Annotated in this window: 49 protein-coding genes and 1 tRNA gene (1 of these 50 running past the window's edge); 28 read left to right on the plus strand and 22 right to left on the minus strand. The window is 62.5% G+C overall.

The window, feature by feature from the left end; translation table 11 throughout:
• Positions 1-247: 247 nt before the first annotated feature.
• On the minus strand, positions 248-730 hold the full coding sequence (locus IWX85_RS12995) for a TlpA disulfide reductase family protein (RefSeq protein WP_036807004.1): 483 nt from the start codon (positions 728-730) through the stop codon (positions 248-250).
• Between the two features lie 46 nt (positions 731-776).
• On the opposite strand from IWX85_RS12995, the gene IWX85_RS13000 reads away from it, so the two are divergent.
• The 5 genes from IWX85_RS13000 to IWX85_RS13020 all read left to right on the plus strand — a co-directional run bounded on the left by IWX85_RS13000 (position 777) and on the right by IWX85_RS13020 (position 5,730).
• A complete protein-coding gene (locus tag IWX85_RS13000; protein WP_036807002.1) occupies positions 777-1,481 on the plus strand; it encodes a DUF4197 domain-containing protein in 705 nt (234 codons plus the stop codon).
• A 207-nt stretch (positions 1,482-1,688) separates the two neighbouring features.
• Positions 1,689-2,969, plus strand: a complete 1,281-nt coding sequence (locus IWX85_RS13005) for an O-acetylhomoserine aminocarboxypropyltransferase/cysteine synthase family protein (protein ID WP_036806999.1) — start codon at positions 1,689-1,691, stop codon at positions 2,967-2,969.
• Positions 2,970-3,188: 219 nt separating this feature from the next.
• Positions 3,189-3,428, plus strand: a complete 240-nt coding sequence (locus IWX85_RS13010; RefSeq protein WP_196870030.1) for a KGG domain-containing protein — start codon at positions 3,189-3,191, stop codon at positions 3,426-3,428.
• A gap of 280 nt (positions 3,429-3,708) precedes the next feature.
• Complete coding sequence (locus IWX85_RS13015; protein WP_036812713.1) at positions 3,709-4,311, plus strand: OmpW family protein; 603 nt, start codon at positions 3,709-3,711, stop codon at positions 4,309-4,311.
• 129 nt (positions 4,312-4,440) lie between these two features.
• Positions 4,441-5,730: a DUF445 domain-containing protein gene (locus IWX85_RS13020; RefSeq protein WP_196870031.1), complete on the plus strand. Its 1,290-nt coding sequence runs from the start codon at positions 4,441-4,443 to the stop codon at positions 5,728-5,730.
• A gap of 249 nt (positions 5,731-5,979) precedes the next feature.
• Here the strand turns inward: IWX85_RS13020 and IWX85_RS13025 are convergent, their stop codons facing one another.
• The 5 genes from IWX85_RS13025 to IWX85_RS13045 all read right to left on the minus strand — a co-directional run bounded on the left by IWX85_RS13025 (position 5,980) and on the right by IWX85_RS13045 (position 16,650).
• Positions 5,980-9,939: an autotransporter domain-containing protein gene (locus IWX85_RS13025; RefSeq protein ID WP_196870032.1), complete on the minus strand. Its 3,960-nt coding sequence runs from the start codon at positions 9,937-9,939 to the stop codon at positions 5,980-5,982.
• Positions 9,940-10,293: 354 nt separating this feature from the next.
• Positions 10,294-11,043, minus strand: coding sequence for an alpha/beta fold hydrolase (locus IWX85_RS13030; RefSeq protein WP_196870033.1), 750 nt, complete (start codon positions 11,041-11,043; stop codon positions 10,294-10,296).
• The gene (locus IWX85_RS13035; protein ID WP_196870034.1) at positions 11,043-12,290 is read right to left on the minus strand and encodes a CaiB/BaiF CoA-transferase family protein; all 1,248 of its coding nucleotides are present in this window, start codon (positions 12,288-12,290) and stop codon (positions 11,043-11,045) included. Before IWX85_RS13035 ends, IWX85_RS13030 begins: the two co-directional genes overlap by 1 nt.
• Before the next feature lie 276 nt (positions 12,291-12,566).
• A complete protein-coding gene (locus IWX85_RS13040; RefSeq protein ID WP_196870035.1) occupies positions 12,567-14,516 on the minus strand; it encodes a PEP/pyruvate-binding domain-containing protein in 1,950 nt (649 codons plus the stop codon).
• 352 nt (positions 14,517-14,868) lie between these two features.
• Positions 14,869-16,650 (minus strand): GDSL-type esterase/lipase family protein, encoded by a 1,782-nt coding sequence (locus tag IWX85_RS13045; RefSeq protein ID WP_196870036.1) that lies wholly within the window; start codon positions 16,648-16,650, stop codon positions 14,869-14,871.
• A 350-nt stretch (positions 16,651-17,000) separates the two neighbouring features.
• Between IWX85_RS13045 and IWX85_RS13050 the strand changes: the two genes are divergently transcribed.
• From IWX85_RS13050 to ptsP, 6 genes are all read left to right on the plus strand, one after another.
• Positions 17,001-17,594, plus strand: a complete 594-nt coding sequence (locus IWX85_RS13050) for a hypothetical protein (protein ID WP_196870037.1) — start codon at positions 17,001-17,003, stop codon at positions 17,592-17,594.
• Between the two features lie 268 nt (positions 17,595-17,862).
• On the plus strand, positions 17,863-18,405 hold the full coding sequence (locus tag IWX85_RS13055) for a hypothetical protein (RefSeq protein ID WP_196870038.1): 543 nt from the start codon (positions 17,863-17,865) through the stop codon (positions 18,403-18,405).
• A 40-nt stretch (positions 18,406-18,445) separates the two neighbouring features.
• Positions 18,446-19,705 (plus strand): nitrate/nitrite transporter, encoded by a 1,260-nt coding sequence (locus IWX85_RS13060; RefSeq protein WP_370584285.1) that lies wholly within the window; start codon positions 18,446-18,448, stop codon positions 19,703-19,705.
• Positions 19,702-20,145, plus strand: coding sequence for a PTS sugar transporter subunit IIA (locus IWX85_RS13065; protein WP_036806978.1), 444 nt, complete (start codon positions 19,702-19,704; stop codon positions 20,143-20,145). The genes IWX85_RS13060 and IWX85_RS13065 overlap by 4 nt, the downstream gene beginning before the upstream one ends.
• Positions 20,114-20,383 (plus strand): HPr family phosphocarrier protein, encoded by a 270-nt coding sequence (locus tag IWX85_RS13070; RefSeq protein WP_036806975.1) that lies wholly within the window; start codon positions 20,114-20,116, stop codon positions 20,381-20,383. Before IWX85_RS13065 ends, IWX85_RS13070 begins: the two co-directional genes overlap by 32 nt.
• Positions 20,384-20,663: 280 nt before the next feature.
• Positions 20,664-22,448: a phosphoenolpyruvate--protein phosphotransferase gene (ptsP, locus tag IWX85_RS13075; protein ID WP_036806972.1), complete on the plus strand. Its 1,785-nt coding sequence runs from the start codon at positions 20,664-20,666 to the stop codon at positions 22,446-22,448.
• Positions 22,449-22,753: 305 nt separating this feature from the next.
• On the opposite strand, the gene IWX85_RS13080 is transcribed toward ptsP, so the two are convergent.
• The 11 genes from IWX85_RS13080 to IWX85_RS13130 form a co-directional block, all read right to left on the minus strand.
• Entirely contained in the window at positions 22,754-23,302 is a 549-nt protein-coding gene (locus IWX85_RS13080) for a Dps family protein (protein WP_051984140.1), read from the minus strand.
• Between the two features lie 148 nt (positions 23,303-23,450).
• Complete coding sequence (locus tag IWX85_RS13085; protein ID WP_196870039.1) at positions 23,451-24,311, minus strand: DMT family transporter; 861 nt, start codon at positions 24,309-24,311, stop codon at positions 23,451-23,453.
• A 183-nt stretch (positions 24,312-24,494) separates the two neighbouring features.
• Complete coding sequence (lipA, locus tag IWX85_RS13090) at positions 24,495-25,493, minus strand: lipoyl synthase (RefSeq protein ID WP_036806966.1); 999 nt, start codon at positions 25,491-25,493, stop codon at positions 24,495-24,497.
• A gap of 28 nt (positions 25,494-25,521) precedes the next feature.
• A complete protein-coding gene (lipB, locus tag IWX85_RS13095) occupies positions 25,522-26,214 on the minus strand; it encodes a lipoyl(octanoyl) transferase LipB (protein WP_036806963.1) in 693 nt (230 codons plus the stop codon).
• A gap of 13 nt (positions 26,215-26,227) precedes the next feature.
• Complete coding sequence (locus IWX85_RS13100; protein ID WP_196870040.1) at positions 26,228-28,936, minus strand: DEAD/DEAH box helicase family protein; 2,709 nt, start codon at positions 28,934-28,936, stop codon at positions 26,228-26,230.
• A 151-nt stretch (positions 28,937-29,087) separates the two neighbouring features.
• Entirely contained in the window at positions 29,088-30,809 is a 1,722-nt protein-coding gene (locus IWX85_RS13105) for an RNA-binding domain-containing protein (protein WP_196870041.1), read from the minus strand.
• Positions 30,809-32,362: a site-specific DNA-methyltransferase gene (locus IWX85_RS13110; RefSeq protein WP_231379757.1), complete on the minus strand. Its 1,554-nt coding sequence runs from the start codon at positions 32,360-32,362 to the stop codon at positions 30,809-30,811. Before IWX85_RS13110 ends, IWX85_RS13105 begins: the two co-directional genes overlap by 1 nt.
• A gap of 343 nt (positions 32,363-32,705) precedes the next feature.
• On the minus strand, positions 32,706-33,008 hold the full coding sequence (locus tag IWX85_RS13115; protein WP_196870095.1) for a YbeD family protein: 303 nt from the start codon (positions 33,006-33,008) through the stop codon (positions 32,706-32,708).
• Positions 33,009-33,031: 23 nt separating this feature from the next.
• A complete protein-coding gene (locus IWX85_RS13120) occupies positions 33,032-33,934 on the minus strand; it encodes a D-amino acid aminotransferase (RefSeq protein WP_370584280.1) in 903 nt (300 codons plus the stop codon).
• A gap of 57 nt (positions 33,935-33,991) precedes the next feature.
• The gene (locus IWX85_RS13125) at positions 33,992-34,582 is read right to left on the minus strand and encodes a DUF2062 domain-containing protein (RefSeq protein ID WP_196870043.1); all 591 of its coding nucleotides are present in this window, start codon (positions 34,580-34,582) and stop codon (positions 33,992-33,994) included.
• A 64-nt stretch (positions 34,583-34,646) separates the two neighbouring features.
• Positions 34,647-35,189, minus strand: a complete 543-nt coding sequence (locus IWX85_RS13130) for a DUF4149 domain-containing protein (protein WP_231379758.1) — start codon at positions 35,187-35,189, stop codon at positions 34,647-34,649.
• Between the two features lie 92 nt (positions 35,190-35,281).
• Here IWX85_RS13130 and IWX85_RS13135 point away from each other — a divergent pair, with 92 nt between their 5' ends.
• The 13 genes from IWX85_RS13135 (at position 35,282) to pdeM (ending at position 49,501) form a co-directional block, all read left to right on the plus strand.
• Positions 35,282-35,842, plus strand: a complete 561-nt coding sequence (locus tag IWX85_RS13135; RefSeq protein WP_196870044.1) for an ATP synthase subunit I — start codon at positions 35,282-35,284, stop codon at positions 35,840-35,842.
• 14 nt (positions 35,843-35,856) lie between these two features.
• Positions 35,857-36,759, plus strand: a complete 903-nt coding sequence (atpB, locus tag IWX85_RS13140) for a F0F1 ATP synthase subunit A (protein WP_196870045.1) — start codon at positions 35,857-35,859, stop codon at positions 36,757-36,759.
• Positions 36,760-36,833: 74 nt separating this feature from the next.
• Complete coding sequence (gene atpE / locus IWX85_RS13145) at positions 36,834-37,082, plus strand: F0F1 ATP synthase subunit C (RefSeq protein ID WP_011799683.1); 249 nt, start codon at positions 36,834-36,836, stop codon at positions 37,080-37,082.
• A gap of 40 nt (positions 37,083-37,122) precedes the next feature.
• Positions 37,123-37,593 carry a F0F1 ATP synthase subunit B gene (locus IWX85_RS13150; protein ID WP_036806948.1) on the plus strand — a complete coding sequence of 157 codons (471 nt, stop codon included), beginning with the start codon at positions 37,123-37,125 and terminating at the stop codon, positions 37,591-37,593.
• Between the two features lie 16 nt (positions 37,594-37,609).
• Positions 37,610-38,149, plus strand: a complete 540-nt coding sequence (locus IWX85_RS13155; protein ID WP_196870046.1) for a F0F1 ATP synthase subunit delta — start codon at positions 37,610-37,612, stop codon at positions 38,147-38,149.
• A gap of 60 nt (positions 38,150-38,209) precedes the next feature.
• Positions 38,210-39,763, plus strand: coding sequence for a F0F1 ATP synthase subunit alpha (atpA, locus tag IWX85_RS13160; RefSeq protein ID WP_036806942.1), 1,554 nt, complete (start codon positions 38,210-38,212; stop codon positions 39,761-39,763).
• Positions 39,764-39,914: 151 nt separating this feature from the next.
• Positions 39,915-40,781 (plus strand): F0F1 ATP synthase subunit gamma, encoded by an 867-nt coding sequence (gene atpG / locus IWX85_RS13165; protein WP_196870047.1) that lies wholly within the window; start codon positions 39,915-39,917, stop codon positions 40,779-40,781.
• 48 nt (positions 40,782-40,829) lie between these two features.
• A complete protein-coding gene (atpD, locus tag IWX85_RS13170) occupies positions 40,830-42,254 on the plus strand; it encodes a F0F1 ATP synthase subunit beta (RefSeq protein WP_036806937.1) in 1,425 nt (474 codons plus the stop codon).
• 125 nt (positions 42,255-42,379) lie between these two features.
• Complete coding sequence (locus IWX85_RS13175) at positions 42,380-42,796, plus strand: F0F1 ATP synthase subunit epsilon (RefSeq protein ID WP_036806934.1); 417 nt, start codon at positions 42,380-42,382, stop codon at positions 42,794-42,796.
• A gap of 243 nt (positions 42,797-43,039) precedes the next feature.
• Positions 43,040-44,125 carry a ligase-associated DNA damage response exonuclease gene (locus IWX85_RS13180; protein WP_196870048.1) on the plus strand — a complete coding sequence of 362 codons (1,086 nt, stop codon included), beginning with the start codon at positions 43,040-43,042 and terminating at the stop codon, positions 44,123-44,125.
• Entirely contained in the window at positions 44,122-45,792 is a 1,671-nt protein-coding gene (locus IWX85_RS13185) for an ATP-dependent DNA ligase (protein ID WP_196870049.1), read from the plus strand. Before IWX85_RS13180 ends, IWX85_RS13185 begins: the two co-directional genes overlap by 4 nt.
• A complete protein-coding gene (locus IWX85_RS13195) occupies positions 45,789-48,815 on the plus strand; it encodes a ligase-associated DNA damage response DEXH box helicase (RefSeq protein ID WP_370584281.1) in 3,027 nt (1,008 codons plus the stop codon). The genes IWX85_RS13185 and IWX85_RS13195 overlap by 4 nt, the downstream gene beginning before the upstream one ends.
• Complete coding sequence (pdeM, locus tag IWX85_RS13200) at positions 48,815-49,501, plus strand: ligase-associated DNA damage response endonuclease PdeM (RefSeq protein ID WP_196870050.1); 687 nt, start codon at positions 48,815-48,817, stop codon at positions 49,499-49,501. Before IWX85_RS13195 ends, pdeM begins: the two co-directional genes overlap by 1 nt.
• A gap of 106 nt (positions 49,502-49,607) precedes the next feature.
• Here the strand turns inward: pdeM and IWX85_RS13205 are convergent, their stop codons facing one another.
• Genes IWX85_RS13205 through IWX85_RS13215 form a run of 3 tightly spaced genes read right to left on the minus strand, consistent with a single transcriptional unit; the run spans position 49,608 to position 51,683 of the window.
• On the minus strand, positions 49,608-50,138 hold the full coding sequence (locus IWX85_RS13205; protein WP_051984135.1) for a TPM domain-containing protein: 531 nt from the start codon (positions 50,136-50,138) through the stop codon (positions 49,608-49,610).
• A gap of 14 nt (positions 50,139-50,152) precedes the next feature.
• Entirely contained in the window at positions 50,153-51,070 is a 918-nt protein-coding gene (locus tag IWX85_RS13210) for a YgcG family protein (RefSeq protein ID WP_036806923.1), read from the minus strand.
• A 16-nt stretch (positions 51,071-51,086) separates the two neighbouring features.
• Positions 51,087-51,683: a LemA family protein gene (locus IWX85_RS13215; protein WP_036812686.1), complete on the minus strand. Its 597-nt coding sequence runs from the start codon at positions 51,681-51,683 to the stop codon at positions 51,087-51,089.
• Between the two features lie 132 nt (positions 51,684-51,815).
• Here IWX85_RS13215 and IWX85_RS13220 point away from each other — a divergent pair, with 132 nt between their 5' ends.
• From IWX85_RS13220 to IWX85_RS13230, 3 genes are read left to right on the plus strand one after another with little or no spacing between them, the layout of a single operon-like run.
• Complete coding sequence (locus IWX85_RS13220; protein ID WP_036806920.1) at positions 51,816-52,262, plus strand: nuclear transport factor 2 family protein; 447 nt, start codon at positions 51,816-51,818, stop codon at positions 52,260-52,262.
• A gap of 15 nt (positions 52,263-52,277) precedes the next feature.
• Positions 52,278-53,375, plus strand: coding sequence for a YheT family hydrolase (locus tag IWX85_RS13225; RefSeq protein ID WP_196870052.1), 1,098 nt, complete (start codon positions 52,278-52,280; stop codon positions 53,373-53,375).
• A 36-nt stretch (positions 53,376-53,411) separates the two neighbouring features.
• On the plus strand, positions 53,412-53,972 hold the full coding sequence (locus tag IWX85_RS13230) for a DUF2946 family protein (RefSeq protein ID WP_196870053.1): 561 nt from the start codon (positions 53,412-53,414) through the stop codon (positions 53,970-53,972).
• A 102-nt stretch (positions 53,973-54,074) separates the two neighbouring features.
• On the opposite strand, the gene IWX85_RS13235 is transcribed toward IWX85_RS13230, so the two are convergent.
• A complete protein-coding gene (locus IWX85_RS13235; protein ID WP_196870054.1) occupies positions 54,075-54,971 on the minus strand; it encodes a cytochrome c5 family protein in 897 nt (298 codons plus the stop codon).
• Between the two features lie 199 nt (positions 54,972-55,170).
• Here IWX85_RS13235 and IWX85_RS13240 point away from each other — a divergent pair.
• A tRNA-Arg gene (locus tag IWX85_RS13240) sits at positions 55,171-55,246 on the plus strand.
• A 564-nt stretch (positions 55,247-55,810) separates the two neighbouring features.
• Here the strand turns inward: IWX85_RS13240 and IWX85_RS13245 are convergent.
• Positions 55,811-56,963, minus strand: partial view of a DNA/RNA non-specific endonuclease gene (locus IWX85_RS13245; RefSeq protein ID WP_196870055.1) — the 3' portion only. It continues 1,007 nt past the right edge of the window; 1,153 of the gene's 2,160 nt are visible here — the last part of the coding sequence; the start codon falls outside the window, past its right edge; its stop codon occupies positions 55,811-55,813.

The following is a 56,963-nucleotide window of genomic DNA, read 5'->3' on the forward strand; positions in this document are numbered from 1 at the left end:
TGCCCCCACGGTCGTTCGCTGCGTGCAGCTCCCTGCCCCCGAGGGGGCCGCTGCGCCTGCGGTCTGGCGGAGCCAGTCCCGCGGCCCCTGCTTGAATGGGGCGGACGCGGACCCTCTCCGGCGCTTGTTGTCAGTCCTGCCGTGATTCGCTGCACGAAACGCTTTGAAATAAAACGACCCTTAAAAAGGCCGGCGCTTGCGAAGGCGCCGGCCTTTTTCATGGCCCATGACCGGACCACGTTCAGGTTCAGGTTTCGGCCAGCAGCTTTTCAATCAGCTGATGAAGCGCCGCAAAATCGGGCTCGCCGACAAACTGCTTGACGATCTGGCCGCGCTTGTTGACCAGGAAGGTCGTCGGCGTCAGTTGCACATTGCCCCAGGCCTTGGCATTGGCGCCGGTGTTGTCGATGGCCACCTTGAACGGCAGCTGGCGGGTTTCGGCATAGTTGACGACGTAGGCTGGCGGGTCGTAACTCATGGCGATGGCCAGCGTGTCGTAGCCCTGCGCCTGGTACTTGTTGTGCGTGGAAATGATCTTGGGCATTTCGGCCACGCAAGTCACGCAGCTGGTGGCCCAGAAATTCACCAGCGTGACCTTGCCCTTCAGGTCTGCCGTGGTCTGTTTGCTGCCGTCGAGCAGCACGAAGGTTGATTCGGGCGCGGCCTGAGCGCCGCTGCAGCCGGCCAGGAACGCCGTACCCCCGAGCACCAGTGCGCCCGCCAGCACCATGCGGCATACTGCCACGGGAGAAATTCTTTTCATGGGAGACCTCTTCATGCAACGTCGAAATTTTAACCAGGCCGGTGCCAGTGCGCTGGGCTTGCTGATGTTGGCAGCCTATGGCCGCGCCCATGCCCTGTCGCTCGGCGACCTGTCGCATGCCGAAGCGAGTAGCGGCCTGAAAACCGCGCTTGAAAAAGGCGTCCTGATGGCTGTTGCCCTGCTCGGCAAGCCCGATGGATTCCTCGGGAATCCAAAAGTTCGCATCCCGTTGCCCGGCTACCTGGAAGATGCGTCAAAACTGCTGAAAAACTTTGGACAGGGCCGGCGCATCGATGAACTGGTCACGGCCATCAACCGGGCTGCAGAATCTGCCGTGCCGATGGGCAAGGACCTGCTGGTGGGCGCCGTACGCTCGATGAATGTCAATGACGCCAAGAACATCCTGACCGGTGGCGACACCTCGGTCACGGCTTTTTTTGCTGAAAAGACGCGTGTGCCGCTGGGCGTGAAATTCCTGCCGGTGGTCAACCGGGCGACTGAGAAAGTCGGGCTGGCCGGCAAGTACAACGAATTCGCCGGCAAGGCGGCCGGCTTCGGTCTGGTGAAAAAGGAAGACGCCAACATCCAGCAGTACGTCACCGGCCGCACGCTCGACGGCCTGTACCTGGTGATTGGCGAGGAAGAAAGGAGAATCCGCCAAGACCCTGTCGGCACCGGCAGCGCCATTCTCCAGAAGGTTTTTGGCACGCTGAAATAATATTTTCGGCAAGATTATTTATGAAACTGGCTGTTTGCGCCCGCCTGTAAAGCGTTCGGTGCTATCAATATTGAATATTTGCCAGATTTTCGCCTGCCTAAATTCAACGTTTTCTGAAAGCTGAAAACCGCATGTGCTGGTGCGAACCGCTGATGGTGTGCTGGCCGTCAGGCCTGTTAGGCTTGGGTTTTTTTGCACAGGAAAACAATGAAAATCGAGACCATCGCTGTTCACGGCGGCTACACGCCAGACCCGACCACCAAAGCCGTCGCGGTGCCTATCTACCAGACCGTGGCCTACGCCTTCGACGACACGCAGCATGGCGCCGACCTGTTCGACCTGAAAGTGGCGGGCAACATCTACAGCCGCATCATGAACCCGACCAATGCCGTGCTGGAAGCGCGCATGGCGGCGCTCGAAGGCGGCATTGGCGCGCTGGCCGTGGCCTCGGGCATGGCGGCGATTGCCTACGCCATCCAGACCATCACCGAAACCGGCGACAACATCGTCGCCTCGTCGGCGTTGTATGGTGGCACCTACAACCTGTTTGCCCACACCTTTCCGCAGATGGGCATTGAAGTGCGTTTTGCCGACCCGCGCGACCCGGCCTCGTTTGCGCCGCTGATCGACGCGCGCACCAAGGCGGTGTTTTGCGAGTCAGTCGGCAACCCGCTGGGCAATGTGACCGACATCGCAGGTCTGGCGGCCGTGGCACATGCCGCCGGCGTGCCGCTGATCGTTGACAACACCGTTTCCACGCCCTACCTGTGCCGCCCGTTCGAGCACGGCGCCGACATCGTGGTGCACGCGCTGACCAAGTACCTGGGCGGCCACGGCACGACACTGGGCGGCGTGATCGTGGACAGCGGCAAATTCCCGTGGGCCGAGCACAAGGCGCGCTTCAGGCGCCTGAACGAGCCCGATGTGAGCTACCACGGCGTGGTGTACACCGAGGCGCTGGGCGCCGCCGCCTACATCGGCCGGGCACGTGTCGTGCCGCTGCGCAACATGGGCGCAGCGCTGAGCGCCATGGCAGCGTTCCAGATCCTGCAGGGAATCGAGACGCTGGCGCTGCGCATGGACCGCATCTGCGACAACGCCTTGGCCATTGCCTATTTTCTCAAGAACCATCCGAAGGTGGCCTGGGTCAACTACGCCGGCCTGCCCGAGCACCGCGACCATGCACTGGTGCAGCAATACATGGCGGGCAAGGCCTCGGGCATCATCAGCTTCGGCGTGAAGTCGGCAGCCGACGCGATGGCAGCGGGTTCGCGTTTCCAGGATGCGCTGCAACTGTTCACCCGGCTGGTCAATATCGGCGACGCCAAGTCGCTGGCCTGCCACCCGGCCTCGACCACGCACCGCCAGCTCAATCCGGCCGAGCTGGCCCGCGCCGGCGTGAGCGTGGACATGGTGCGCCTGTCGGTTGGCATCGAGCACATCGACGACCTGCTGGCCGATCTGGAACAGGCGCTGGCGGCGGTCTGATTCCCGGACCGAACCATTGCGCCCGGGTTTGGTTCGGTCCAGCGCCGACACCCCGGTCAGGCTGGCGCACTGCCAGAGCGCAAGGCAAGTGAACTCAGCATTGCGCACCTTGACCCGTCGGATGCTTCCTACTTTTCAAAGGCCCGAAAGCCGACGCCCAGGCTGATCGGCAGGCTTGCACACTTGAGTTTCCTTTTTTCCATCGACCTCAGGAAACCTATGCCTAACAATCCAGACAATACCCAAGATGCGGACAGCCGCAACCAGCGCCAGGCCTCCAGCCGTCGCGGCTTTGCCTCGATGGACCCGGAGCAGCAGCGCCAGATTGCCAGCAGGGGCGGCAAGGCGGCCCATGCCAGCGGCAATGCGCACCAGTTCAATGCCACCGAAGCACGCGAAGCCGGACGCAAGGGCGGTCTGGCCGGTCGGCGAAACCCGGGCTCCCGGCAAGAACCCTGAACCGCCGGGCAGGCCTGAAGTTCCCAGCGCATAACCGCGCAGGCGCTGCAAAAATTGTGTCCGCAATGCGGCAACTCGCCAGCTGCAAAGACATCGCCCTGACGTTGCCGATGCACAACGCACCGTGCCAGTCAAGGACCTGATTTGTTGATCTACCGCAAGCTTGCGCGCCGCGGCGCAACAGGCCGTCGAAGCTTTGCGCCATGTCAAACGCGGCAAGGGCACCGGGCGCGCCCAATACGGATTGGGAATGTTCCCTGTCCTCTATCCGCTGCCCTTCATGAAAAAACTACTCATTGCCGCCGCCATCCTGTCCACCCTGCTGTCAGGTGCCGCCTTGGCCCAGCAAACCACTGCCGAAGGCCCTTGGATGGTGCGAGCCCGTGCGGTGCATCTGGACAGCGCCAACGGCGACAGCACCGGCTTGGGCCTTTCCATGAACAGCAAGTGGATGCCCGAGGCAGATGTCAGCTACTTCTTCAGCCCGAATATGGCGCTTGAGCTGGTCCTGACCGTGCCGCAAAAGCAGACCCTGACGTCCAGCGTCCTGGGCGCCGATGTCGGCACCTTCAAGCACCTGCCGCCCACGCTGCTGGCCCAGTACCACTTTCCGATGAACGGTTTCAAGCCTTATGTGGGCGCCGGCCTCAACTACACGCGTTTCAGCTCGGCGAACCTGCTCCCGGGTGTCAGCATGGACAAGGACAGCTGGGGCGGCGCACTGCAAGTGGGCGTGGACATTGCGCTGACCAAGGGGGTGTACCTCAACCTGGACCTGAAAAAAGTCATGATCCGTACCGATGTGAAGCTGGCCGGGGCCAAAATTGGCGAATTCAAGGCCGATCCACTGCTGTTGGGAGTGGGCCTGGGCTGGCGCTTCTGAGTTCTGCGGTCCAGAACACTGTTAGAAAGCCCTGCCAGTTCGCGGCAGGGCTTTTTTGCTGCCTGTTGCAGGCTCCTGGTTCTGCCGGCCTGCGCCATCACCGGCAGCTGAGCGGCTAGACTGCCCGGCATGCCGTCTTCTTCAGATCTTCAACAGCAGCTGGACTCCGCCGAGGATGCCTTGCGGCGTGCCCGGCTGCGCACCATGCAGCGGGTGGCCGGCGGCCTGCTGCTGCTGGCCTTCGGGGTGTTTTGCCTGGCCCGCAGTCTGCTGGCGCTTCACCCCGCATGGGGCTATGTCTCGGCCTTCGCCGAAGCGGCCATGGTCGGCGCGGTGGCCGACTGGTTTGCCGTCGTGGCACTGTTTCGGCATCCGCTGGGGATTCCGGTGTGGCACACGGCGATCATTCCAAACAGCAAGGACGGCATCGGCCGCAACCTTGGGCAATTCGTCGAAAGCCATTTCATCACCGAGCAAGGCATTGCCGAGCGCATTCGCCAGGCCAATCCGGCTGGACTGCTTGGCGCCTGGCTGGTGGTGCCTGGTCATTCAGACCAGTTGGGACTGGCCCTGGCCAAGGCGGTGAGGGGAGTGCTCAAGGGCCTGGACCACGATGTCATGAACCTGCTGGTACGCGATGCCGCCACCCGGCAGCTGTCGCAGTTCGACATTGCCTCGAATGCCGGCAAACTGCTGGACCTGCTGGTGGCCGGCGGCAGCCACCAGCAATTGCTCGACAGCATGCTGCGCGGGATATCCGGCTACCTGGGGGAGGAAAAAAACCAGCAGCAGGCCATCGATTTCCTGATTGCCGCGTTCGGCGTGGAGAACGTGCTCTACAAGGTAGGAACCGCCGCCATCGGTCCCCGGGCGCTGCGTTCGCTTAAAAAGTCAGCCCATGAGGTGTTGCACGACCCAGCCCATCCGGCGCGGGCGCGCTTCACGGGCTGGGTAGAGGCGTTTTTGCTGCACCTGAAAGACGATCCGGCATGGCATGAATTCATTGCCCGGCACCAGCAGGAAACGCTGGCCAGTGCGCGCATGCAGGCCTTGCTGGGCAGCCTGTGGGGCATGGTCATGGACCGGCTGCTTGATGACCTGGGCCGGGACGGGCCGGCCACGGCCCGGCAGGTCGCGATGCTGGCCGGCAAGGTTGGGGATGCGCTGGCGAACGATGCGCAGCTGGTCGAGGGCTTCAACCGCGCCATCGAGTCGGGCAGCGTCCTGCTGGTTCGCAAGCACCGTGGCGAAGTGGGGCAGTTCATTGAGGCGCAACTGGCCCGCTGGAGCCGCGAGGAGATGAGCGACCGCATCGAACTGGCCATTGGGCGCGACCTGCAGTTCATCCGCATCAACGGCACGCTGGTCGGCGGGCTGGTGGGTCTGGCCATCTACACGGTGACCCGGCTGCTGGGCTAGGCGCCTCGGCGGCGTCCTCGGCGGGGCCACTTTTCGCCATGCACACCTTCTGCCGCCCAGGCTCCTAGGCCGTTCCTTGCGGCTGGCGCGTTGTTGCATGCGTCACCAATGCGCTATGTTTTATATAGCTGAAAGTGTCCGTCCTTATTGCGCAATACGCCATTTTTGTCATTAATCCGGATGTTTTCAGGGAAGTTGCTCCGGACAGGCCGGCATGGGAGCGGCGATTGCAATCGCCAAGCCGCCGGCTCAGAATTTCCACAGCAGCGACGCCTTGATGCCATGGTCGCTTAGCTGGCTTGCGACCTGGCCGACATAGGAAACGCCCATCGTCAGGTGGCGGCTGACCGCAAAGTCGATCCCGCCTTCGAGCACCAGCGCATTCCTGGCAAACGGCACGCCTGCCACGGCAAAGCCGGGCTGGCCCGCCAGTGCCAGGGTGGAGGTCGGCGTCACGTCACCAAAAGCGTGGCGCCAGCCGACCAGTCCGCGAAGGCGGGTCTGGTTGTTCGGCATGCCGGCGTTGGTGGTGCCGCGCAAGCCCAGCGTGCTGTAGGTGGTGTGCGCGCTGCTACTGCTGCCGCTGAGCCCGGCAACGCCGCCGCTCTCGGTGAAGCCATCGGTGCTCAGCTTGACATGCGCCAGGCCGGCAAAGGGTTCGAGCGAACCGTTCGCCGTGGGCATCTTCCAGCCGAGTTCACCAAAGGCCTGGGTGGTGTTGATGTCGTACTTCGCCGCCGTCTGGCCGCTGAACCCCGGGAACGCAATGTCCCGGCGGGTATCGGCCTCGCCTGCGCTGTAAGTCGCGCCCGCGCGCAGTCCGAGTTGGCCCCATTGCTTGCCGCCATAGACACCGACATGGTAGGTGTCGGTTTTTGCCAACGAAGGGCGGTCGTCTGGTGTCACGCGGCTTTTGCTGTAGCCGCCGAGCACGCCCAAACGCCAGTCGTCGCCCACGCGGGTGTCTGCGCCCAGGAAGATGCCGCGCGTGGTCCGCTCGAGCGACGACGCGTTGCCGTCTGCATCGGTGCTGCCCCACGAGTCAAAGGCTTGCGCCCACACGCCGCTGCCGGAGGCTGCGGGCGCGTCGGTGGTTTTGGCGGCAGGCGTGTCGAACGACTCGCGCAGGCGGCCCAGGCTGGCGTTGCGCACAAAGCGGCTGTCTTCAAAAGCTGCCGACTTCAGCGAAGCATGCACCTCGCCGGACAGACTGTCGAAGGCGGTTCGTGCATTGGCGGCGTTTAACTGCACGACAGCGCTGTACAGCGGACCGGTGTCGAGTGCGGCCACGGCGCCCGCGGTAGCGCGCTGGTTGGGCGTTTGCGCAATGTTCTGGAAGCTCACATCGTTGCGCTGCAGGCGCAGGGTCACGTTCTGGGGGCTGTAGGTCAGGAAGGGATTTAAAAAGGCCATGTCGGTGGTCGCGCCGGCAAACTGCCCTGACACGCCGCCGTTGGCGGTGAGGATGGAATAACGGGTGGTCGGCTGAAAGTTGCCGCTGGCCAGCACCGACACGTTGCCGCCTTGCAGCGCGGCCACGCCACTGACGCGGATCTGGTCGCTGCGGCCATCGGAAGCTGCGTTCAGCTGGTAAACCGAGCCTTGCGCCAGCGTGAGGTTGCCGGCCATGTTCAGCGTGCCAATGCTGTTGCCGCCCGGCGCAAGGGTCGCACCGGACTGCACCACCGTGTTGCCGACCGAGCCGGTTCCCGCCAGCCGCGCGCCGTTGCCCACGGTCAGCGCGCCGCCCAGCGAGCCATTGACCGCCAGCGTTCCTGCGGTCACCTGTGTGCTGCCCGCAAAGGCCGCGCTGTTGCCCCCCAGCGTCAGTGCGCCCGCGCCCGTCTTGGTGATGCGGCCCGCGCCGGAAAAGACATTGTTCAGTGCCGCGTCGCTTGCCTGGTCAACCACCAGGGCGGCATTGTTGACAATGGCGCCGCTGCCCAGGCTGGCAGCACTGCCCGCCAAGGTTCCGTTCACTACGAAAGTGCCGCCTGAATAGGTGTTCACCCCCGAAAGCGTCGTGGTTCCGGTACCACGTTGTTCCACGCTGCCTGTGCCCGCAATCGCGCCGTCAAAGGCAATGGCGTCGGAGCGGTTGAACGCCAGTATTGCGTTGTTGGTGACATTGCCGACGATGGCGCCGGTCGTTCCGCCATTGCCCAGCGCCAGCGTGCCTGCAGTGATGGTCGTGCCACCGGTGTAGGTGTTGGCGCCAGTGAGCGTCGTAGTGCCGGTGCCGCGCTGCTGCACGCCACCCGTGCCCGAGATGGCGCCATTAAAGACGGTGGCATCAGAGCGATTGAACGCAAGTGTTGAGTTGTTCATGACGTCGCCGGCAATGGCGCCGGTTGTGCCGCCATTGCCCAACTCCAGCGTACCTGCGCTGATGGTCGTGCCGCCGGTGTAGGCGTTGGCGCCCGTAAGCGTTGTCGTGCCGGTGCCGCGCTGCTCCACTTTGCCGGTTCCAGAGATCACGCGCTCAAACACGCTAGCGTCGGAGCGGTTGAATGCCAGTGTTCCGCTGTTGGCCACGTCGCCCACGATAGAGCCAATCGTTCCGCCGTTGCCCAATTCCAGCGTACCTGTACCAATGGCCGTGCCACCCGTGTAGGTATTGGTTGCTGCAAGCGTCGTCGTACCTGCGCCACGCTGCTCCACGTTGCCGCTGCCCGAGATCACGCCGTCAAACACGGTCGCGTCTGAGCGGTTGAACGCCAGTGTTCCGCTGTTGACCACGTCGCCCACGATAGAGCCAATCGTTCCGCCATTGCCCAACTCCAGCGTGCCTGCACTGATGGTGGTAGTGCCCGTGTAGGTATTGGTTGCTGCGAGTTTCGTGGTTCCGGTGCCGCGCTGCTCCACACTGCCGCTGCCCGATATGGCGCTTTCGAAAAGGACTGTGTCGGAACGGTTGAACGCCAGTCTGGCGTTGTTGACCACATCGCCAGCGATGTAGCCGGTCGTGCCGCCGTTGCCCAGTTGCAGCGTGCCTGCGGTGATGGCCGTGCCGCCGGTGTAGGTGTTGTCGGCTGTGAAAATTGCCGTGCCTGCTCCCGTCTTGGTAAGTCCTCCGAGTCCAGACATCACGCCATTCGACGTGTATGTGGTGCCGGCATCGGTCTCCAGTGTGCCGCCTTGACCCAGGACCATGGCGCGGTTGGTGATGATGTCGGCCGTGCTGCGCAGCGTGCCTCCGTTCAGGGTTAGCAGGCCGGCTGCGTCGCCAAGGTTTGCGTCCGACGAGATGGCCAGCGTGCCGGAAAAAATCTGCCATGGCGTCAGAGCCGTGGTGTTGCCCGTCAGCGTCCAGGTGTTAGTGCCGAGTTTCTGGAACCCGGCAAAGTTGCGGTACTGCCCGGTCGGCCCGATCAGCGCGGTGTTGAAGCTGGCGTCGGTGCTTCCCGCCAGGCCCAGCGTGTCGCTGTTGGAGAGGCTGCCAATCACATTGCCTTCTATAACGGACGTGGAAATCAATCCGAGAAAGTTGTTGTCATCCGTGAAACGAATGGCATCGGCACGGCTCAAGCCATCGCCCGACAGACCGCCGCGCACGGTGCCTGAGTTTTCAAACGAGGTCGTGACCGTGGCTGACACCCCCACGCCGCCCGCTGATGGGGTCGGACTGCCCAGACCTCCGCGTCCGCCCTCAATGATTCCGTCATTGATGAAAAGCCGGGTGGGTGCGGTGATCAACACACCATTACCGCCAGCGCCGCCCAGGCCAAGTGTCAGACCGTTGCCGCCGTCACCGCCCTGGCCACCCTGGATGCTTCCGGTGTTGTACACCCCCACGTTGTTGACGGCGTTGCTCAAGCCGGCACCGCCGCTGCCGCCGTCGCCGCCAAGCAGAGTGCCCGAACCGCCAGTGCCGCCGACGCCTCCCGTGAGCACCCCCGAATGGGTGCCGTCGCTGATGGTCTGCACGGCGTCAGCGCCTGCAGTGCCATTCGTGCCGGTCGTAATGCCGACCGAGCCGTTGGTGCCCGGGGCGCCCGTGATAGATCCGGAGGTGTCCTGCGCCCAGGCACTGGTGCCCGCCAGTGTCGCCAGCGCGATCAGGCAGGCGCTGGCCAGCCGGGTCCTGCGTGGCGAGCAGGCTTCGCTGCCCGTGGCCGAGGCCGCCTTGTGACTGCCTTTGGCAACTTCGGAAACGGCCTGGCAAGCGCCGGTGGCGTGGTTCAAAACAAGGCTGTAAATTTGATTCATGGTGCGGACCCGTCCAGTCGTTTAAGGTAAGTCTTCATTCCGTTGCGCTGTCTCGACGCTTCAAAACCGCATGGGCAGGCAGTGAAGCTGGTCGAGGCAAAACACGTTTTCTTGTCAATTTTTCATCCCGCTACTTCTAGCGGTCGATGCAATTATTGAAACGGCTGGTGACAGTTGCAATGAGCCGGTCGGACTAATGCCTGGCTCGTAATTTATGCCTCACCCTCATGCCGGGCCATTGCAGCAGCCCTCGGGTGGGTGTGCCAAGGGGTTGGTCGATGTCAGTTTGTTGGCCGCTACAGGCGAATTTGTAATGCCGGACACCATCGGCAAAGAAGCAGCGAGTCCGGTGTTTTAAGGGGCTGCGTCTGCCTGGGCGCTGCAGCCGATCAGGATTCGAACGAGTGCCGCAGGCTCGCTGACCATCGGGTCATGGCCGGTTGGAAGCTCGACATAGTGCGCATTGGGCAGCCAGGCGCCGTTCCAGAGCAGCGGGTCCCGGGCCCGCAGGCGGCTTGGCGCAATGGTTGCCAGCGCGGGCTCGGTGCAGCTGACAAAGGTGCGCGGCACGGCGGCAACGCGCTGCACATCAAACTGCAGCGGCGCCTGGTAGGTGTTGCCGGGGTGCGGCGTTTGCCGGCGCCGGACCCATTCACGGTCGGCATCCTGGAGGCCGAAGACTTCCGGGTCGGGCGGCGGAAAGCTGAAATGCCGCGATGCCTGGGCGGCCGCCAGGCGCTGCTGCTGGGTGGCGCTGGACTGGGTACTGCTCCAGCTTTCGCCGGGTCTGGGCAGCACTGCATCGACATACACCAGGTGCTTGAGGCGCTGGCCCAGCCGGTCGGCCACCGCCGTGCCGATCATGCCGGCGTAGGAATGAACGGCGAGCACCACGTCCTCCAGCTCTTCGGCCTCGATCAGATTCAGCACGTCATCGATGTGGGTGTCCAGCGTGATGGCGGGTGACAACTGGTGCGCCCGCTCGCCCAGGCCGGTCAGCGTGACCGCATGCACCCGGTGGCCCTCTTTTTGTAGCGCCGCCGTCACGCGCTGCCAGCACCAGCCGCCATGCCAGGCGCCATGCACCAGCACAAAGTTGGCCATCAGGTCACCTTGGCGTTTTTCAGGGCCAGCAGTTTTGCCTCCGAATAACGCAGCACCTCGCGCAACACTTCATCGGTGTGCTGGCCCAGCAGCGGCGGTGGCAGGCCGCCCCGGCCCGGTTCGCGCACCGGCGTGGCGCTGAGCCTGATCGGGCTGGCGACCAGCGGCAAATCGTTTTTGAACGGGTGCTGCCAGTGCGTGACCATCTCGCGCGCTTCGATCTGCGGGTCGGCAAACACCTCGGCCAGGTTGTTGATCGCGCCGCACGGCACTTTGGCGCCTTCCAGCGCGGCCAGCCAGTCGGCCTTGCCGCGCAGCTTCATGACGCTTTCGAGAATCGGCACCAGCTGGGCGCGGTTCTGCACCCGGTCCCGGTTCTTGGCGAACAGCGGGTTCACGCCGAGTTCAGGAATGCCCGCGACCTTGCAGAACTTCACGTACTGCGAATCGTTGCCGACGGCCAGAATGAGGTGGTCCTTGCTGCCATCGGCGGCGGGTGCAACTTCAAACACCTGGTAGGGCACGATGTTCTGGTGTGCATTGCCAACGCGCTGCGGCACCTTGCCGCTGACCAAATAATTGGCGCCCAGATTCGCCAGCATGGCGACCTGCGTGTCGAGCAGCGCCATGTCCACCTGCTGGCCTTCGCCGGTTTTTTCGGCATGGCGCAAGGCGGCGAGGATGCCCACGGTCGCATACATGCCCGTCATCAGGTCGGCCACTGCGACGCCGACTTTTTGCGGGCCACCGCCCAGGTCGTCGCGCTCGCCGGTCACGCTCATCAGCCCGCCCATGCCCTGGATGGCGTAGTCATACCCGGCGCGCTCGGCATACGGGCCGTTCTGGCCGAAGCCGGTGACCGAGCAATACACCAGGCGCGGGTTCAGCGTTTTCAGCGACGCGTAATCAAGCCCGTAGCGCGCCATGTCGCCGACCTTGAAATTTTCGACAAACACGTCGCAATGCAGCACCAGTTCACGAATCAAGGCCTGGCCGGCAGGCTGGGCAATGTCGCAGGTGACCGAGCGTTTGTTGCGGTTGGCGCCCAGGTAATAAGCGGCTTCATGGGTTTCCGTGCCATCGTCGTTCTTCAGGAACGGCGGTCCCCAGGTACGCGTGTCGTCGCCGCTGCCGGGGCGCTCGATCTTGATGACATCGGCGCCCAGGTCGGCCAGCGTCTGGGTACACCACGGGCCCGCAAGCACGCGGGACAAATCGAGAATGCGGATGCCTTGGAGGGAGTTCATGGGGCTTATTTTGCCTGCGTATCAAAATAAATTCGCAAGCTCCTTTTTTGATAGCTGCAAACCCCCTACAGCAAAGCGGGCGCGGCCTGTTTGACTATAAATATCGTGACTACCCAGGTCTTCCCTGATAACGCACAGCGCTTTGCGCACCATCAGCCGTCATACCCGCGAAGGCGGGTATCCAAAGCCGCTCGCAGGGCCTTTGCAAACTTCGCTGCTGGATTCCCGCCTTTGCGGAAATGACGAATCTCCTGGGGGCTGAGTCGTTATCAAATATCAGGGCACGGCCGGCGCCGTGCTGCGGTCCACATAGGGCCGCGACTGCAGCAGCGCAATGCGGCCCTCAACCGTGGCCCATTCGATGTCCTGGTCCACGCCGCCAAACACCTGCTTGACCGCCGCGCCGACGCCGGCCAGGCGCAGCACCAGCGCGTCGTTCAGCACGACGCGGCCGACCTCGACGGGCACTTCCTTCACGCCGCCGCCTGCATCCAGTTGCAGCGCGGTGGGGTCGGCCGAGCGGCTGAGCACCTGGATCGCCCGGGACCAGCTCGAATACGTCACCTGTTCGGCCACGCGCTGGCCTTCGACCACCCGGATGCCGATGCCGCGCTTGGCCGAAATGTAGGTGACATGCCAGCCGGCGGCGCTGAACGGGTCGCGGGTGATCATCACGCCGGCGTTGGCCGCGTCGATGGCCGCCTGCACGAAGACGCCCATCATCACCGCGTCGGCAGGAAAGCGCGCCGCGCTGCGCGCCTCCCAGGCTTCAAAGTTGAACACCGAGGCCCAGACTGTCTTCACCGCGCGCTCCAGCGCCTCGCCGGCCAGCACATTCGGCACGGTGGTGTAGAGCCCGGCGCCGCTGAAGCCCGGCAAGTCCTCGGAATTGGACGAGCTGCGCACGAACACGCCCCGGCCGCCCAGCTGGCCTTGCCAGCGCGCCTGCCATTCGGCCGCCGTCGGGCGGTCCAGTGGCCACTGCACGATCTCGCCGCGCAGCCGGGCCAGCGCTTCCTTGCGGATTTTCGGGTCGGTTTTGAAACCCGGCAGCTGCTGCATGCGCGCCAGCCGGTCGGCCAGCCGGTGGGCGCGCATGAAGCGGTCGTAATGCGAAAACGGAATGCAAAAGCCGTCGGGAACAAACGTGCCGGTAATGCCCGCGACCTGCAGGGCGCCCAGGTTGGCGGCCTTGGCGCCGCATTGCGCGCTGTGCCGGGGCCGCAGCGCCACCAGCGGCCACAGGCGGGTTTCGCCCAGGTCGGGCCTGGCGACGGGCACGACTTTCTGGGGGTTCACGTGCTTTTGGCGACGCTGCCAGGCGGCAATTTCCGGCTCCGTCAAGCGGCGCAACTGGTAGCCGGACGCCGCCACCTTCAGCTCGACCCACTGCCCCGCATGCGCGCGCAGCAGGCCGGCCGCATCGCGCAGATAGGCATTCGGAATGCCCCAGCCCTTGGCCAGCAGATTGACATGCGACAGCACGGTCGAGGCCCGCTCGGTCAGCACGCCGGCGACCGGCGCCAGGCTGAGCGGCACCTGCCGGAGCACGGCAATGTCGTCCGGCCGCAAGCTGTCTGCGTCGTCGGCTTTCTCGACGATGCGCAGCCGGCCGGTGGCCGTGCCCGGGTTGAGCGCCATGAAGGGCTGCTGGCGAATCAGCGATTCCTGGGTGACAAAGGCCAGGCCCATGTTCCGGGCCAGGCGCTCGTGCAGCGTCGAGCTGGTCTTGAGCTTCAGCGGCGCGAAAAAGCTGGCCTTGAGCAGCTGGTCGGCCTGGCGCAGCAGCGGCTCGGTCAGCTGGTCGCCTTCCCAGAATTCGTAGGTGAAGGCGGAAATGTCCGGCTGCCAGCTGAGCGTGCCGAACAGAAAACGGCGGTCCGGCTGCAGGTAATTGCTTTTGATGGCCTGGGCGTCGGCGCGCGGCATCAGGCCGGTCTGGCGGACAAAATGCTCGTGCAGGCCAAAGCGCGGCGTGTTCAGGTAATGCATGCGCGCTGGCGCGGGCAGCCGGTCGATGGCAAACATCACATGCGCCAGCGCCAGCGCCGTTCCGGGGTTGTGGACACGGGCCAGGGCGTCAAATTCGGCCCGGCTGCGCAGGGCGGGCAGGGCATCGGGGGCGCGGGCCGCAGCCTGACTGGCAAACGGCACCGGCTGGGCCTGCGCGACGGGCAGCAGGCACAGCCCCGCCAGCAGCAGGAAAAGCAGGGCTTTGGAGGTCATGGCATGGCTGGCTTTGCAAGGGCAAGGCAAAAGCGCAGTTTAGGACCAACGCCCCTGGCTTTCAACCGGCCTTGCCATGCAACTGATTGCAGGCCATGCGGTATTTGCTATTGAATTAATAGCTATAACTGAACGCCAGCCGGACGGAAGAGGCATTTTTAAATCTGAATGCAGCCGGGCGCACTGAGGTTTTTTCCGGCCGGCTCCTCGATACGGCTTGTACCGCAGGAACCTGCCCGACCGCCTCCTGTTGACGTGTTCGCCCCGGGGGGCGGGCTGGTCTCCGATTTGTTCTGGAAGCAAGTCTTGAAGAAGCTGCCAAATGATTCTCCAAGACCCCCGCACTGCTTGATCAAAGCCCCAGGTTTCGAATGAACTGGGCAAGATAGTTTGCGATCTCCAGGTCAGCGGCCTTGGTGGGATGACCACTGCATCCGTTCCAGTCCCTGATCACGAAGTCAGCATAGCGAATTTTTGTTTCACCACTGTTCAGCATTCGGTTGTAGGCCGCTTGTATATAGCCTTGCTGGTTGCTTCCCGTATGAGTCGCTGCGATGAGCATCGCCGATGGATAACGTGCACGAATGGTTTTGAAAAGTTCGACATAGGCAGAAACGAAATCTGTCTGATCTGGCGGTCCGTTCCAGAAATCATTGGTGCCTAGATACACGACCACGACCGTGGGTTGCATCGCTGGAACGAGGGAAGGCGCGCCCGGGCTGTTTGCTTCGCCAGTCAGGTTTCGAGGATAGTAAAAAGGCATTGACGGATTGCTGGCCGCCGGGCCTGCATTGCCGTAATTGCGATAGATCCCGATTCCTGAAATACTGATATTCGTCGCAGGCGCTTCGCCCAGCTGCAGGGCTGTCTGTTGAGCGTATGACCAGAATGCACTTTGGGTTTCAGTTGAAAATCCGCAAGGCAGCACGCCGATATTGCCAAACCCCGCAGTGATCGAGTCCCCCACAAATTCCAGCCGGTATTTGTTTGGATATTCCGGGGGTTGCATGAGCTGACCTGTTCCGCCAAACGAAAAACCCAGGAACTGCGAGGGTCCCGCCTGATTGCCTTCGGACTCTCGCATCAGCAGCACCTTGTGCGTGCCATTGCTCAAACCGGTGGCCAGGCTGTACACGTTGGTGCCGGCAGAAACTGAAAACCTCTTTACCGGCTGATCATCGATCACAAAGGCATAGTGAACCCGGGCGTCCGATTCATTCAACGTGACCGAGATTGAAGTGCCCGTGAACTGCGCCGACATGGAAGATCCGGACCAGGAGTAACGGGGCGCTGCTGGATTGGTGAAGTCAAATCGGCCATGAAATTTAACCGCTGGTGTGGGTACAGGTACAGGCGCTGGTACAGGTACAGGTACAGGTACAGGTACAGGTACAGGTACAGGTACAGGTACAGGTACAGGTGTGGGTGTGGGTGTGGGTGTGGGGGCAGGTGCAGGTGCAGGGCTGCATAGATAACGCGACCAGAAGTAAGTGCTGATGGTCGGGTTGTAGCCTGGGTTGTTGAACTTGGCAATATACAGGTTGCCATCCGTATAGGAGACAACATTCCCGGCGACATATTGCCGTCCGGTGACCCATACAGTGCTTGCGCAAACACCAGTAGGTGCAGGTGTGGGTGTGGGTGCGGGCGCAGGCGCAGGGCTGCATAGATAACGCGACCAGAAGTAAGTGCTGATGGTCGGGTTGTAGCCTGGGTTGCTGAACTTGGCAACATACAAGTTGCCATCCGTATAGGAGACAACATTCCCGGCGACATATTGCCGTCCCATCACCCATACAGCGCTTCCACAGACACCGGCAGGTGCCGGCACTGGTGTTGGAACTGACACGGGTGTTGGTGTTGGCGCCGTACACAGGGATTTCAACGCCCAGTAATAAGTGCTAATGGTGGGACGAATACCGGGTTGCGTGGCTACTTTGGCAACATATAGATTTCCATCCGTGTATTTGACAACACTTCCGACTGCGTAAGAGTTTGCTTGCACCCAATCTGGACTGACTGCACAAGTCTGCGCCATGGCTGAATGGCTGATTCCCATAACCAGCAGCAGAGCAGTAAACTTGCCTGTCCAGCTGTTTTTTAAGCAATTTACAAATTTATTCGATGTGGTCATTTTGACGGTTTTCTTTATTATTTTTCAATGCATTTATAAATAACAAAAAGCAGATATTTTTAGATGGCGTTGACAAGGCCAGGCGATTTTTTCAGAAGAGCTGTTGGCACTCGAAACACTGAGCATTTGATTGAAGAACAAGAGTCATTGCCCGATCAAACCGATTTATTGCTGTGGTTTCAAGGCCAATCAACTCATGATGCGCACCAGCTTTTTTCACGAACAAATTTTAATTACATATTAAAAATTAGATATTTTTAACATGTAATCAATTTTGACAAAAATGTTTGATTCCGTATTTTGATTGTTAATCCATAAAATAATTTTTTTAATATGTAAGAAAAGTCTGAATGAATCAAAGTCAGGCGGTTGTCAGTTTGATATTTTCAGGTCCATACGGTGGACTTTCCATTCGACTTATCAAGGTCATGTTGGAAGGGCTACTGGAAAACTTTTTAGCTGTTCAATGCGGTTTGTCTGTTTTCGGACGCACTCATCCCTGTGTTGCCATCTGGAGGCCGCCGGTCCAGTCGCATTCGACAAGGCCCGTGACGGGACTGGACAGCGCTGTCAGGCTGGCTTTTTCCGGGCAATGTCACAGAACTCATCCCCCGGGCGCCCGCGCCTGCACACCAGCCCATGCGGTAGATGGTCAGCGTGTAGGTTGGCGCGCTGGTGTTGACGAAAAACCGGATGGTTTCCCCCCGGTTCACGCTGGTGTGGGAGGCATAGCCTTCAACCGTCGGGGTGCTCGATGGCGCCGTCATTTCCCAATCCGGCGAGCCAGGCTTGGCGTTTTCAGTCTGGATCACATTTTGTTGCGCCAGCGCGAAACTGCAGCACAACCAAAGCCAAAACAAGCAAAAAATGCTGGGGACGCGAACTTGACGTTGCATGGGAAACTTCCTTCAACGGCAGATCACATTGCCATCGAGGTCATTTGAGCCATTTCGCCCGTCAATGCCCATCCCCAGATTTCGATACGCGGGCGTAAAAAATGTATGCAACTTTCCGTGCGGTTGCTGCTGGCAAACCTTTCACTTCACAAAAACCTTCCTAAAACGAAAGCATCCTGACGCTGGAATTCGACGGCAAAGCCGTTGCCCTTCTTGCACCATGAAAGTTGCGGTCGATGGGGCAGGGCACTGCAGGCGGTAAAGTGCACAACTCGCCCTTTCTTCTGAAAAGCCCTTACACGTTTTGACCGCCCGCATGTCCAGAGTCCTGATTTTTCCAAGTTTTCCACGCGCCGTGCTGTTGTCGGCGCTGGCGCTGGCCGCTTGCAGCCCGGCGCTCAACTGGCGCGAAGTACGCCCCGAAGGCACGCGCCTGAGCTTGCTCCTGCCTTGCAAACCCGACAAGGCGCAAAAGGTCGTTCCACTGGGCGGGCGGCCGACGTCGCTGTCAATGCTCGGCTGCGATGCGGACGGCGCGACCTTTGCCGTCGCCATCGCCGATGTGGACGACCCCTCCCAGGCGGCTTCGGTGCTGGCGCTGTGGCAGGACCTGGCGCTGGCCAACATGAAGGCCGTGCCCGCCAGCCGCCAGCCGCTGCCGCTGAAAATTCCCGGCGCGTCGCCCGGCACGCCCGTCACACGCCTGCAGGCACAGGGACAGCGCGCCGACGGCACGGCCGTCAGCGGGCAGGCCGCGTATTTTGCGCAGGGCTCGCAATTGTTCCAGGTGGTGATGTATGCGCCGCACCTCATGCCCGAGGCGGCTGAAACGTTTTTTTCCAGCCTGAAGCTTGAATGACGCCGTGCACAACGCACCTTCCCGCCCTCCTTGCCCACCAGTGACGCAGCAGGCGCCAGACCTGTTTCAGCAGGACCGGCTGGATGTCAGGGCGGCGATTCTGGTGTTTCTGGCATTCGCCGCCGCCTATTTTTTCTCGGCGCTGCTGCGCGCCATCACTGCCACCCTGGCGCCCGTGCTGACACAGGAGTTTTCGCTGCAGGCACGTGACCTGGGCTTATTGGCGGGCGGCTATTTTCTCGGGTTTGCCGCCGTTCAGTTGCCGCTGGGCACCTGGCTGGACCGCCACGGCCCCAAACGCGTCATTCTGGGGTTTCTGAGCCTGGCCGTGCTGGGTTGCCTGGCATTTTCAGCCGCCAGCAGTTTCGCCGGGTTGCTGAGCGCGCGCGTGCTGGTGGGCATGGGCGTGGGCGCCTGCCTGATGGCCGCGCTGACGGGGTACCGCCGCTGGTTTAACGCGGCCACGCTGCTGCGTGCCAATTCATGGATGCTCATGACCGGCTCGCTTGGCATGCTGGCCTCGACGCTGCCGGTGCAGTGGCTGATGCCGCTGACTGGCTGGCGCGCGCTGTTCTGGGTGCTGGCGGCGCTGATCTTGCTGTCAATGGCGGCCATTGCCCGGCTTGTGCCGCGCTGGCGCCAGACTGACGTGTCGGCGTCGGTCGCTCCGCTCCCCGGCGACGCCGGTTATGCGCCTATCTGGCGCAGCCGCTATTTCCGCAAACTGGCGCCTTTGGGGTTTTTCAACTACGGCGGCATGGTGGCGGTGCAGACCCTGTGGGCCGGGCCGTGGATGGTCCGGGTCACCGGCGACACGCCGCTTCAGTCGGCCACCGGCCTGTTCTGCATCAACGCCAGCATGCTGGCGACCTTCTGGGGCTGGGGCCTGGTCAACCCCTGGCTGGCCCGCCATGGCTGGCACGCCACCCGACTGATTTCCTGGGGCGTGCCGCTCAGCCTGTCGGTGCTGGCGTTCAACATTCTGGCGGGCAGCGCCACCGGCTGGCCGGGCTGGGCGCTGTTTTGCATGACCTCGAGCGTCATGGCGCTGGCCCAGCCTGCCATCGGCATGTCGTTCAAGGCGGCGCTGGCCGGGCGAGCACTGTCGGCCTACAACCTGGTGGTGTTTGCCGGCGTGTTTGTCGCCCAGTGGGGTCTGGGGCTGCTGATTGACGGTTTTGCGGCCATGGGCCTGGCGCAGGTCGCCAGCTTCCAGGCGGCCATGGCGGTGTATTTGTGTTGCGCCATCGCTGCATACGGCTACTTTGTCAGTGTGAACGCTGATAATTCAGTGCAATGAACGGCATTTTCATCATCGCCCATGCACCGCTGGCCTCTGCCTTTCTCCAGTGCGTGCGCCATGTCTTTCCAGACATTGACGCCAGCGTGGCGGCATTCGACGTGCAGCCCCAGACACCTCCCGAAGAATCGCTGGCGCAGGCAGGCCTCTTGCTGAAGCAGCTCGGATTGCCCCAGGCGCTGGTGCTGACCGATATTTTTGGCGCAACGCCCTGCAATGTGGCGCAAAAGCTGGCCGACGGCATCAACACCAAGCTGGTGACCGGCATGAACCTGCCGATGCTGCTGCGCGCCATGTGCTACCGCCACGAAGCGCTCGACACACTGGTGGCGCGCGCGCTGGCTGGCGCCAGCCAGGGCGTGATGCAGGTGGCCGTGACCGCACCTCAAAACCAAGTACAAAGAAGCAATGATCAAGACCCGCACGACCATCAGCAATAAGCTGGGCCTGCATGCCAGAGCCTCGGCCAAATTCACCAAGCTCGCCGGCAGTTTTCGCAGCGAGGTCTGGATGAGCAAGGGCGAGCGCCGCGTCAATGCCAAGAGCATCATGGGCGTGATGATGCTGGCCGCCGGCATCGGCAGCAGTGTCGAGATCGAAACCCATGGCGAGGACGAGCAGGCCGCCATGGAAGGCTTGCTGGCGCTGGTGGCGGACAAATTTGGCGAAGGGGAGTGAATGTGACCCCCACGCTTGTCGCTTCGCGTACTGCGCTGCCCCCCGAGGGGGCCGCCCCGCCTGCAGTCCGGCAAAGCCGGTCCTGCGGCCGGAACTTGCGAATTCGGGAAAGCACCGAGCGCAGGGCGTTGCGCTTGGTGGCTGGCCGGAACGTGTGCATTCGGGGATTTAAGACTGTTAGTGTCTTCGCATTCGGTGTTGCTCCTTCCCCCGCTGGGAGAAGGCTGGGATGGGGGCTGCCTGGCACGGGGCACGCTTGCTGCTTTACTGGGGGCCGCCCATGACCTTTTCCGTCCACGGTCTGGCGGTGTCGCGCGGCGTCGCCATCGGCCGCGCGGTGCTGGTGGCGTCGAGTCGGGCCGATGTCAGCCATTACTTCATCGATCCGGCCACCACCGATGACGAGATTGCGCGCGCCAGGCTGTCGCGCAACGCGGTGATGGAGGAAATCATGCGTTTGCAGCATGACCTGCCCAAGGACGCGCCGCATGAAATCGCCGCCCTGCTCGACGTGCACCTGATGCTGCTGCAGGACGAAATGCTGATCAACGGCGTGAAGCACTGGATCACCGATCGCCATTACAACGCCGAATGGGCGCTCACCACCCAGTACGAACTCATTGCGCGCCAGTTCGACGAGATGGAGGACGCCTACCTGCGCGAGCGCAAGGCCGACCTGGAGCAGGTCGTCGAGCGCATCCTGTGCCACATGAAAGGCTCGGCCTCGCCGCTGCAGGCCGCCCGCCAAGGCGCGGCGCGGGCCGGCAGCAGCCGCCGACAGTCGCAGCAGGACCTGCTGCTCGACGACACACTGGATGTGCCGCTGGTGCTGGTGGCACACGACATTTCTCCGGCCGACATGCTGCAGTTCAAGCAGAGCCTGTTTGCCGGCTTTGCCACCGATGTGGGCGGACGCACCTCGCACACGGCCATCGTTGCGCGCAGCATGGACATTCCGGCGGTGGTCGGCGCACGCAGCGCCAGCCAGCTGATCAAGCAGGACGACTGGGTCATCATCGACGGCGATGCCGGCGTGCTGATCGTCGATCCCTCGCCCATCATCCTGGCCGAATATGGCTTCAAGCAGCGCCAGGGCGAACTCGAGCGCCAGCGGCTGAACCGCCTGCGCCACACCCCGGCGCTGACGATGGACGGGCAGCGCATCGAGCTGCTGGCCAACATCGAGATGCCCGCCGACACGCTGGGCGCGGTCGATGCCGGCGCAGTGGGGGTGGGCCTGTTCCGCAGCGAATTTTTGTTCATGGGACGCAACGGCAAGCTGCCCGACGAGAACGAGCAGTACCTGGCCTACCGCCAGGCGATCGAAGGCATGCAGGGCATGCCGGTGACCATCCGCACCGTCGATATCGGCTCCGACAAGCCGCTGGACCGGCCGACCGCCAAGGCGCAGGAGGGCCACCTGAACCCGGCGCTGGGCCTGCGCGCCATCCGCTGGAGCCTGGCCGACCCGCCGATGTTTTTGACGCAGCTGCGCGCCATCCTGCGCGCCGCCGCCCATGGCCAGGTCAACCTGCTGGTGCCCATGCTGGCCCATGCCAGCGAGATCCGCCAGACGCTCGACCTGATCAACCAGGCGCGCGCGCAGCTCGACGCCCGGGGCTTTGTCTATGGTCCGGTGCGGCTGGGCGCGATGATCGAGATTCCGGCAGCAGCGCTGACGGTGCCGCTGTTCCTGCGGTATTTCGATTTTTTGTCGATCGGCACCAACGACCTGATCCAGTACACGCTGGCCATCGACCGCTCCGACGAGGCCGTCGCGCACCTGTACGACCCGTGCCATCCGGCGGTGCTGCGGCTGGTGGCCGACACGATCGCCCAGTGCAATAGCCAGGGCAAGGGCGTCAGCGTTTGCGGCGAGATGGCCGGTGATGTGCACATGACCCGGCTGCTGCTGGGACTGGGGCTGCGCAGCTTTTCAATGCATCCGTCGCAGATTCTGGCCGTCAAGCAGCAGGTGTTGCGGGCCGATATCAACAAGCTCAGGCCCTGGGCGCAGGAAGTGCTGCACAGCGAGAGCCCGTCCGCCATGCTGCAGGCACCCTAGCACCCTAGCACCCTAGCACCCTAGCACCCTAGCAGCCTAGCACCCTAGCAGCCTGTCGGACTTGGGTCGTCGAAAGCGAAAATGGGCCCCCACGAGGATGGTTTTCGCCGTTTTCTTGCCCAATATCTGCATATGGAGCAAGAAAACGGCGAAAAATAGACCGCTGTTTTCGATTTTCAGCCGACGATTCCTACCTCCGACAGGCTGCTAGGCAAGCATAAGAAACGCCTGCTTCCGGGCACGGGTTTCTTGCGGCAAATCAGGCCGTTGGCTTGTCTGCTGGTGGTGACCGGATAATTTCCAGGTCAGTGCCCGCTGTCATCCGCCGGACGGCTGGCTTCGAACAGGAACCAGGTACGGCGTTCGGTTTCGTCAATCCAGTTTTCGATCAGGCTGGCGCTGGCAATATCGCGTTGCTCGTCGCAGACCTCATGCGCATCACGCAGGTGGCTGCCCAATGCCTTGTTGTCATCACGCAGTTCAGCCAGCATGGCCGCCGGGGTGACATAGGCTTCGTTGTTGTCCTTGATGGTTTGCAGGCTGGAAATATGGCTGATGGAGCGCAGCGTGGTGCCGCCCACCTTGCGAATGCGCTCGGCAATCGGGTCGGTCATCTCGAAAAGCTGGTCGGACTGCTCGTCCAGCATGACGTGGTAATCGCGAAAATGCGGGCCGCTCATGTGCCAGTGGAAGTTCTTGGTTTTCAGGTAAAGCGCGAACACATCGGCCAGGATACCGTTCATGGCCACGGCAATGTCTTTGGTTTCTTCCGACTTCAGCGAAGTGGGTGTCATCAAGGCCTTGTCTTTGGGCATGTCGAGGTTGTCAACAGACAGGTTGTCAGTGGATTTCATGGAATGGTCCTTCAACAGTGGGTTTTGAGTTGGACTTCAACTCGGGTTTTTCACTATAAGTTGATGCCCCGCCTGTTTTGACTGAATGCGCTGCATGCCTACAGGCACAAGCTACTTTATGGAACGCGTAATGCAGCCTCAGGCCGGTTCAGGTTCCCGCTGGCCTCGCGGAGCCGGGCCATGTGCCCAGCGCCGCTGCACCCAGGATGAGTGTGGCCGCCAGGCCGATGCTCCAGCTCAGCGGCCGGCCGCTCACCAGCAGCAAAAGCGCGGTCGAGCCCAGCGGCGTGAGGTAGCTAAAAATGCCGATTTGCCGCGCATCGCCCAGCTTGAGTGCCTTGTCCCAGAGGAAAAACGCCGCGCCCAGCGGCCCCAGCCCCATCACGGCCAGCAGCCCCCAGTCGCGGCCGCCCAGCGCCACCTGCTGCTCCAGCGCCCAGTGGCACAGCAGCGACAGCAGCCCTGACACCAGGCCAAACAGACCGATGGCCGCCGTCGGAAAGGGCTTGACGCGCTGGGTCAGCAGCGAATAGCTGGCCCAGATGAATGCCGAGGCCAGTGCCGGTACAAAACCCCATGACCAGCCGCCGCCTGCCGTGCTTTGGCTGGCGCCCAAAATGGCCATGGCGGCGCCGGCAAATCCGAGCAGCGCGGCCACCACCTGCAGCGCCTGCAGCCGGATGCCAGGCAGGAACAGCGGTGCCAGCACCACCATCAGCAGCGGCCAGAGGTAGTTAACCAGGTTGGCCTCGACCGCCGGCGCATGGCGCAGGGCAATGAACAGCAAAAAGTGGTAGCCGAACAGCCCGCCAACGCCCAGCGCCAGCGTGCTGGCCGGAACCTGCCAGGCCCGCCGGTCTTTCAGAACGAAGGGCAATGCCAGCAGGCTGCCCATGAGCAGGGAAATGCCGGTCAGCAAGAACGGCGGGATGTGCTGGAGCGCCACACCCAGGGCGGCAAGGGAAACCCAGAGCGCTATGGCGCCCAGTGCATAGAAATTGGCAGGCATGGGCGGCGAGCATAAAGGCGTTTTGCCTGCCGGTGCGCAGAGGGCGCCTTGTCAGGCGCCTGCCCGGGCTGCCGCAAGGGGGTGGGGTGGTCCGCTTGGCGCTTCAGCCTGGACGCTGCGGGGCTTGACAGGCAGCCAGGAAAACCCCTGCCAACCGGTATTGAAAAGCCGGCAACTTGCGGATTAGTGCGCGGGCTTGTCCGCCACGCCGGCCGCATGTGCCTGCTCGTCGGCGTGGTAACTGCTGCGCACCATGGCGCCGACGGCGGCATGGCTGAAGCCCATTTCGTAGGCCTTTTCCTCAAACATCCTGAAGGTGTCCGGATGCACGTAGCGGCGCACCGGCAGATGCGACATGGAGGGCGCGAGGTACTGGCCGATGGTCAGCATGTTGATGCCGTGGTCGCGCATGTCCTGCATGACCTGCAGGATTTCCTCGTCGGTTTCGCCCAGGCCGACCATGATGCCGCTCTTGGTCGGCACGTCCGGGTGCAGCGCCTTGAACTTCTTCAGCAGGTTCAGGCTGAACTGGTAGTCGGAACCCGGCCGCGCTTCCTTGTACAGGCGCGGCGCGGTTTCCAGGTTGTGGTTCATCACATCGGGCGGCGAGGCTTTCAGAATTTCCAGCGCCCGGTCGTCGCGGCCCCGGAAGTCGGGCACCAGCACTTCAATCGTCGTGCCGGGCGAGAGTTCGCGGATCCGCTGGATGCATTCGACAAAATGGCCGCTGCCGCCGTCGCGCAGGTCGTCTCGGTCCACGCTGGTGATGACGACGTACTTCAATTTCAGCGCGGCCACCGTGCGCGCCAGATTCAGCGGCTCGTCCTTGTCGAGCGGGTCGGGCCGGCCGTGGCCGACATCGCAAAACGGGCAGCGCCGGGTGCACTTGTCGCCCATGATCATGAACGTTGCCGTGCCCTTGCCGAAGCATTCGCCAATGTTCGGGCAACTGGCTTCCTCGCACACCGTGTTCAGCTTGTTCTCGCGCAGGATCTGCTTGATTTCGTAGAAGCGTGTGGTCGGGCTGCCGGCCTTGACGCGAATCCAGTCGGGCTTTTTCAGGATTTCGCCCTGCACCACCTTGACCGGAATGCGCGACAGCTTGGCCGCCGCCTTCTGCTTGGCCAGCGGGTTGTAGTTTTCCAGGCTCTGGACTTCGCGGACGACTTCGGGTGTGCTCATGGTGTGCTTGTAATGGGTTGGGGTCAGGTCAGGGCGCGAGGTGGGTGGCGAGCTTTTGGCCCAGCACGTCGGCTGCCTCCTGCCAGCTGGCCGACACGCCGATTGTAGAAAGGTCTGTGGTTTTCAGGTTTGCGTAACCGCAAGGGTTGATGCGCGAGAAGGGTTCCAGGTCCATCGCCACATTCAGCGCCACCCCGTGGTAGGTGCAATGCCGGCTGACCTTGATGCCCAGCGCGGCGATTTTTCCAAGGCCGAAAAAAGGGTCAGGGAGACCCTCACCCCCGCCCTTTCCCGCAGGGAGAGGGAGAGACAGCCGAGCGTGCGAAAACGGGTCGTCCATGCGCACGTAGATGCCGGGCGAGCCCGCGACGCGGTGCCCGGTCACGCCGAAATGCGCCAGCGTGCGGATCACCGACTCTTCAATCCGGTAGACATATTCCTTGACGAAATACCCAGCCCGCTTCAGGTCGATCAGCGGATACACCACCACCTGGCCCGGGCCGTGAAACGTCACCTGGCCGCCCCGGTTGCTTTGCACCACCGGAATCTCTCCGGGGTTCAGGATGTGCTCGCTTTTGCCCGCCAGCCCTTGCGTATAGACCGCAGAATGCTCGCAAATCCATAGCGTGTCCGGCGTGCTGTCATCGCGGGTGGCGGTGAAATCCTGCATCGCCTGGTAAGTGGGCAGGTAATCGACCCGGCCGAGTTGTCGTGTTTCCATGGTCCTCCAGCTTTCAGTTCAGCAAGGCGTCGAGTTGCCCGGCCATGCCCAGACCGCCTTGCTGCAAGGCGATTTGCCCGAACAGGCAACGCGCCTGGCTTTTGCGCGCCCACAAGGTGCCAACCTGCCGTTTTTCGATTTCATACGGGTCGTTCAGCAGATGCGCGCCCTTGTATTCAACCACCGCCACGCGCCCGTCGAGCAGCTCGGCGACAAAGTCCGGAAAGAAGCGGCCCTTTGACGTTGTCAGCGAAAAGCCGCAGGGCGCGGTCACCAGGTTGCGAACCCAGTGTTTGACGGTGGGGTGCTGGTCCAGCAACTGTGCACACGAAAACTCTTCACCGCCGTCTTTCAGGTCGGCCAGCACCGGATAGAAATGTTTGCCGAATTGGTAACGTCCGCCATAGCGCGACCCGGCGGGCACCGGGTAGCGGCTGGCTTCAAACACCAGCGGCCGTGTCCAGTCGGGCTCAATCGTCCAGGCTTCTTCCAGCACCAGTTGCCGAAAGCTGGCCCGCGCCGCCTTGTCCTTTAAATCACCAATGCGCGCTTCAATGTCCTGCGCCAGCTTGAAGCGCGCCTTCGCCAGCGCCACCAGCGACAAGCCGCGTTCGTGCAGCAAATGGCTGACCACCGCTGAAAAATAACTGCTGCGCTGGCCTTGCGTCAGGTCAGGCAGCTTCTGGAACAGCGACTGGTCGAGCCAGCGCACCAGGTCTTCGGTGGTAATCGTGCTGGAGCCGTACTGCCCGTAATCCATGGCAATCTGGCTGGCATCGGCGGCGCGCAGCCTGATGTGCGCGTCCAACAGGTAAATCTCGAAGCCGTTGGACTGCTCGACGATCTGGAAACCCGGCAATCGCACGGCGTCAGGCGTCAGCAGGTCAAGCTCCACCGCTTCCAGCACCGCTTCGCGCTCCAGCGGAAACAGCTGGCCTTGCGGGGTGTTGAGGTAGGCGAGTGTCGGAATCGGCGCGAAGCGTTCGCCCCGCGAGGCCGGCGCGCTCTGGGCGGCCACCAGCGCGTTGTGCTGCGCCACCTTGCCGCGCACCGCGTCCTGCTTTTTGGTGCCGCGCACCTGGTCGATCAGCAGCGCCTCGACTTCGGGGCTGATGTGGCCGGTGACGACCAGCTTTTCCTCGCCGCCGATCTGCGCCACCTCGACACCCGTCGCTGCCAGCAATTCCACAGACGGTGTATTTGCTACGAAATCAGTAGCTACTGGCGCAGTTTCAGCATGCGCCAGGGGCTGATTTGACTCAAAAATTGGCGAAATTGGCAACAAGGATTGCTGCACCACCATTGACGCCACGTCCAGCGCCTCAAAACCCATGTGGTTGATCAGCCGGTCGGCCAGTTCGCTGGCGGCGCTGGAAAACTTGGCTTCGCAAACATGCGCGTAGGCCCGATTCAGCGCATCGCGCCCGCGCGGGCTGGCGTGAGGCATGCGCAGCACCCGGCCCAGCAACTGCTCGACCGCCGTGGCGCTGGAGAGTTTTTGCAGCGAACACAACACATAGGCAAACGGGCAATCCCAGCCTTCGCGCAGCGCCTGCACGGTGATGACAAAGCGCACCGGACAGCTCCGGGCCGCCAGGTCCAGCCCTTCGAGTTCACGCGTGTCGCCCGTCGCCACCTTGATCTGTTCGCCTGGAATGTGCAACTCGTCTTCCAGGTGCCGGCGCAGGGTTTCGGGCGGTACGTCGTCGTTCTCGTTCTGCGCCTGAAACAGCACGATGGGACGCACATAGCCGTAACCGCCGGTTTCATCCTTCAGTGCCTCGCCTTCCAGCGCGCGCTGGTTTTGCACGGCGGCAAACACCGCCTGCTGCCAGCCCTGCGGATGCTCGCTAAGTGCAATCGGCAGCTTGGTCATGCTTTCCGCCGCCAGCTCCTGGGCGCTGACGTGGCACAGCACATTGGTTTTGGCCGCTGTCCCTGTCATGTGTGGCGTGGCCGTCAGTTCCAGAATCGCGCTCGGGTTCAGGCGCTTGAGGGCAGTGAAACTCTTGTCGGTCTTGGTGTTGTGCGCCTCATCGACGATCAACAACGGCGTGTGCAGCGCCAGCCAGTTGGCCAGGCTCCAGCGCGGCTGGCCCTCGCGGCCGCGCAGCACGCCTGAACGGTCCGCCGCCACATCGGCGCTGGTGACCACCGCATCGGGCAAGTCGTGCAGCACCTGCAGCAGCTGTTCGTCGCAGCCGGAAAAGTGCCGCTCAAAATTTTCCGAAAAGCTGTAGACATTCCGCTGGCCAGTGTCGTCAATGCGAAAGCTCTGGATGGTGGCGACCACCACGACGGCCTTTCGGCCCCAGTCGTCCGGCGCAATAGCGGCCAGGTCGTCCAGCACGCAGACCCGCACTCCGGCGCCGTAATGGGCTTCCAGCGCATCGCGATACGGATGGCCGGCGGTTTGCAGCGCCTTTAGGGTCTGGCTGCGAATCGTGTCGCTGGGCACCAGCCACAGCGCGACCGGCGCGTCATTCGCCTGCCATTCGCGCGCCAGCGTCGCCACGGCGTGCGCGGCCAGCAACGTCTTGCCGCCGCCCGTGGGAATGCGCAGGCAGACGCACGGCACGTCGCCAAAGGCGTCGGCGTTGTAAGTGCGACCCACCAGCTCCTGAAACGCCAGCACCGGGCCTTTGAGTTGGGCGGCGCGGGCGAAAACGGCCAGCGCGTCCAGGGCGGCTTGCTGGTAGGACTTGAGGGAGAGGGTGGTCATTGGGTTTTTCAAATAGATTTTTACGGATTAATTGAAGCCCGCTATAAATCTATAAGTATTTGATTTGATTGATTATTTTTTTATAAGACAGGCGATTTTCGGATAATTTTTCGGATAGTTCGGGTTAATTTTTCCGCAACTATCCGAAAACTCAGGGCTTGACCAGTTCCCATCGCGCACCTTTGCCTGATCCGCTGGTCGTGATTCTTAGGCCGTCGAGTCCCGTCACACGCAGCGTCGCCAGCAAATTTTTGATCTTCACCTGCTTTTGCGTGGCCGTGAGCGAGTCAGGCAGTTTTCCCAGAAGCAAGGCCCGAATCTCGGGAGGCGGCACTGATTTGAATTTCTGGATGTGCTGCAGGATGAGTCTCTTGTAATAGTGGTCGTCCAGGCCCTTGTTCAGGGTGTACTCGGGGCGTGTATCGGTGGCGTTTGCCACGTGGGCAGAGACAAAGTAATTGGGCTTGCGTCCTTCAATCAGTCCCGCCTTGCGCAGTTGCGTGATGTGCAGCGCATCGACTTTGTGTTTTTTCTGCACCCGGTCCAGCCAGATCACCTGCTCCAGCGGCAAGTCAGACCGCTCCATCAAGAGACGGCTGTAGTTCTCGTCAATCGTCTTGCCATAAACACGCACACTGACCGAGTCAGGCGCCTGCGCAAACTCAAAATCTGGCAACGGGAAAAACCGCTCCTTTTGCAGCCTGAACATCTTGGGCAGGCCGCTGTTGAGCGTCTCGATCAGGTCAAGCTCCACCATCGCATGGGCCAGGCACGCATTGCGGTAGCGTTGTTCGGGTTGCCGGCTGCGCAGCACGCGTTCAACGGAACCCGGCAGAAAAGACCCCAGGTTGAAAAATGTGAGCGAATCAGGCGCTTCCGTGACGCGCACGCGTCCGCCCTGGGCGTAATCCTGGTGCGCTATGCAGTTGTGCAACGCTTCCCGAATCACCCAATCGTCATAGTTCGGCAAATTCAGCGGGGCGGTTTGCCGGGGCGGCAGCAAGTTCACGGTCATGATTCGCAACTTGGCGACCAGCGGATCTGTCGCCATGATCAGCGGCAAATCAAAGTGTTGATGGGTTTGTATCTCGCCGGTGTGGTCCGTCAATACCCATGTCAGACGCGGCGTGGGGCCGCCCAGGTGGCTTGCCGCCTCCGGTTTTCCCAACAACACCAAGGCCGCGCGGGTCAGTTGGCCGTTGACCGCCAGGCGCAGACCATGCAGCCAGTCCGACACGGATTGGTGTTGCAGCGTTGTCAGCAGATGCGAATGGGTGGCGTGGCGACGTTTGTACAGCGCTTGCGCCAACGCAATGGCCGCCGGGTCAAGCAAGCGCCAGTCATCGGTCGCCAGCACGGCAGACCAGTCATGCGCAATCGATTGCACCCGCAATGCGTCCAGCTTGTTGAGTGGTAAAGCGCCCATCGCCTCACGGGACCTGCCGTAATAGTGCCCTTTCCAGGCCACAGGCATACCGGGCAAGGCGGCGGGAATGCGCCACATCAGTACCCGCGTGCCAGGCGTGCATTCGGCGCAAAAAATTTCAACCGGATCAGCCAAGCCCAAAGCCGGAGCGGTGAACGAAGAAATCTGTCGTTTCAGCTCGTTGATGTCCGCCGGATTTGGGGCGTAACGGCTGCCCAGTACCGGACGTGTCCCCGTCGCCGGATCAATCTTGTCTTTGACACCAAAAATCAGCCAACCCGCGTCGCGCTTACACAGATTGGCTTCGTTGGAAAGGGCGCAAACGTAGCGACCCAGAGCGTCCGGATCAAAGCTGGTTTTGGCTTCCTTGAACTCCAGCCATTCCGTCTCGACCGGCAATCGCCTGAACTGGTCAAGCCGTTCTGCATCGTTCGATGGGGTGTCCATCACCGTGCCTTCACGTCATACGGAATGTGCCGGAAGGTCACGTTGGCCTGCTTCAGCCGCTCTGGCCCGAGGCGGCAGGCTTCGCCGAACACCCGCAGCGGGGCAGTGTGCGCGGGCGTTTGGGCGTGCAGCGCGAGCACGGCGTCGAGCACGCCCTGCGTCAGCACGTTGCCGCTGGCCGGGCGCTTGTCGCCCAGAATGCCGTTGAACAGCAGGTAGCAGGCAAACTTTGGTGTTTTTATGAATGAAATAGGGCTCTCGCGCATATCCGGCGTGCGCAAGCAGCTATCTAATTCATAGTGCGTTCCCAGACAGGGCGTGCCGGCTTGGGCGGCGTCTGCGCGCCAGGCGCTGCCGGTTTCCTGCTGCCAGATGAAGGCCGCCAGCGTGGCAAAGCGCACATCGGGGTGAATGCGGCCGTGTTCGTCGAAGACCGGCGCGCCCAGCGCCATGAAGCGAAAACCGCCGCAGCCCTGCCAGTTCACGGCCTTGCTGATGCCGCCTTGTTCGCCGTCAATGACTTTTTGCAGGCGCGGCAGGCAGTGGGTGGCGGCGTGCTCGCCCATCTCGATGCCGATCCAGCGCCGGCCCATCTTGTGCGCGACGGCGGCCGTGGTGCCCGAGCCGAGGAAGCTGTCGAGGACGAGGTCGCCGGGGTTGCTGGCGATGTGGATAACTTGTGAAATCAGAGATTCGGGCTTTGGCGTGTCAAACAATGTGCCATCACGGAAAAGCTCAATCAGATGTTTCTTTGCAAAGTCGTTGGTTCCAACGTCGTCCGCTAACCACAGTGTTTCAGGTGTCAGCCCAGCCTTGGCTTCTGTGAGAAATTTCTTTATTCGAGGCACGCCATCGCCATCTTTGCTAAACCAAATATTGTTTGAGGCTATTTCCCTCGTGACTTTATCTAGGGTGTATCTCCAGCAAGTTCCCATTGGGGGATCGTGTCGTTTCCCGTTTGGCGCTACCAGCGTGTAAAACTGCTTCGCCGTGCCATGCCCGGCCTGAGCATTCGCCGACACTGATTGCCACGCGCCGCGCGGATCGTTATCGGGGTTTTTGTATCGCGCTTTGACCTCTTCAGTCAAACTCAAGTCATTACGAGTAGCTGAAAATCGCGTTTGGCTTTTTGCGTAAACCAGCAAGAATTCATGATTGCTGGAAAAAGTTTTTCGATTTTCGCGAGTGGTGCGTTGTTGCCAAGCGATTGTGGTTACAAAATTCCCCCGCCCAAACACCTCATCCATCAGCACCTTGAGGTAATGCCCCTCGTTGTCGTCAATCGTCACCCAGATCGAGCCGTCTTCGCTGAGCAACTCGCGCAGCAGTTGCAGGCGCGGCAGCATCATGCTCAGCCAATGGGCATGTTCGAGGTTGTCGTCGTAATGCTCGAACGCGCTTTGGGTGTTGTACGGCGGGTCGATGAAGATGCACTTGACCTGCCCCCGGTAAAACGGCAGCAGCGCCTTGAGGGCTTCGAGGTTGTCGCCCTGGATCAGCAGGTTGCCGCTGGTGGCGCTTGATCGGTCAGGCGCTTTTTCCTGCGGCTGCAACAGGTCGGCCTGCGCGGGCAGGGCAGTTGCCCGGGCGGTGTCATCCGGCGCGGCGGCGGCCGTGTGAACCGACACTTCTTCCAGCAGCCGGTAGGGCACGCGGGCCGCAGTCGTGAACGCCTGGGCGCGGTTGAGCCAGTCAAGGGTGGGCATCGGTCAGGCGCTCCGGCAATTTTGGGGGCTCGACACGCCACAAAGAGGGCCCGCAGGGCTTTGCTGCGGCAGCGGAGGGCGCAGGTTGTAGTCGAGAAAGTCATTCATGCGGATAGAAAAAGAGGTTGACGCCAAAAGCAACCCCATAGCCTAACGCGCACCCGCCCCGTCACGCGACCCGCCGGACGGTTTACAGCACGACCTTGACCATCGGGTGCGTGGACAGCGTGCGGTACAGCTCGTCGAGTTGTTCGCGGCTGGTGGCCGTGACGGTGATGGTCACGCCCAGGTATTTGCCGCCCTTGCTTTCGCGCAGCTCGAGGGTCGAGGCGTCAAACGCCGGGTCGAACTGGTGGGCGATGTGCGTGATGGCCTGCACGTAGCCGTCGGCCTTGAGGCCCATCACCTTGATCGGAAACAGCGACGGGTACTCGATCAGCGAGTCCTTGCGGGCTTCTGCGTCTGGCGGCGTGGCCGGCGTGTTTTCAGGCATGCTGCCGTTGTCGTTCTCGGCGCTCATGTCGATGGCTCCTGTTTGGCTTGCTGGTAGGCGGCGTACAGTTTTGCATACACCGGGCCGGGGGTGCCATTGCCGACCGGCTGGTCGTCCAGCAGGGTGATGGGCAAAATTTCCTTGGTGGCCGACGACAGCAGCAGCTCGTCGGCGGCCAGCACTTCGGCGCGGGAGATGGGGCGCAACTCGAACGCAATACCGGCCGCGCGGCAGATTTCTTCAATCAGGCCGTAGCGAATGCCTTCGAGGACCCGATGGTCCTTGGGCGGCCCCATGACCTTGCCGCCCTTGACCACCCAGACGTTGCTGGCGGCGGCTTCGCTCAGGTGGTCGCCCCGGAACATCACGGTCTCCAACGCGCCGGCGTCAAAACTGATCTGGCGCGAAAACACCGCGCCCAGCAGGCTGGTGCTCTTGATGTGGGCCTTTTCCCAGCGGAAATCGCCAGCGCTGACGCAGGCCACGCCTTGCGCACGCTGCGCTTCGCTGGGCAGTTTCATCGGGTTGACCATGATGAACACGGTGGGCGTCAAGCCGGGCAGCATCGGGTGGTCGCGCATGGCCACGCCGCGGGTCACCTGGATGTAGATCAGTTGATTGCTTTTTAGCGTGTCTGCGCCCGTTGACAGGGCATAGTCTGCTATTAATTTAAGTGCCGTGTCGCGCCACCCGTCCTGCGTCAGCGGATTGGGGATGCGCAGCTCGGCCAGGCTGCGGCCCAGTCGCGCCATGTGTTGCTCAAAGCGGAACAGCTTGCCGGCGTAGGCGGGCACCACTTCATAGACGCCATCGCCAAAGATGAAGCCGCGGTCAAGCACGCTGATCTTGGCGTCCCGCAGCGTGCTGAAGTCGCCGTTGAGGTAGCAAGGGGTGTCGGGCAGGGCGTTGGCGTCAGACATGGGCATGGGGTGTGGCTGCAGGCAGCGGTTGGGGGAAGAATAATGGCGAAAGGCAGGGGACGTTCAGCCGGCCGGTGGGGTTGCTGTCGCTGCGGTGCGGGGCGTGTTCTTCCTGCGCCAGCGTTTGACGCCAACGCGCATGCGCCAGACGAGCTTGACGACCAGGTAGCCGATCAATGCACCGCCGAGCGCAAAAATGCCCATGCCCAGCATGGCCGGCGCGCCGAAGGAGCCCAGCCAGGCCAGCAGCCCGGCGCCGTCGGCCAGCGCAAGCGGCGGTGGCGCGTCCAGCACCAGGCTGCCCAGCTGGTAGGCCAGCCACAGCCAAAAGCCGATGGTGAACGGGTTGGTCGCCAGCGTCATGCCGGCAGCGACCGGAATGTTCGCGCGCCACCAGACGCAGCTCAGGGTGGCCAGCGCAAACTGCGCCACCGGCACGGCAAAGGCCCAGAAAATCCCGATGGCGACGCCCCGCGCCACGGCTTCATGCTGCGCGCGCCACAACTGGCGGTCCAGCAGGCGGTGCGCGACAGGCTTGAGCCAGGGATGGGCGGCGAGCGTCTCGCGGCAGGGCATTGCGCTGCGAAGGCGGCTGGAAAGGCCCGCCAGCCGCCAGTTGCTGCGAACGCTTGTCGGGGACTGGTCGGCATTCATGGGGCGGTGTTCAACGCGGCGGGTGATCGCCTTGTGGCGCGCTGCGATCCGGATCGCTGAGGCATCAGGCGAGGAAAAACACGGCGCCAATTGCCAGCACGCCAAGCACCAGGTTGACGGTGGAGAGCGTGGCAATCTGCTTGACGCGCCGAGCGCCTTCAGACCAATCGGCTGCGTTGACAGCCTGCCCGAGCCGGCGGAAAGGGCCGAAATAAAGGTGGCCGAACAGCGCAAACATCACCAAGCCGATCCCCAGCATGGCGTGCCAGCCGGCTGGCGCATTCTTCATGCCCACGCCCATCAGCATCGCCAGGCCGGACAACAGCAACACCACGATCGTCACCCAGACAAGCTTGAAGAAGCGCTGCAGCGTTTGCGCGATCAGGGGCAGCCGCTGCGGCGGTGCGAGCAACTCAGTAGCCGCAGGGCGCAGAGCAAACAGCATGAAACTGATTCCGCCCAGCCAGGCGATGGCAGCAAGAACATGGAGGAATTTCATCAACGCAGGCATCGGCAGTCTTTCATTAGAATGAGGCGCCATTGTGGTCAAGGCCCCAGGCTGATCATAAAGCTGCGGTGAAACCACACCAATCCAGAGCAGGCGCATGGCTATTGGAAAATGGCAGGGGTTTCTACGTATAATCAGAGGCTTTGCTGAGATTGGCGCTCGTAACCTTCATGTAATTTGTGAGGAACACAATGGCAAACGCAGCAGTGAAGTTCCGCAAGCGTCCTGAGGGTCCTGCCGTGGCAAGCATTGCAGGGGCAGTCAAGTCGTACGAGGCAGAAGAGACACATGAGGCGCAAGACGAAGGGTTCAAGCCCCTGACGCACGAAGAGGCCAAAAAGATTCGGGAACTGAATCCGCCGTTTTCCTTGTGGTACGTGTGGGCAGGGCAGGTCGGGGTTGGCATCGTCGTGGCGACATTGGCCTGGTCGTTGACCGGCCAGGCACGCATGGGCTGGTCGGCGGGTTACGGTGCGCTGGCGGTGATTATTCCCGCCGGGCTGTTTGCGCGGGGCCTGTCGCGTCAAAAATCGGCACTGCATGGAAATGCGGCGCTGGCTGGATTTTTTGTCTGGGAAATGGTCAAGATTGCCTTGACAGTGGCGATGTTGCTGGCCGCGCCCAGGCTGGTTGAAGGATTGAATTGGCTGGCTTTGCTGGCGGGTTTCGTGGTGACGATGAAGGTGTACTGGGTGGCCATGTGGTTTGGCCCGGCGCGCAAGAATCGATCAATAAAATTTTTGAAGAACTGACGAATTGGTGACTTATGTCTGCTGCTGAAAACGCTGGAATACATGCCCCGACGTCTGGAGAGTACATCCAGCACCACCTGCAGCATCTGCAGACAAATTTTTCATTGGAAAGCGTCAAGCAAAGCAGCATTGTCGATTTCAGCCTGTTCAACCTCGACTCGCTGATCTATTCGGTCTTGCTGGGCGTCATTGGCTGCTTCTTCTTGTGGCGTGCCGCCCGCAAGGCCACCTCAGGCGTCCCTGGCCGCTTCCAGGCAGCGGTGGAAATCCTGTCGGAAATGGTTGACAGCCAGGCCAAGGGCGTGATTCACAATGCCAAGAGCCGAAAACTGGTGTCGCCTCTGGCGCTTACCGTGTTCGTCTGGATTTTCCTGATGAACGCCATGGACATGCTGCCGGTCGATATGCTGCCCAGAATCTGGACTATGTTGTACGGCGCTGCAGGCCATGACCCGGAGCATGCCTACATGCGCGTCGTGCCCACGGCCGACCTGTCCACCACCCTGGGCCTGTCCATCAGCGTGCTGCTGGTTTGTCTGGTCTACAACATCAAGATCAAGGGCATTGGCGGGTGGTCGCACGAACTGATCGCCGCGCCGTTCGGCGACCACTGGTTTTTGTATCCGATCAACTTTCTGATGCAAATGATTGAATTCACCGCCAAGACCGTCTCGCACGGCATGCGGCTGTTCGGCAACATGTTTGCCGGCGAACTCGTCTTCATGCTGATCGCCCTGATGGGCGGCGTGTGGGCCTGGCAGTTCAACCCCCTGACGGGGATGTTCTGGCTGGGATTTGGGCATGTCGTTGCCGGAACCGTGTGGAGCATCTTCCACATCCTGGTGATCACGCTGCAAGCCTTCATCTTCATGATGTTGACGTTGATTTACGTGGGGCAGGCCCACGATTCACACTAAGCCTTTCCGCCTGACGGCGGTTGGCTTTTTCTTTCCCTTTTCTTTTTACCTTTCCTCTCATCTTTGGAGCAATCATGGAAAACATTCTCGGACTCGTCGCTTTGGCTTGTGGTTTGATCGTCGGCCTCGGCGCTATCGGCGCCTCTATCGGCATCGCCCTGATGGGTGGCAAATTTCTGGAAGCCTCGGCACGCCAGCCTGAACTGATGAACGACCTGCAAACCAAGATGTTCATCTTGGCAGGCCTGATCGACGCTGCTTTCCTGATCGGCGTGGCCATCGCCCTGCTGTTCGCATTTGCCAATCCGTTTGTCCTGCGTTAATTTTTCGGCCATCCCTGGTACGTTCGATAAGGAATAAGCCGTGAACATTAACTCCACCCTGTTCCTGCAGGCTGTCGTTTTTGCGATCCTGGTCTGGTTCACGATGAAGTTCGTGTGGCCACCAATCACAAAAGCGCTGGACGAGCGGGCACAGAAAATTTCTGACGGCCTTGCTGCCGCTGACAAAGCCAAGTCCGAACTCTCCACGGCCAACAAGCGTGTAGAGGCCGAACTGGCCACGTCGCGCACCGAGACCGCCTCCCGTCTGGCCGATGCCGACCGCCGGGGCCAAGGCATCGTCGAGGAAGCCAAGGCCCGTGCGGTCGAGGAAGCGAACAAGATCATCGCGGCAGCCCAGGCTGAAGCCGCTCAACAGACGGTCAAGGCCCGCGAGGCGCTGCGCGAGCAGGTCGCCCTGCTGGCGGTCAAGGGTGCCGAGCAGATTCTCCGCAAGGAAGTCAATGCCGGGGTTCATGCCGAGCTGCTGAGCCGCCTGAAAACCGAGCTGTAGGCAAGGCAGAACCACTATGGCTGAACTTGCAACCATTGCCCGCCCTTACGCAGATGCGCTGTTCAAGGCGCAGGGCTCCGACCTGAATGCCACCGCCCTCTGGCTGGACAGGCTGGCGGCTGTGGCGCAAAACGCCCAGCTGCTCCAGTTTGCCGACAGCCCGAAGGCCCGTGTGGACCAGGTGTTTGATCTGATGGCCGGTGTGGCCGGCAATGACGCCGACCCGCTGCCCCCGGCCGCCAGGAACTTCCTGCGCCTGGTGATTGAAAACGGTCGTCTGTCTGCGCTGCCCGAGATCGCTGTCCAGTTTCGTTCACTCAAGAACGCTGCGGGCGGCGTCACCGATGCCATCGTTTACAGTGCTTTTCCGCTCGACGAGCCAGCCTTGGGCGAGATTGCAGCGGTGCTGGAAAAGCGTTTCGGGCGCAAGCTTGGCGTCAAGCTTGAACTTGATCCCTCGCTGATTGGCGGGATTCGTGCGGTCGTGGGTGACGAGGTGCTGGACACTTCGGTCAAAGCCCGTTTGGAACAAATGAAAATGGCGCTGATCGCCTGAACTGACGCACGCGCGCAGTCCCGGGTTTTTAGCCAATAACATAGAAAGAAGGAAAGAGTCATGCAACTCAATCCCGCAGAAATTTCTGAACTGATCAAGAGCCGTATCGAAGGCCTCGCCGCCAGCAGCGACATCCGTAACCAGGGCACCGTGGTGTCGGTGGCCGACGGTATCGTCCGCATCCACGGCCTGTCCGATGTGATGCAGGGCGAAATGCTTGAGTTTCCTGCCACGGCAGATGGCACGCCTACTTACGGCCTGGCACTGAACCTCGAGCGCGACTCGGTCGGCTCGGTGATTCTGGGCGAGTACGAACACATCGCCGAAGGCGACACCGTTAAATGCACGGGCCGTATTCTGGAAGTCCCGATCGGCCCTGAACTGCTGGGCCGTGTGGTCAATGCACTGGGTCAGCCGATCGACGGCAAGGGCCCGATCAATGCCAAGCTGAGCGACGTGATCGAAAAGGTCGCGCCCGGCGTGATTGCCCGCAAATCGGTTGACCAGCCCTTGCAAACCGGCCTGAAGTCGGTTGACTCCATGGTGCCTATCGGCCGTGGCCAGCGTGAACTGATCATTGGCGACCGCCAGACCGGCAAGACCGCCGTCGCCATCGACGCCATCATCAACCAGAAGGGCAAAGGCGTTTCCTGCGTTTATGTCGCGATTGGCCAAAAAGCGTCCTCGATTAAGAACGTGGTGCGCTCGCTGGAGCAAGCCGGCGCGATGGAATACACCATCGTCGTGGCGGCTTCGGCCTCTGAATCGGCTGCCATGCAATACGTCAGCGCCTACTCGGGCTGCACGATGGGCGAATACTTCCGCGACCGTGGTGAAGACGCGCTGATCGTCTATGACGACTTGTCCAAGCAGGCCGTGGCCTACCGCCAGGTATCGTTGCTGTTGCGCCGTCCGCCAGGCCGCGAAGCCTACCCCGGCGACGTTTTCTATCTCCACAGCCGCCTGCTGGAGCGCGCCGCCCGCGTGAACGAGAAGTATGTCGAAGACTTCACCAAAGGTGCTGTCAAAGGCCGTACCGGTTCACTCACCGCACTGCCGATCATCGAAACGCAAGCCGGCGACGTGTCTGCTTTCGTGCCGACCAACGTGATTTCGATCACCGATGGCCAGATTTTTCTGGAAACCAGCCTGTTCAACGCCGGTATCCGCCCTGCGATCAACGCCGGTATCTCGGTGTCGCGCGTCGGTGGTGCTGCCCAGACCAAGCTGATCAAGAACTTGTCCGGCGGTATTCGTACCGACTTGGCACAGTACCGTGAACTGGCTGCGTTTGCGCAGTTTGCCTCCGATCTGGACGAAGCCACCCGCAAGCAGCTCGACCGTGGTGCACGCGTCACCGAGTTGCTCAAGCAGTCGCAGTACTCGCCTTTGTCCATTTCCGCCATGGGCGCCACGTTGTTCGCCGTGAACAAGGGCTTTATGGACGACGTAGATGTCAAGAAGGTGCTGGCTTTCGAAAGTGGCCTGCACGCCTGGCTCAAGGATAAGAATGCGCCGCTGATGGAAAAGCTTGAAACCAACAAGGCCATGGACAAGGATTCCGAGGCCGAGTTGACCACTGCGGTGGCTGCGTTTAAAAAGTCGTTTGCCTGAGCAACCGAAATCGAACGATGAGCGCAGCAACCACCAGGACGGGCCGCCTTTGCAAGCAGGGGCCGCGGAACCGGCTTCGCCGGGCCGCAGGCGCAGCGGCCCCCTCGGGGGGCAGCGCATTACATGAAATGAAAAGCGTGGGGGTCCAATAATGGCAGCAGGCAAGGAAATACGCGGCAAGATCAAGTCGGTGGAAAACACCCGCAAGATCACCAAGGCCATGGAAATGGTGGCCGCCTCCAAAATGCGCAAGGCGCAGGAACGGATGCGAGCGGCCCGCCCTTACAGCGACAAGATTCGCAACATCGCAGCCCACCTGAGTCAGGCAAACCCCGAATACACCCACCCGTTCATGGAGTCCAACGACGCCAAGACGACCGGGTTCATCGTGGTGACCACCGACAAGGGGCTGTGCGGCGGTTTGAACACCAACGTGTTGCGTCTCCTGACGACCAGGCTCAAGGACATGCAGGCGGCTGGTGAAGATGCGCAGGCCGTAGCCATTGGCAACAAGGGCCTGGGTTTCCTGAACCGTATCGGCGTCAAGGTGGCTGCGCATGCCACGCAACTGGGCGACAAGCCCCATCTGGACAAGCTGATCGGCCCGGTCAAGGTGCTGCTCGACGCGTACAGCGAAGGCAAGATCAAGGCGGTTTACCTCTGCTACACCCGCTTCATCAACACGATGAAGCAGGAGTCGGTGGTCGAGCAGTTGCTGCCGTTGACCGCTGACCGCATGCAGGCTGACAAGACCGAGCACGGCTGGGACTACCTCTATGAGCCTGATCCACAAACCGTGATTGACGAATTGCTGGTTCGCTATGTCGAGGCACTGGTGTTTCAGGCCGTCGCCGAGAACATGGCCTCCGAACAGTCCGCCCGCATGGTCGCCATGAAGTCGGCCACCGACAATGCCGGCAGCGTGATTGGCGAGCTCAAGCTGATTTACAACAAGACGCGTCAAGCGGCGATCACGAAAGAACTTTCGGAAATCGTTGCCGGTGCCGCAGCGGTTTAAGCCGCGCCACCCAGATTTACAAGATTAAAGAACCAAAAGGATTCGGTCATGGCTCAAGAAACTCTAGTGGACACAAGCATCCAGGGCAAGATTGTTCAGTGTATTGGCGCGGTGGTGGACGTGGAGTTTGCCCGTAACCAGATGCCCAAGATTTATGACGCGCTCAAGATGGAAGGCTCTGCCCTGACGCTTGAAGTCCAGCAGCAGCTGGGCGACGGCATTGTCCGCACCATTGCGCTGGGAACGTCCGACGGCCTGCGCCGCGGCAACATCGTGTACAACACCGGCGCGAACATCACCGTTCCCGTGGGCAAGGCCACGCTGGGCCGCATCATGGACGTGCTGGGTGCGCCAATCGACGAGCGCGGCCCGGTCGACCAGACGCTGACCGCACCAATTCACCGCAAGGCCCCGGCCTATGACGAGCTGAGCCCCTCGCAGGAACTGCTGGAAACCGGCATCAAGGTGATTGACCTGGTGTGTCCGTTCGCCAAGGGCGGCAAGGTTGGCTTGTTTGGTGGCGCCGGTGTCGGCAAGACCGTGAACATGATGGAACTGATCAACAACATCGCCAAGGCGCACTCGGGCTTGTCCGTGTTCGCCGGTGTCGGTGAACGTACCCGCGAAGGCAACGACTTCTACCACGAGATGGCCGATTCCGGCGTCGTGAACCTGGAGAACCTGGAAGAGTCCAAGGTTGCCATGGTCTATGGCCAGATGAACGAGCCCCCGGGAAACCGACTGCGCGTGGCGCTGACCGGCCTGACGATTGCCGAGTCCTTCCGTGACGAAGGCCGCGACGTGCTGTTCTTCGTGGACAACATCTACCGCTACACCCTGGCCGGCACCGAAGTGTCCGCACTGCTGGGCCGCATGCCTTCCGCCGTGGGCTACCAGCCGACGCTGGCCGAGGAAATGGGCCGCCTGCAAGAGCGCATTACTTCAACCAAAGTGGGCTCGATCACCTCCATCCAGGCCGTTTACGTGCCTGCCGATGACTTGACCGACCCAAGCCCTGCCACCACCTTTGCCCACCTCGATTCGACCGTGGTGCTGAGCCGTGACATTGCTTCGCTGGGCATCTACCCAGCGGTCGATCCGCTGGATTCGACCAGCCGCCAGCTGTCGCCAGCGGTGGTCGGTGAAGACCACTACAACACCGCCCGTGCGGTGCAGGGCACGCTGCAGCGTTACAAGGAATTGCGCGACATCATTGCGATTCTGGGCATGGACGAACTGGCACCTGAAGACAAGCTGGCCGTGGCCCGTGCCCGCAAGATCCAGCGCTTCCTGTCGCAGCCCTTCCATGTGGCTGAAGTGTTCACCGGCTCGCCCGGCAAGTACGTCAGCCTGGCCGAAACCATTCGCGGCTTCAAGATGATCGTGGCCGGCGAGTGTGATCACCTGCCAGAGCAAGCCTTCTACATGGTTGGCACCATCGACGAAGCCTTCGAAAAAGCCAAAAAGATGTAGTAAAGCCGGCCTTTGAGCGAGCCGCGTTGTTGGCGTACTCAATGTGCACTTGCACATTTCCGTGCGCCGCCTAGCGGCTCATCTCAAACGCCAGCTTTCCCCACATCTTTTACATTGGAGACACTATGAATACCATCCACGTCGATGTCGTCAGCGCAGAAGAGTCCATCTTCTCCGGTGAAGCCCGGTTCGTGGCTCTGCCCGGCGAAGCGGGCGAGCTGGGAATCTACCCGCGCCACACGCCGCTGATCACCCGCATACGACCCGGTACCGTGCGCATCGAAAAGGCGGACGGCACCGAAGAGTTCGTCTTCGTGGCCGGCGGCATTCTCGAAGTGCAGCCGAACTGTGTCACCGTATTGAGCGATACCGCCATTCGCGGCAAGGACCTGGACGAAGCCAAGGCAACGTCTGCCAAGGCACTGGCTGAAGAAGCGCTGAAAAATGCCAGGAACGATATTGACATTGCGATGGCCCAGTCCGAGCTGGCCGTCATGGCGGCGCAGATTGCAGCCTTGCGCAAATACCGCCAGAAAAAATAAAAACCAATCCGTGCAGACTTCGGTCTGCAACGGCAGACATCCGGCAGCGGATGCTTGCCATCCGAGCCCCTGCCGCAAGCCAGGGGCTTTTTTCATGGCGGTTGAAATTGACGGGTAAATCCCTGATCCCCGGCAAAGTCTTTGTCCATGCCCGGCGGGACTGGGTCGCTGGCGCTAGGATGTCGGCTGGGGGCCATGCGCGCATGCGCAATGCCGGAATTTTCATTTCATCCTGACCAACGCATGAATCTGATCGTAGCCCGGCCCGAAGGCCTGTACTGCCCGCAGGGCGACTTCTACATCGACCCCTGGCGGCCGGTCGAAAGCGCCGTGATCACCCATGGCCATTCCGACCATGCCAGAACCGGCCACGCGCGCTACCTGGCGCACGAGAAAGGCGAGGGCATCCTGCGCGCCCGGCTAGGCGACATCACCCTGCAGACGCTGGCCTATGGCCAGCCAGTCATGCACAACGGGGTTCGCATCTCGCTGCATCCGGCCGGCCATGTGCTTGGTTCGGCGCAGGTGCGCGTCGAGCATGGCTGCGAGGTCTGGGTGGCCTCGGGCGACTACAAGCTGGAGGACGACGGCACGTGCGCGCCGTTCGAGCCAGTGGCGTGCAACACCTTCATCACCGAATCGACCTTTGGCCTGCCGATTTACCGCTGGCCTTCGCAGCCCGAGCTGTTTGCCGACATCAACCAGTGGTGGCGCGGCAACGCGGCGGCCGGACGTGCGTCGGTGCTGTTTTGCTATGCCTTTGGCAAGGCGCAACGCTTGCTGCACGGCGTTGATGCCAGCATCGGCCCGATCATTGCGCACGGCGCCGTTGAGCCGCTGAACCGGGTGTACCGGGAGGCGGGCGCCAAGCTGCCCGCCACCCGCACGGTGGCCGAGGTGGATGCTGCCGCCATAAGCCAGTCGCTGGTGCTGGCACCGCCGTCGGCGCAGGGAACGCCCTGGATGCGCCGTTTTGGCAACTATTCCGATGCCTTTGCCAGCGGCTGGATGCTGCTCAGGGGCGCGCGCCGGCGCCGGGGCGTGGACCGTGGCTTCGTGATGTCCGACCATGCCGACTGGCCCGGCCTGCAGCGCGCCATCGACGGCACAGGAGCCGAGCGCGTCTTTGTCACCCATGGCAGCGTGGCGGTGATGGTGCGCTGGCTGCGCGAGCGCGGCCTGGATGCGCAAGGCTTCAAGACCGAATATGGCGGCGATGACGACATTGCCGATCAGGCGCCGCCGTTGGCTGCGGCACAAAAGGGCGGCATCGAACCCGAAGGTGCGCCGCCTGCGTCTGCGCCATTCCCGGGCGATGCTGCTTCATGAAAGCCTTTTCAGCTCTTTTCCGCGAACTCGACGCCACCACCTCCAGCCTGGCCAAGCAGGCGGCGCTGCAGCGCTACCTGCATCAGGCCGCCCCTGCGGACGCCGCGTGGGCGGTGTATTTTCTGGCCGGCGGGAAGCCGCGTCAGCTGGTGGCGACCAAAGTGCTGCGCCAGCTGGCGCAGGATGCCGCCGGCTTGCCCGAGTGGCTGTTCGACGAAAGCTACGATTCGGTCGGTGACCTCGCCGAAACCATGGCGCTGCTGCTCCCGCCGCCGACCGGGAGCCACGACATCGGCCTGGCAACGTGGATTGAGCAGCACTTGCTGCCTTTGCGCAAGACCGCGCCCGACGACCTGCCAGATCTGCTGCGCCAGCAATGGAGCCAACTGGCGCTGGACGAACGGCTGGTCTATTTCAAGCTGATCACCGGTGGCTTTCGCGTCGGCGTGTCGCGCCTGCAGGTCACGCAGGCACTGGCGGCTGTCGCCGGCGTCGATGCCAAGCGGGTGGCCCAGCGCCTGATGGGCTACACCCATATCACCGGCCAGCCGACAGCGGCCGATTATGCCGCCATGGTTGCGCCCGAAAGCCCCGGCGAGATGAACCCGCAAACCAGCAGCCAGCCTTATCCGTTTTTCCTGGCGCATCCGTTTAACCAGCCGCTGGCCCAGTTCGATGTCCTGCTGGGCACGCCGCAGGACTGGATCATCGAATGGAAATGGGACGGCATTCGCGCCCAGCTGGTCAAGCGCGCCGGCCAGGTGTGGCTGTGGTCGCGCGGCGAGGAACTGGTGACCGAACGCTTCCCCGAACTGGCGGCCATGGGCGCCGCGCTGCCCGACGGCACGGTGCTCGACGGCGAAATCGTGGTCTGGCGCGCTAATTTTGATCTGCCTGGCAGCGAAGGCAGCGTGCAGCCGTTTGCCGACCTGCAAAAACGCATCGGACGCAAGACGCTGGGCGCCAAGCTGCTGCGCGACATGCCGGTGGTGCTGCTGGCCTACGACCTGCTGGAATGGCAGCAGCGCGATCTGCGGGCGCTGCCGCAGTCGCAGCGCCGGACCTTGCTGGACACGCTGCTCGCCGACCTGCGCCATCCCGCCCTGCTGCCCAGCCCGGTGCTCAAGGGTGACAGCTGGCCGGACCTGGCACGCCAGCGCGAATCGGCGCGGTCCCTGGGCGTCGAAGGGATGATGCTCAAACAGCGTGAGGCGCCCTACGGCGTCGGCCGCACCAAGGACGTGGGGCTGTGGTGGAAGTGGAAGATCGACCCGCTGAGCATCGACGCGGTGCTGATTTACGCACAGCGCGGCCATGGCCGGCGCGCCAGCCTGTACAGCGACTACACCTTTGCCGTGTGGGACGGCCCGCCGCAACAGGCTGACCGCAAGCTGGTGCCTTTCGCCAAGGCCTATTCCGGCCTGACCGATGCCGAGATGGCGCGCGTCGACGCCATCATTCGCAAGACCACGGTGGAAAGCTTCGGCCCGGTGCGCAGCGTCAAGCCGACGCTGGTGTTCGAGCTGGGTTTTGAAGGCATTGCCCGCAGCCCACGCCACAAGAGCGGCATTGCCGTGCGCTTTCCGCGCATGCTGCGCTGGCGCGAAGACAAGCCGGTGCCCGAGGCCGACACACTGCAAACGCTGTCGGCCCTGTTGCCGGGATGACCGTGGCCCAACCCTCGGCGGCCGCAGCGGCAAAAAAGGTGCTTGATGCCTGGCTGGCCGGCCGCGGCTGGAAACCCTTCAAATTCCAGCGCGAGGCCTGGAAAGCGGTGGCGGACGGCCGCTCGGGCCTGCTGCATGCCACCACCGGCGCGGGCAAGACGTATGCCGTCTGGCTTGGCGGCTTGATGGCTTTTAGTGCCTTTGCGCAAGTGGGACGTGCGCAGGCAGCTATTAAAAAAATAGCAAAGCCGAAAAATTCGAAAAAACCTGCAGCCGCACCATTGACCGTGTTGTGGATCACGCCGATGCGCGCCTTGGCGGCCGACACGTTGCGTGCCTTGCTGCCGCCGCTGGAAGCCTTGAACGCCGCCCTGAACGACGACGGAACGCCACGCTTTACCACTTGGAGCGCCGGCGCCCGCAGCGGCGACACGGCGGCCGGCGAACGCAGCGCCCAGAACCAGCGGCTGCCAACGGTGCTGGTCACCACGCCCGAAAGCCTGTCGCTGCTGCTGGCACGCGCCGATGCCAGGGACGTGCTGGGCAGCGTCAGGATGGTCGTGGTGGACGAATGGCACGAACTGCTCGGCAACAAGCGGGGTGTGCAGGTGCAGCTGGCGTTGGCCAGATTGAAGGCCCCCACGCTCCCCACTGCGTGTGGTTCGCTGCCCCCCGAGGGGGCCGCTGCGCCTGCGGCCCGGCAAAGCCGGTTCCGCGGCCCTGGCTTGCCTGAAGAGGATGGCGTGTCTGCGCCTGCCGAACCCGCATTGCGCCTTCCCCCTCTGGGGGAAGGCAGGGATGGGGGCTTCCCCGAACACGCTTCGCAACTCGTGATTTGGGGCATGTCGGCCACGCTGGGAAATTTAGGCGAAGCGATGCACACGCTGCTCGGCCATGACAACGGCTTGCTGATCCAAGGCCAGGTGCCGAAAAAACTGCTGATCGACACGCTGCTGCCGCCGCAGGTGGACCGCTTTCCCTGGGCCGGCCATCTGGGTTTGAACCTGCTGCCGCAGGTGATCGCGGAAATCGACAAAAGCAGCACCACGCTGGTGTTTGCCAATACCCGCGCGCAGGCCGAACGCTGGTACCAGGCCCTGCTGGAGGCGCGACCCGACTGGGCCGGCATGATTGCGCTACACCACGGATCGCTGGACCGGGCGGTGCGTGAATGGGTCGAGTTGAGCCTTAAAACCGGCGAACTCAAGGCCGTGGTGTGCACCTCCAGCCTGGACCTGGGCGTTGATTTCTTGCCGGTCGAGCGGGTGCTGCAGATTGGCTCGCCCAAGGGCGTGGCGCGCCTGCTCCAGCGCGCTGGCCGCTCGGGCCATGCGCCGGGCCGTCCGTCGCGCATTACCTTGGTGCCCACCCTGGCCATTGAACTGGCGGAAGGCGCGGCGGCGCGCGTCGCGATTGCCGCCGGCCACATCGAGTCGCGCACTTCGCCCGACCAGCCGCTCGATGTGCTGGTGCAACACCTGGTCACGGTGGCGCTGGGCGGCGGCTTCATGCCCGATGCGTTGTATGCCGAGGTCTGCAGCACGGCGGCCTATGCCGGCTTGTCCCGGGAAAGCTGGGACTGGTGCCTGTCCTTTGTCGCCCAGGGTGGCCCGTCGCTCGCGGCCTACCCGGACTACCGGCGCGCCGTGCCGGACGGGGAGGGCGTGTGGCGCGTGCCCGATGCCCGGCTGGCGCGACGCCACCGCATGAACATCGGCACCATCGTCAGTGATGCCAGCATGGCGGTGCAGTATGTCGGCGGCGCAAAAATCGGCACGGTGGAGGAAAGCTTTGCGGCGCGCCTCAAGCCCGGCGACTGCTTCCTGTTCGGCGGCCGGCTGCTGGCACTGGTGCGCATCCACGAGATGACCGCCTGGGTGCGCCGCGCGGCGGGCAAGCGCCCAGCCATTCCGCGCTGGAGCGGCAGCCGGCTACCGCTGTCGACAACACTGGCCGATGCGGTGGTGCAGCAACTGGCGCTGGCACAGCAAGGGGTTTACGACACGCCAGAACTCCAGGCCATGCGACCCTTGCTTGAACTCCAGCAGCGCTGGTCGGCCTTGCCGACGCCGCAAACACTGCTGGCCGAAGTGCTGCGCACCCGCGAAGGCTGGCATCTGTTTGTTTATCCGTTTGCCGGCCGCCCCGTGCACCTGGGCCTGGCCAACCTGTTGGCCTGGCGCGTGGCGCAGCAGGCGCCGCGAACCTTTTCCATCGCGGTGAACGACTACGGCTTCGAGTTGCTCAGCGCCACCGAGGTGGACTGGCCTGCCTTGCTGCCGCAGGTCCTGATGCCGGCAATCGGCCCGTCGAGTGAGTGTGGTGACGGTATTGCGCCAGCCAGGGCCGCGGAACCGGCTTCGCCGGGCCGCAGGCGCAGCGACCCTCCCGGGGGGCAGCGAACCACACGCAGTGGGGAGCGTGGGGGCGATCTACTTCATGAAGTGCTGGCCAGCCTGAATGCCAGCGAACTGGCGCAGCGCCGCTTTCGCGAGATCGCACGCGTGTCGGGACTGATCTTTCAGGGCTACCCGGGTGAAAAACGCAGCAACAAGCAGCTTCAGGCCTCGTCATCGCTGTTCTACGAAGTGTTTAAAAAATACGATCCGGCCAATCGCCTGCTGCTGCAGGCCGAACAGGAACTGCTGTCGCAGGAACTGGAGATCGGCCGGCTGCAGGCGGCGCTCGAACGCATGAGCCGCCAACAACTGAAAATCAAGGTATTGGCCCGGCCCACGCCCTTTGCCTTTCCGCTGATGGTCGAGCGCTTCCGGGAGCAACTGTCCAATGAAAGCGTGGCCGACCGGATTGCACGCATGGTGGTGCAACTCGACCAGGCAGCCGATGATCCGGCCGGCTCTCAGGAAAGGGGCAAGGCGCGTGACGACAATGATTCTGCTGCCCAGAACGTGCGCCTGTCGCTGGCGTTTTCGCAGGACACCTTGTCCCGCCCCTCCGCTGGAAAGGGCTCGGTCAAGGTGCGCGCGCCGCGCCGCGCCACGGGACGCAGGCCAGGCGTGTGATGCCGGACGAACAACCTGCACCGGGCCGCCCCCTGGCAATTGCATGCGCTGGCGAGACGCTGTGGCTGCTGCCCGAGCATGCGCTGTGGTGGCCGGCCGCACGGGTGCTGTGGGTGGCCGACCTGCACCTGGGCAAGGCAGCAACCTACCGGGCGCTGGGCCAGCCGGTGCCCGCCGGCACGACGCGCGAAAACCTGGCGCGGTTGAGTGCCTTGCTAAACCACTACCAGCCGGCGCAGCTGGTGTTCCTGGGTGATTTCCTGCATGCGGCGCAGGCCCGGACCCCTTCGCTGCTGGCCGAGCTGGCGCACTGGCGCCAAAGCCATGCGGCGCTGGAGTGCCTGCTGGTGCGCGGCAACCATGACAGCCGCGCCGGCGATCCACCGTCCGCATTGAGCATCCGCGTGGTCGACGAACCCTGGCCGATGGGCCCGTTTGCCGCTTGCCACCATCCGCAAACCGATGCCGGGCGCTATGTGCTGGCCGGCCACCTGCACCCTGCGCTGACACTGCGCGGACCGGGCCGCGACCACATGCGGCTGCCCTGTTTCAGTGTGGACAAGCATTGCGCCGTGCTGCCGGCCTTTGGCGAATTCACCGGCGGCTGGCAGGTGGAGCGGCAGGCCGGGCGAACGCTGTATGCCGTTGGTGGCGGGGCAGTCTGGCGCGTGCCACCCGGGCGCTGACCACAGTTAGCAATGCGTTTTTTGGAAAAAAGGTCTTTTCCGCCCGTCCTTTGAGGGATTGTAGCTATTGAAAGCATAGCAGCGTCTGGCAGTTGCCAGGCACGGCTCATTGCAGCAGTGGCGTGTCTGGCAGTTCGTTGGGCTGTGCCGACGACGCGTCCGTTCGCGCAAAATGCGCCACCAGCACCGCCGAGGTTTCTTCCAGCGCCTGCGTCAGTCCGTCCTCGTAGCGCGCTTCGCGAAAGGCGCTGGCCATGTGCGCCACCACCGCCTGCCAGTGGCTGTCGTCCACATGGCGCCGCAGGCCCCGGTCGGCGACGATTTCAATCGCATGCTCGGCCAGCAGCACATAGACCAGCACCCCGTTGTTGTGTTCAGTGTCCCAGACCCGCAGCTTGCCGAACACCGTCACGGCCCGCTGCCGGATCAGGTCGGCCAGCGAGGTTTCAGCATCCAGCCGCCAAAGGTAACTCATGGGCAGCGAGGACTCAACACAGATGCGGATCTGGCCGCTGTGGCGCTGCTCGCTGGCGCCAACGCGTTCGGCCAGGCGCTGCACCATGTCGGGCGGAATCGCGCGCCGGGTGTCGGAAACATCGCGCCAGAGGTGCTTGAGCAGCAGGGAAGGTTTGTTCATCAGTCCGCTCTCCGTTACCAGCTGCCCGAGGCACCGCCGCCGCCGAAATTGCCGCCGCCGCCACTGCTGAAGCCGCCGCCGCCCCGGCTGCCACCCCCGAATCCACCGCCCATTCCACCGCCACCCCAGCCTGAGGACCGGCGACCGCCCATTCCCCCCATGCCTCCGCCCAGTCCTGAAATGAGCGCAAACACCATGCCGGCCAGCGCCGCAACGCCGCCGATGACCAGGCTGCTGGTGAACAGCCAGGCCAGCACGCCGACCGCGCCGCCGGTGGTCACCGAGCCCAGCTTGCGCCCCAGCACGCTGGACAGGATGCGTCCGCCGATGGGCACGGCAAAAAACAGGAACACCGCCAGCGTCGTCCAGTCGAATCCGCCGCCGCTGGCGCTGCGGCGAGTGGCATTGCCCTGCTGCGGCGCCGGCAGCTTTTCGCCGGTGATGCGCGCCATGATCTGGTCGGCGGCTGCGTCCAGGCCGCCGGCAAAGTCGCCTTGCTTGAAGCGCGGCGTGAGGGCGGTTTCGATGATCTGGCTGGCCGCCAGGTCGGGAATCGCGCCTTCAAGCGTCTTGGTGGTTTCGATGCGCACCGTGCGGTCGTTCTTGGCCACCACCAGCAGCAGGCCGTCGCCAATGCTCTTGCGGCCGATTTTCCAGCTGTCGCCGATGCGCTGCGCATAGGCCGCGATGTCTTCGGGCTGGGTCGTGGGCACCATCAGCATCACCACCTGCGCGCCGCGCGACTGCTCGAAAGCGGTCAGCTTGGCTTCAAGTGCAGCCTTTTGGGCTGCTGTCAGGGTGCCGGTAGCGTCCATCACATGCGCCGTCAGCGGCGGGACGGGCTGAACGCCACCTTGCGCCCAGGCGGCCAGACTGGCAAAGGGTAGCCAGACCGCCAGTAACAGTACCTGCAAAAGGAAACGGATGCGCATGGAGTGCCGCTGCCGCTTATTTTTTGTTGAAATCGACCACCGGCGGCGTCGAGATCTGCGCTTCATTGGCCACCGCAAAGCTGGGCTTGACTTTGTAGCCGAAGACCATGGCGGTCAGGTTGTTCGGGAAACTGCGCGCCAGCACGTTGTATTCCTGCACCGTCTGGATGTAGCGGTTGCGCGCCACGGTGATGCGGTTTTCGGTGCCTTCGAGTTGCACGCGCAAGTCGCGGAAACCCTGGTTGGCCTTCAGGTCGGGATAGCGTTCACTGACCACCATCAGCCGGCTCAGCGCACTGCCCAGTTCGCCCTGCGCCGCCTGGAACTTGGCGAAAGCAGCAGGGTCGTTCAGCGTTTCGGGCGTGACCTGGATCGATGTCGCCTTGGCGCGCGCCTCGATCACCTTGGTCAGCGTATCCTGCTCGAAAGCCGCTTCGCCCTTGACCGTGGCGACGATGTTGGGCACCAGGTCGGCGCGGCGCTGGTACTGGTTCAGCACCTCGGACCAGGCCGACTTGGTCTGCTCGTCAAGGGTCTGGAACTGGTTGTAACCGCAGCCCGAGAGCAGCAGGCCCAGCAGGGCGGCGAAAGACATACTGAATAAACGCAACATCATGGAAATGCCTCCAAAAATTCAAGCCGCAACACTACCATAGCCCGGTGCGATTCCTCCAGTTTTTCCGGAAAGGCGCACAATTCCGGACCGGATTCCTCACGCCTTTTTCCGACTGATTCGATTGTCTCCATGCGAAAACCCAAAGCACTCCCTGCCAGTACCGGCAACCCCGACGAAACCGAAGCGGCGTTTTACGACGCGCTTCAGCAAGGCGACATCGAAAAACTCATGGCCTGCTGGGGTGACGAGGACGAGATGGTGTGCGTGCATCCTGGCGGCTCCCGGCTGGTCGGCGCTGGCGCCATACGCAGCGCGTTCGACGCCATGTTTGCCAACGGCTCGCTGCGCGTGCAGCCGCTCAAGGTGCGCCGGGTGCAGGCGCTGGGCTCCAGCGTTCACAGCGTGCTCGAACGCATCGAAATCCTGACCGAAGAGGGTCCGCGCCATGCCTATGTCCTGGCCACCAATGTGTACTTCCTCACGGCGCAGGGCTGGCGGATGGTGGCGCACCATGCAAGCCCTGGCAGTCTGCAGGAGTTGCAGGAAGTCTCCGAATCGCCCGTCCTGCTTCACTGACCGGTGGGCGTCGCCATGAATTACGGCGCCCCTTGGTGGCTGCCTGACGGGAATATGCAGACCATCTGGGCGGCCCTGCGTGCCCGCCGCTTTGCCGGGTTGGCGCCCGTGTTCCATCGGGAACGGTGGACCACGCCGGACGGCGATTTTGTCGATGTGGACTGGTCAAATCAGGCCCCCACGCTCCCCACTGCATGTGGTTTTCTGCCCCCCAAGGGGGCCGCCCCGCCTGCGGTCTGGCAAAGCCAGTCCCGCGGCCGGAACTTGGCTGATGCGGGGGCAGGTCCGTTGGCATCGGCACCGCCGCTGCTAGTCCTGTTTCACGGGTTGGAAGGCTCGTCGGCCAGCCACTATGCGCAGGCCTTTGCCGACGTGGCCGGCAGCCGGGGCTGGGCCTTCGCCGTGCCGCATTTTCGTGGCTGTTCGGGCGAGATGAACCTGGCGCCGCGCGCCTACCACTCGGGCGATTTTTCCGAGATCGACTGGATGCTCAGGCGTTTTGCAAGCCGCCACCACGGGCCGGTCCTGGCAGTCGGTGTCTCGCTCGGCGGCAATGCACTGATGCGCTGGGCGGGTGAGATCGGCCAGAACGCCCGCCACGTGGTGGCCGCCATCGCCTCGGTCAGCGCGCCGCTGGACCTGGCCGCCAGCGGGCGGGCCATCGGGCGTGGCTTCAACCGGCAGGTCTACACCCGCATGTTCCTCAAGACCATGCGGCCCAAGGCGTTGCAAAAGCTGGCCCAGCACCCCGGCCTGTTTGACCGCGCGGCCCTGCTGGCGGCCCGCGACCTCTATGCGTTCGACAATATTTTTACCGGACCGGTGCATGGCTTCAAGGGGGTGGACGACTACTGGGCGCGTGCCTCGGCCAAGCCCCATCTGCGCCGGATTGCCGTTCCCGCGCTGGCACTCAATGCCTTGAACGACCCCTTCATTCCGGCCGGAAGTCTCCCCGGCTGCGCCGATGTCAGTCCCGACGTGACGCTGTGGCAGCCGGCGCAGGGCGGGCATGTCGGCTTTCCTTCGTCCGCTTTCCCGGCGCATGTGCGCGCCATGCCCGAGGCCGTGGCGGACTTTCTGGCCGCGCAGCTTCAGGCCGTGGCATGCCCCTGAAATGCCCGGTGCCGGCAAAGCAGCGCAAAATAAGGCATGGATGACATTGTTCGACAAGCGATTGCCAAGTGGCCCAACGTTCCCGACTGCTATGGCTGGCTCGGGCTGGACGCGCGCGGCAACTGGTACATGCGCGACGATCGGGCGCAGGCTGTCGGGCCGTTTGCACCGCAAATCAAGGACGATAGCCACGCTGCCAGCAAAGGCTCGTTGCTGCAGCACGAAAAGCTGATTGACTTCATCCAGCGCAATTACGAAAGCGATGCCAGCGGCCGCTGGTTTTTCCAGAACGGGCCGCAACGCGTCTATGTGGAGCTTGAAGCCACGCCCTTCATCTGGCGTGTGAATCCGGGGCCGGCTTTTGGCGTGACGGCGCACACTGGCCAGCCCGCGCGCGTCCAGCGTTGTGTACTCGATGAGCAGGGCCGGCTCTACCTGGAGACCGATATTGGCTTTGGCCTGGTTCATACCCAGGACATGACGCATGCTGCCGATGCGGTGGTGCAGGGCTTGTGGGTGCCGCAGGAATTGCAAGCCAGTGCATTGCCGGCTCGGTTTGGCTATGCATGCAGCCCGCAGTCCATGCAAAAAGCATAGCAATAAACGCTGATGCTACTTGCGCAAACATCCATTTTCATTGAATTTTGATGCAAAAAAGCCGGTCAATGACCGGCTTTTTTCTGGTGCTTGGGTCCGCTCTTATTTGGCAGCATTCGCCATGTAAACCACCGCTGAATGGATGTCTGAGTCCGACGCAGCAGAACCACCCTTGGGAGGCATCGCGCCCTTGCCCTTGATAACGCTGGTGGTCATGGCGTCAATGCCGGTCTGGATGCGTGGTGCCCAGGCAGCCTTGTCGCCAAACTTGGGCGCGCCGGCCACGCCTGCGGCATGGCAAGCCACGCAGGCCTGTTTGTACAGCGCTTCGCCAGCGCCTGAATTGGCGGCTGCCACCTGCACAGGCGCGGCAGGTGCAGTTGCGGCGGCAGGCGCTGCTGACAGCGCAGGGGTGGCAGCGGCCACGGCGGCAGGTGCCGCCGGCATGGCCGGAGCCGCGGCTGCAGCGGGCGCCTCCGCAGCGCCTGCTGCTGGCGCGGCGGGTTCTGCGAATTTGCCGCCTGCGGCGGCTGTCATGTACACCACGGCGCGGCCGATTTCAACGTCCTGGAAGTCGCCGCCGCCCTGCGCCGCCATGGCGCCCTTGCCCTTGAGCGCGGAATTCAGCAACACGTCGTAGCCGGTGGCAATGCGGGGTGCCCACGCTGCGGCATCGCCGAATTTAGGAGCGCCTGCTGCGCCCGCTGCATGGCACGCAATACATTGGGCCTTGTAGACTTCTTCGCCTGCGCGAAGGGGCCGGTTGGCATCGCGGATTTCAACCATGCCGATTTTCTGGATGCGCTCGGCAATGGCGCGCCCGCCATCATCGGCTCCGGCCATGGGCTTGTCGGCCGAAGCGACGTAGTAGACCAGGCCAATAATTGCAAAAACCGGAACAACAAAAGAGAAAAAAACCGCTGCCAGCAACTGCTTGGGGGTTTTGATCGGGCCAGTGTGGGCTTCTTCATGGGCCGTGGTGTGATCGTTTGCGCTCATGGCGTCCTCAAAAACAGAAAGTCGGTGACTGTTGCGGGCTGCTCCAGTAGCCTTGCATTATAGCGGCGGCGATGGAATCCTGACGCGGTTCGGTCCGGCTGATAGAATCCGTGGTTGTGCCCGGTTTTGCTTGCCCAAGCCAAGCCGGCCAGCCGCCGGAATCTCTGGATTTTGGCGAAAGCCGTTTTTTTTCAGCGTTGCGGCTGTAGCTCAGTGGATAGAGTATTGGCCTCCGAAGCCAAGGGTCGTGGGTTCGATCCCCGCCAGCCGCACCATTCAGGACACCCGGAAACCCTTGTGTTTCCTTGCCATCACGCCAACCGCCCTGGTTGGCGTTTTTGTTTCCGGTTGCGGCGTCTGCGTCAACTCATAAAGGCATTCAGGGCAAGCGAGTCGGCGTTATATACACCGGATCCAGGCGAGCGTTGACAGGCGTGACCGCTGCAGGCTATGGCGCTGCGCGCTTGAGTTCTTCAGCACAATGCACGCGCGGGGAATGGCGTCCAGCGGGACTTCACCCAATTGCCGGGCTTGCCTCACTTCCGCGCTGAGGTGCGAGAGCGGGATCCGCTCGACTGGCAGTCATGCATGCAGCCAACCAGTAGATTGCTATTGAATTTATAGCTGCTGACACTTGTGTGTGCTGCGCAAGTGGCCGGTTTGGTAGTGAAAAGTCGTTTGCTGATCAAAACCAATGTGCTCTGGAAGAGCCATTTCCTCTGATCCGCATCCGCCGCCACCAATCGGTGGGCGAACCGGCGGGCTTGTTTCAAATCCTGCAAAAGATGACGCCGGTCTATGCCCGCTGGCCAAGCCCGCTCATGGCCGCAGGTTGGCACTTAGGGCTGCGCGGGACGATCACCTTCAGGCAACGTGCTGGCGGAATGCGCCTGACCGCCGCTGACCAGGCGTTCCAGCGCGGCTTCATCTGCCTGCGCGCTGTCTTTGCTGAACGTGTCAGCGTCTCGAAGCACAGCAGCAAACCCCAGCCCTGTTGCCTGCTCAGTCCATGCAAGCGGCACTTGCTGGAGCTTGAACAGCTTGTCAAAGTTCAGTGCTTCGAACGCGATGCCTTCGAGCAGCGTGTCTTGCGACAGATGAAAAGCCGTTGTCCGCAGTGCCCCGTCCTGGTTGAACCACACCACCACCTTGAAGCAGCCAAGGGCCACCTGGACCGATGCATACACAGGATCGTCGTCCAGAAAGACCGGGCCGCTGAAGACGCAGATTCGCGCACTTCTGGAGGACTCGTTCTTCACACCGGCCTCCAGCAGCTTGTTTTCAAGCTGGCCCCACTGGCCGTGGTAGCCCATCATGGCGCGGTTGAACGCAGGCACCTGCGGCACCGCGTTCGCATAGGAGCAGGTCAGGTCTGCCGCCGCCTTGGCCAGCGCCAGGCTGGTGCCCCATTCGGCGTCTTCACGGCGTGAAAGGTGTCCCTTGTCGAAACCGCTTTTGGCGTACCACCTGTCGTCGAGCTGGGCATCGTAGTCAACGCGGCTGTCGCGTAGCCAGTTGTCTTTTCGGCTGCTGCTTCCCAGCGCGGCATAGCGGTGTTTCCCATGCACGTTGATGGCGCTGACCACCGGCACACGGCGCACCGCATGCAGGATCGTGCTGAAGTGGTGGTATTTGAGCGTGAACGAGCCGGGGGCGTCCTTCAAAAATGCCAGCTGCTTGCGCAACCGGGCGCTCGGCAACGGCATGGGAATCCGGATTCCCATGAATTCTTCCTCGAATCCCGTGCAGGTCGAATAATCCTGCGCGTCCTCGAGTTTTCTCTCGTTCAGGGTGCCCAGGGCAACTGTTTGAAGGGGTGTTTCGCTCACGGTGGACTGCACGACGTGCTGCCCGTTGCCAATGCTGACCCGGATCTCGATCACGCTTGCCGCAAGCGGCGGCAGGCTGACGGGCTGTGCGGCAACGGGCACGCCCTTGAACCCGGATGTTTCCAGAATCGCAGGCCGTGGCAACGTGGTGAAGGGGCGGCTG

The organism is Polaromonas sp. CG_9.11 (assembly GCF_015752225.1).
Lineage (GTDB): Bacteria > Pseudomonadota > Gammaproteobacteria > Burkholderiales > Burkholderiaceae_C > Polaromonas.

What these genes read in the sequence shown, in the direction of transcription:
- IWX85_RS12995 (WP_036807004.1), bottom strand. Translation starts at nt 730, where the DNA reads ATGGTGCTGGCGGGCGCACTGGTGCTCGGGGGTACGGCGTTCCTGGCC.
- IWX85_RS13000 (WP_036807002.1), top strand. Translation starts at nt 777, where the DNA reads ATGCAACGTCGAAATTTTAACCAGGCCGGTGCCAGTGCGCTGGGCTTG.
- IWX85_RS13005 (WP_036806999.1), top strand. Translation starts at nt 1,689, where the DNA reads ATGAAAATCGAGACCATCGCTGTTCACGGCGGCTACACGCCAGACCCG.
- IWX85_RS13010 (WP_196870030.1), top strand. Translation starts at nt 3,189, where the DNA reads ATGCCTAACAATCCAGACAATACCCAAGATGCGGACAGCCGCAACCAG.
- IWX85_RS13015 (WP_036812713.1), top strand. Translation starts at nt 3,709, where the DNA reads ATGAAAAAACTACTCATTGCCGCCGCCATCCTGTCCACCCTGCTGTCA.
- IWX85_RS13020 (WP_196870031.1), top strand. Translation starts at nt 4,441, where the DNA reads ATGCCGTCTTCTTCAGATCTTCAACAGCAGCTGGACTCCGCCGAGGAT.
- IWX85_RS13025 (WP_196870032.1), bottom strand. Translation starts at nt 9,939, where the DNA reads ATGAATCAAATTTACAGCCTTGTTTTGAACCACGCCACCGGCGCTTGC.
- IWX85_RS13030 (WP_196870033.1), bottom strand. Translation starts at nt 11,043, where the DNA reads ATGGCCAACTTTGTGCTGGTGCATGGCGCCTGGCATGGCGGCTGGTGC.
- IWX85_RS13035 (WP_196870034.1), bottom strand. Translation starts at nt 12,290, where the DNA reads ATGAACTCCCTCCAAGGCATCCGCATTCTCGATTTGTCCCGCGTGCTT.
- IWX85_RS13040 (WP_196870035.1), bottom strand. Translation starts at nt 14,516, where the DNA reads ATGACCTCCAAAGCCCTGCTTTTCCTGCTGCTGGCGGGGCTGTGCCTG.
- IWX85_RS13045 (WP_196870036.1), bottom strand. Translation starts at nt 16,650, where the DNA reads ATGACCACATCGAATAAATTTGTAAATTGCTTAAAAAACAGCTGGACA.
- IWX85_RS13050 (WP_196870037.1), top strand. Translation starts at nt 17,001, where the DNA reads ATGAATCAAAGTCAGGCGGTTGTCAGTTTGATATTTTCAGGTCCATAC.
- IWX85_RS13055 (WP_196870038.1), top strand. Translation starts at nt 17,863, where the DNA reads ATGTCCAGAGTCCTGATTTTTCCAAGTTTTCCACGCGCCGTGCTGTTG.
- IWX85_RS13065 (WP_036806978.1), top strand. Translation starts at nt 19,702, where the DNA reads ATGAACGGCATTTTCATCATCGCCCATGCACCGCTGGCCTCTGCCTTT.
- IWX85_RS13070 (WP_036806975.1), top strand. Translation starts at nt 20,114, where the DNA reads ATGATCAAGACCCGCACGACCATCAGCAATAAGCTGGGCCTGCATGCC.
- ptsP (WP_036806972.1), top strand. Translation starts at nt 20,664, where the DNA reads ATGACCTTTTCCGTCCACGGTCTGGCGGTGTCGCGCGGCGTCGCCATC.
- IWX85_RS13080 (WP_051984140.1), bottom strand. Translation starts at nt 23,302, where the DNA reads ATGAAATCCACTGACAACCTGTCTGTTGACAACCTCGACATGCCCAAA.
- IWX85_RS13085 (WP_196870039.1), bottom strand. Translation starts at nt 24,311, where the DNA reads ATGCCTGCCAATTTCTATGCACTGGGCGCCATAGCGCTCTGGGTTTCC.
- lipA (WP_036806966.1), bottom strand. Translation starts at nt 25,493, where the DNA reads ATGAGCACACCCGAAGTCGTCCGCGAAGTCCAGAGCCTGGAAAACTAC.
- lipB (WP_036806963.1), bottom strand. Translation starts at nt 26,214, where the DNA reads ATGGAAACACGACAACTCGGCCGGGTCGATTACCTGCCCACTTACCAG.
- IWX85_RS13100 (WP_196870040.1), bottom strand. Translation starts at nt 28,936, where the DNA reads ATGACCACCCTCTCCCTCAAGTCCTACCAGCAAGCCGCCCTGGACGCG.
- IWX85_RS13105 (WP_196870041.1), bottom strand. Translation starts at nt 30,809, where the DNA reads ATGGACACCCCATCGAACGATGCAGAACGGCTTGACCAGTTCAGGCGA.
- IWX85_RS13115 (WP_196870095.1), bottom strand. Translation starts at nt 33,008, where the DNA reads ATGCCTGAAAACACGCCGGCCACGCCGCCAGACGCAGAAGCCCGCAAG.
- IWX85_RS13120 (WP_370584280.1), bottom strand. Translation starts at nt 33,934, where the DNA reads ATGCCCATGTCTGACGCCAACGCCCTGCCCGACACCCCTTGCTACCTC.
- IWX85_RS13125 (WP_196870043.1), bottom strand. Translation starts at nt 34,582, where the DNA reads ATGAATGCCGACCAGTCCCCGACAAGCGTTCGCAGCAACTGGCGGCTG.
- IWX85_RS13130 (WP_231379758.1), bottom strand. Translation starts at nt 35,189, where the DNA reads ATGCGCCTGCTCTGGATTGGTGTGGTTTCACCGCAGCTTTATGATCAG.
- IWX85_RS13135 (WP_196870044.1), top strand. Translation starts at nt 35,282, where the DNA reads ATGGCAAACGCAGCAGTGAAGTTCCGCAAGCGTCCTGAGGGTCCTGCC.
- atpB (WP_196870045.1), top strand. Translation starts at nt 35,857, where the DNA reads ATGTCTGCTGCTGAAAACGCTGGAATACATGCCCCGACGTCTGGAGAG.
- atpE (WP_011799683.1), top strand. Translation starts at nt 36,834, where the DNA reads ATGGAAAACATTCTCGGACTCGTCGCTTTGGCTTGTGGTTTGATCGTC.
- IWX85_RS13155 (WP_196870046.1), top strand. Translation starts at nt 37,610, where the DNA reads ATGGCTGAACTTGCAACCATTGCCCGCCCTTACGCAGATGCGCTGTTC.
- atpA (WP_036806942.1), top strand. Translation starts at nt 38,210, where the DNA reads ATGCAACTCAATCCCGCAGAAATTTCTGAACTGATCAAGAGCCGTATC.
- atpG (WP_196870047.1), top strand. Translation starts at nt 39,915, where the DNA reads ATGGCAGCAGGCAAGGAAATACGCGGCAAGATCAAGTCGGTGGAAAAC.
- atpD (WP_036806937.1), top strand. Translation starts at nt 40,830, where the DNA reads ATGGCTCAAGAAACTCTAGTGGACACAAGCATCCAGGGCAAGATTGTT.
- IWX85_RS13175 (WP_036806934.1), top strand. Translation starts at nt 42,380, where the DNA reads ATGAATACCATCCACGTCGATGTCGTCAGCGCAGAAGAGTCCATCTTC.
- IWX85_RS13180 (WP_196870048.1), top strand. Translation starts at nt 43,040, where the DNA reads ATGAATCTGATCGTAGCCCGGCCCGAAGGCCTGTACTGCCCGCAGGGC.
- IWX85_RS13185 (WP_196870049.1), top strand. Translation starts at nt 44,122, where the DNA reads ATGAAAGCCTTTTCAGCTCTTTTCCGCGAACTCGACGCCACCACCTCC.
- IWX85_RS13195 (WP_370584281.1), top strand. Translation starts at nt 45,789, where the DNA reads ATGACCGTGGCCCAACCCTCGGCGGCCGCAGCGGCAAAAAAGGTGCTT.
- pdeM (WP_196870050.1), top strand. Translation starts at nt 48,815, where the DNA reads ATGCCGGACGAACAACCTGCACCGGGCCGCCCCCTGGCAATTGCATGC.
- IWX85_RS13205 (WP_051984135.1), bottom strand. Translation starts at nt 50,138, where the DNA reads ATGAACAAACCTTCCCTGCTGCTCAAGCACCTCTGGCGCGATGTTTCC.
- IWX85_RS13210 (WP_036806923.1), bottom strand. Translation starts at nt 51,070, where the DNA reads ATGCGCATCCGTTTCCTTTTGCAGGTACTGTTACTGGCGGTCTGGCTA.
- IWX85_RS13215 (WP_036812686.1), bottom strand. Translation starts at nt 51,683, where the DNA reads ATGTTGCGTTTATTCAGTATGTCTTTCGCCGCCCTGCTGGGCCTGCTG.
- IWX85_RS13220 (WP_036806920.1), top strand. Translation starts at nt 51,816, where the DNA reads ATGCGAAAACCCAAAGCACTCCCTGCCAGTACCGGCAACCCCGACGAA.
- IWX85_RS13225 (WP_196870052.1), top strand. Translation starts at nt 52,278, where the DNA reads ATGAATTACGGCGCCCCTTGGTGGCTGCCTGACGGGAATATGCAGACC.
- IWX85_RS13230 (WP_196870053.1), top strand. Translation starts at nt 53,412, where the DNA reads ATGGATGACATTGTTCGACAAGCGATTGCCAAGTGGCCCAACGTTCCC.
- IWX85_RS13235 (WP_196870054.1), bottom strand. Translation starts at nt 54,971, where the DNA reads ATGAGCGCAAACGATCACACCACGGCCCATGAAGAAGCCCACACTGGC.